Below are 41542 nucleotides of genomic sequence, written 5' to 3'. Positions count from 1 at the left end.
TCAAGCACCACAGCGGAGCAACCAACCCCAGCTGCAGCAGCGCGAGCACCTCCTCGACACCCGACAGCAGCGACACCACACCCTGGTAGTCACCAGCAGCCACCGCCTCGACCGACTCCGCCCGCACCACCTCAGCAGCACCGTGCGCCAGCAGCGCCCCAGCGAGACCGATCTCGTCCGACCCGACCAGCAGCCAACGGCCGGACAGGCGGGCGGCGGCGGTGTCGGTCAGCGGGTGCCAGGCGGTGCGGTAGCGCAGACCACCGGCGGTCTGCTGCTCGCGGTTGCGGCGGCGCCAGCCGGCCAGCACCGGCAGCAGCTCGCCCAGGCGCTCCCGGGCGCCGGGCTCGGCGACCTCCAGGGTGGCGAGCAGACCGTCCAGGTCCTCGCGCTCGACGGCGCCCCAGAAACCGGCCTCGACCGTGTCGGTCGCAGCCTCGGCCTGCATGGCAGCGGGGGCCGGCTCCGGCCAGTAGCGCTCACGCTGGAAGGCGTACGTCGGCAGGTCGGTGCGGCGGGCGCCGGAACCGGCGTAGTGGGCCACCCAGTCGACCGGGACGCCGTGCGTGAACAGCTCGCCGAGAGCCGTGGCCAGCGCCCGCGCCTCCGGCTGGCTGCGGCGCAGCGCCGGGACGAAGGCGAGCTCACCGTCCTGAGCCAGCACGTCCTGCGCCATCGCGGTCAGCACACCGTCGGGGCCGAGCTCCAGGAAGGTGCGGACACCGTTCTCGTGCAGGGTCCGCAGGCCGTCGGCGAAGCGGACCGCCTCGCGGACATGGCGCACCCAGTACCCGGGGTCGGTCAGGTCGGCGTTCAGCGCACCGGTCAGGTTGGAGACCACCGGGATGCGCGGCGCGTGGTAGGTCAGCGTCTCGGCGACGGCCCGGAACTCGGCCAGCATCGGCTCCATCAGCGGCGAGTGGAACGCATGGCTCACGGCAAGCCGCTTGACCTTCCGGCCCTCCTCCAGCCAAGCCGCCTCCAACGCGGCGACATCCGCCTCCGCACCCGAAACCACCACCGCCGAAGGCCCGTTGACGGCCGCGATGTCCACCGCACCCTTGAGCGCGGCCCGGACGTCCTCCTCGGCGCCCTGCACCGCGAGCATCGCACCACCGGCCGGCAGCGCCTGCATCAGCCGGCCACGGGCGCCCACCAGCCTGCACGCATCCGCCAGCGAGAACACACCCGCGACGTGCGCCGCCGCCAGCTCACCGATCGAATGACCGGACACGAAGTCGACCGCCACGCCCCAGGACTCCACCAGGCGGTACAGCGCGACCTCGATCGCGAACAGACCCGCCTGGGTGTAGACGGTCCGGTTCAACAGCCCCGAAGCGTCCTCGAACATCACCTCACGCAGCGGCCGCTCCAGCTCGTTGGAGAACTGCGCGCACACCGCGTCCAGCGCGTCCGCGAACACCGGGAAGGCGGCGTACAGTTCACGCCCCATCCCGGCCCGCTGGCTGCCCTGCCCGGAGAACAGCACCGCGCTGCTCGGCACGCCGCGCACGGTGGTACCGGCGGCCGGTGCGGCGGCGAGCGCGGCAAGGCCGGCCAGCAGCTCGGTACGGTCGGCGCCGACCACCGCGGCCCGGCGCTCCAGCGCGGCGCGTGCGGTGGCGAGCGTCAACGCAACATCGGAGACTGCGAGTTCGGGCCGGGCGGCGAGCTCGGCGGTGAGCCGCTCGGCCTGGGCGCGCAGCGCCTCCTCGGTGCGGCCGGAGAGCAGCCAGGTGTGCACCGTGCCGTCCTCGGCGGCCCGCTCGGCCTGGTCGGCGGCCGGCGCCTGCTCGATGATGGTGTGGGCGTTGGTGCCGCTGACGCCGAAGGAGGAGACGGCGGCCCGGCGCGGACGCCCGGTCTCCGGCCATTCGCGGGTCCGGGTGAGCAGCTCGACCGCGCCGACGGTCCAGTCCACGTGGGTGGAGGGCTGGTCCACGTGCAGGGTCTGCGGCAGCACGCCGTGGCGCATCGCCTCGACCATCTTGATCACACCGGCAACGCCCGAAGCGGCCTGCGTGTGACCGATGTTGGACTTCACCGAGCCGAGCCAGAGCGGCGCCTCGGCGCCGTGCTCGCGGCCGTAGGTGGCGAGCAGGGCCTGGGCCTCGATCGGGTCGCCAAGCGCCGTGCCGGTGCCGTGCGCCTCGACCACGTCGATCTGGTCGGCGGTCAGGTCGGCGGAGGCCAGCGCCTGGCGGATCACCCGCTGCTGGGCCGGGCCGTTGGGGGCGGTCAGGCCGTTGGAGGCACCGTCCTGGTTGATCGCCGAACCCCGGACCACCGCGAGCACCGGGTGGCCGTTGCGCTGCGCGTCGGAGAGCCGCTCGACGAGCAGCAGGCCGACGCCCTCGCCCCAGCCGGTGCCGTCGGCGGCCTCGGCGAACGGCTTGCAGCGGCCGTCGGCGGCGAGTCCCCGCTGGCGGGAGAACTCGATGAAGGCACCCGGGGTGGACATGATGGTCACACCACCGGCGAGCGCGAGCTCGCACTCGCCGCCGCGCAGGGCCTGGACGGCCAGGTGGAGGGCGACCAGCGAGGAGGAGCAGGCCGTGTCGACGGTGACCGCCGGGCCCTCCAGTCCGAAGGTGTAGGACAGGCGGCCGGAGACCACACTCGCGGCGCTGCTGGTGGCCAGGTAGCCCTCGCCGGACTGGGCGGCGGCGGCGAGCAGGGCGGCGAAGTCCTGGCCGTTGGAGCCGACGAAGACACCGGTCCGGGAGCCGCGCACCGAGCGCGGGTCCAGGCCGGCCCGCTCGAAGGCCTCCCAGGCGGTCTCGAGCAGCAGGCGCTGCTGCGGGTCCATCGTCAGCGCCTCGCGCGGCGAGATGCCGAAGAGCGCCGCGTCGAAGGTCTCGGCTCCTCGGACGAACCCGCCCTGGGTCGCGTACGTGGTGCCGGGGTGGTCCGCATCCGGGTGGTAGAGCCGCTCGGCGTCCCAGCCGCGCTCGGCGGGGAAGTCGCCGACGGCGTCGCGGCCGGCCGCGACCAGCTCCCACAGCTCCTCCGGGGTGCTGACGCCGCCGGGGTAGCGGCAGCTCATGGCGACGATGGCGATCGGGTCGTCAGCGGCCAGCACCACGCCCGTCGCGGCCGGGGCCACCGACTCGTCGGCCAACTGCGCGGCGGTGCGCAGGAAGTCGGCGAGGGCGGTCGGGGTCGGGTGGTCGAAGGCGACGGTGGTGGGCAGCTGCAGGCCGGTGGCCGCGCCCAGGCGGTTGCGCAGCTCGACCGCGATCAGCGAGTCGAAGCCCATGTCGCGGAAGGCCTTGCCGGACTCGACGCTCTCGGCGGTGGCGTGGCCGAGGACGGCCGCAACCTCCGTACGCACCAGGGTGAGCAGCGCGCGGGCCTGCTCGGTGGCGGTCAGCCCGGCCAGGCGCTGGAGCAGTGCGGACTCCCCTGCGCCGGCGGTCGAGGCGGTGGCCCCGGCCAGGGCGGCCCGCACCTCGGGGAGGCCGGCGAGCAGCGAACCGGCCCGGGTGGCAGTGAAGTTCGGGGCGAAGCGGTCCCACTGGACGTCGGCGACGACGACGACAGTGTCCTGCGCGGCGACAGCGGTCTGCAGCGCAGCCACTGCGCGCTCGGGGGACATCGCGGTGACTCCGCGCCGGGCCAGGTGGTCGCGGGCGGCCTCGTCGGCGGCCATGCCGCCCTCGGCCCACGGGCCCCAGCCGATCGCGGTGGCGGCGAGGCCGGCCCGGCGGCGGTGCTCGGCCAGCGCGTCCAGGTGGGCGTTGGCGGCGGCGTAGACGGCCTGGCCGGCCGAGCCCCAGGCGGCGGCGATCGAGGAGAAGAGGACGAAGGCGTCCAGGGGCTGCTCGCCGAGCAGTTCGTGCAGGTGGTCGGCGCCGCGGACCTTGGCGGCAAGCACCTCGGCGGCCTCGGCCAGGCCGGTCTCGGCCATCGGGCGGATCTCGCCGACCCCGGCCGCGTGCACGACGGCGGTCAGCGTGCCCTCGGCGGCGATCCGCGCGAGCAGCTCGGCCACGGCGGTGCGGTCGGCAACGTCGCAGGCGGCGAGGGTGACCTGGGCGCCGAGGCCGGTGAGCTCGGCCGCCAGCTCGGCGGCGCCGGGGGCGTCCGCGCCGCGACGACTGGTCAGCACCAGGCGCTCGGCGCCGGTGCGGGCCAGCAGGCGGGCCACCTCGGCGCCGAGGGCGCCGGTGCCGCCGGTGATCAGGACGGTGCCGCGCGGGCGCCACTCGCCCGGGGTCGCGGGCACGGGTGCGTGCGCGAGGCGGCGGCCGAAGACGCCGGAGGCGCGGACGGCGAGCTGGTCCTCGCCCTGCTGGGTGAGGGCGGCGACCACGCGGCCGGCGGCGCGCTCGTCCAGCGTCTCCGGGAGGTCGAGCAGACCGCCCCAGAGGCGCGGGAACTCCAGCGCGGCGACCCGGCCCAGGCCCCAGATCTGCGCCTGGACGGGCGAGAGCGCGGCGTCGGAACGGCCGATCGACACCGCCCCGCGGGTGACGCACCAGAGCGGAGCGGTGAGCTCGCGCAGGGTCTGGACGAGGGTGAGCGTGTCGGCCAGACCCTGGCTGAGTGCGGGGTGAGTGGCGTGCGGGCGCTCGTCCAGGCCGGTGAGGGCGAGGACACCGCGCAGCTCGGCGGTCTCGACAGCGGCCAGGCGCTCGGCCAGGCCCGGTCCGGCGGCCAGGCGCAGCACGCTGCCCCCGGCCCGCTCGACCACGGCCGCGAGCTCGTCGGCGGCCCGGCAGTCGGTCTCGGGGTGCACCAGCAGCCAGCTGCCGGCCGGCTCCTCGGCGCGGACCTGCTCGACCGGCTCCCACTGGACCCGGTAGCGCCAGGCGTCCACCACGGAGGCCTCGCGGCGCTTGCGACGCCAGGAGGAGAGCACGGGCAGGACAGCGCCGAGATCGGGCGCCGTCTCGGACTCCAGTTCGAGCGCGGCCTCGACGGCGCTCAGATCCTCACGCTCGACGGCCTCCCAGAACCGCGACTCCACCTGGTCGGCCGCAGCGGCCGAGGAAGCCGCCGGGTCGCCGGTGAGCCAGAAGTGGGTGCGCTGGAAGGCGTACGTCGGCAGGTCCACGCGCTGCGCGCCCGCGAAGTACGTGTCCCAGTCGATCCGCACACCCCGGACGTGCAGCGCAGCCAGGGCGGCGGCGACGGCCTGCGTCTCCGGGCGGCCGGAGCGCTGGGCGGGAACGCCCTCGGCCAGCGCGGACAGCACACCGTCCGGGCCGATCTCCAGGAAGGTCCGCACGCCCTGGTCCTGCAGCGCGGCCACACCGTCGGCGAAGCGAACCGCCTCCCGGACGTGCCGCACCCAGTACTCGGCCGTGGCGAAGTCACCAACACTGGTCGCCACCAATGGGATTCGCGGCTGCGCGAAGGTCAGCGCCTCCACGACGGCCCGGAACTCGTCCAGCATCGGCTCCATCAGCGCCGAGTGGAACGCATGACTGACCGTGAGCCGCTTGACCCGCCGTCCCTCCGCCCGCCAGGCGGCCTCCAGCTCCGCCACCGCCGCCTCGACACCCGAAACCACCACGGAGTCAGCAGAGTTGACCGCCGCGATGTCGACACCCTCGACCAGCGCAGACCGGACATCGTCCTCCGAAGCCTGCACCGCGAGCATCGCACCACCGACCGGAAGCGCCTGCATCAGGCGGCCACGGGCCGCCACCAACGTGCAGGCGTCGGCCATCGACAGCACACCAGCCACATGCGCAGCCGCGATCTCACCGATCGAGTGGCCCGCCAGGAAGTCCGGCCGCACACCCCAGGACTCCACCAGGCGGTACAGCGCGACCTCGAAGGCGAACAGCGCGGGCTGGGTGTACGCCGTCTGGTCCAGCAGATCCGTCGAGGCGTCGAACATCACCTCACGCAGCGGCCGCTCCAGCTCGACCTGCTCACACACCTCGTCCAACGCCGCCGCGAACACCGGGAACGCGTCGTACAACTCACGCCCCATCCCCGCCCGCTGGCTCCCCTGCCCCGAGAACAGGAAGGCGGTCCGCCCGGCCGTGCCCGGCGCGGCCACGCCCTGCACGACCGCGCCCGAGCTCTCGCCCCGGGCGAGCTGCTCCAGGGCCGTCGCCAGCTCCTCGCGGGTGCGGCCGAGCAGGACGGCGCGGTGTTCGAAGGCGGTGCGGCTGAGGGCCAGTGAGCGGCCGAGGTCCCAGGGGTCGGTCTCGCCCAGGGTCTGGAGCAGGCTCGCGGCCTGGCCGCGCAGTGCCTCCGCCGTGGTGCCGGAGAGCAGCCAGGGCAGCTCACCGGCACGGTTGACCGGCTCCGCCGCAACCGGCTCGTCGGCCTCGGCCTCGACCGGCTCCTGCTCGATGATCACGTGCGCGTTGGTGCCGCTGATGCCGAAGGAGGAGACGGCGGCCCGGCGCGGCTGCCCGGTCTCGGGCCAGGCGACGGCCTCGGTGAGCAGCTCGACCGAGCCGGCCGTCCAGTCGACGTGCGAGGAGGGCGCGTCCACGTGAAGGGTGCGCGGGAGCACGCCGTGGCGCATCGCCATGACCATCTTCATCACGCCGGCCACACCCGAGGCGGACTGGGTGTGGCCGATGTTGGACTTGAGCGAGCCGAGCAGCAGCGGCTGCCCGGGCTCCCGGCCCTGGCCGTAGGTGGCGAGGAGGGCCTGGGCCTCGATCGGGTCGCCGAGCGCGGTGCCGGTGCCGTGCGCCTCGACGGCGTCGACCTGCTGGGCGGTGAGGCGGGCGTTGGCCAGGGCGGCGCGGATCACCCGCTGCTGGGCCGGGCCGTTGGGGGCGGTCAGGCCGCTGCTGGCGCCGTCCTGGTTGGTGGCGGTGCCGCGGACGACCGCGAGCACCTGGTGGCCGAGGCGCTGGGCGTCGCTCAGCCGCTCCACGAGCAACATGCCGACACCCTCGCCCCAGCCGGTGCCGTCGGCCGCGTCGGCGAAAGCCTTGCAGCGGCCGTCTCCGGCCAGGCCGCGCTGGCGGTGGAACTCCACGAACAGCCCGGGGCTGGACATGATGGTGACACCACCGGCGAGCGCCATCGAGCACTCGCCGCTGCGCAGCGCCTGGACGGCCAGGTGCAGGGCGACCAGCGAGGACGAACAGGCCGTGTCCACCGTGACCGCCGGGCCCTCCAGCCCGAAGGTGTAGGAGAGCCGGCCCGAGACCACGCTGGTGGCGTTGCCGGTGAGCAGGTGGCTGTCCTCGCCGGTCTCCTGGGCAGCCGCGCCGTAGCCCTGGCCGGCCGCGCCGACGAAGACGCCGACCTGGCTGCCGCGCAGCGAGCCGGGCACGATGCCGGCCCGCTCGAAGGCCTCCCAGGAGGTTTCGAGCAGCAGGCGCTGCTGCGGGTCCATCGCGACCGCTTCACGCGGTGAGATGCCGAAGAACGCGGGGTCGAACTCCCCCGCGTCGTAGACGAATCCGCCGAGCGGCGTGGGAATGTCGGCGAGGGCCTCGGAGCCGGCCGCGCCGGAGCCCGGCAGCGGCCAGCCCCGGTCGGCCGGGAACTCCGCGATGGCGTCCACCCCGCCGTCGACGATCTGCCAGAGGTCCTCCGGCGAACGGACGCCCCCCGGGAAGCGGCAGGCCATGCCGACGATGGCGATCGGCTCGCGGCTGGCCTCCTCCACCTCACGGAGCCGACGACGCGCCTCCCGAAGGTCAGCGGTCGCCCGCTTCAGGTAGTCGAGGTACTTCTCCTCATTCACCATTTCGCGTCCCTCTTTGCGGCATTCGTCAGACGGGGGGTGGAGCAATTCAGGACGTGCCGAGCTCGCTGTCAAGGAGGTCGAACAGCTCGTCCGCGGTGGCAAGCTCGAGCGATTCGGCGGCCGATGGTCCGTCCGCCGGGCTCTGGGTCTTCTGCCAGGTCGACAGCAGCTCACGCAGACGCGTGGTGATGCCGTCGCTTTCGGTGTCACCCGCGGCGACGCCGGCCAGCAGCGCCTCCAACCGGTCCAGTTCGGCGTGCACCAGCGGCGCCGGGGACGTGCTGTCCCCGCCACTGGGCAGCTGCTCGCCGAGGTACTGGGCCAGCGTGGTGGGTGACGGGTAGTCGAAGATCAGCGTCGCGGGCAGGCGACGGCCCACCACGGCGCCGAGCCGGTTGCGCAGCTCGACCGCGGAGAGCGAGTCGAGGCCGAGCTCGAGGAAGCCCCGACCCGGATCGATCCCGCCCGCCGAGGCGTGGCCGAGCACCAACGCGGTGTGCGACTGCACCAGTTCGAGCAGCGCCCGCTCGCGGTCGGCGCCGGTCAGGCCGCCGATCCGCTGCTGGAACTCCGCCGCCGGGTCGGCCGCGCCCGCCTGGGCGGCCACCGCCCGCCTGGGCTTCTGGCGCACCAACCCCTGCATCAGGGCGGGCAGTTCACCGGCCGCCGCCTGGCGGCGCAGGGCCGCCAGGTCAAGGGCCAGCGGCACCAGCGCCGCCTCCGGGCGCCGCAGGGCGGCGTCGAGGAGAGCGAGCCCGTGCTCGGCCGTCAGCGCGGCGACCCCGGAGCGGGCCATCCGCTGGAGATCCGCCTCGCCCAGCTCGCCGGTCATCCCGCCGCTCTGCGACCACAGGCCCCAGTCGAGCGAGACGGCCGGGTGGCCGAGCGAGCGGCGGCGGTCCGCCAGGGCGTCCAGGTAGGCGTTGGCGGCCGCGTAGTTGGCCTGGCCGGCGCCGCCGAAGATGCCGGAGGCGGAGGAGAACAGTACGAAGGCGGCGAGGTCCTGGTCCTTCGTCAGCTTGTCCAACTGCTCGGCGGCCGCGGCCTTCGGTGCCCAGACCGTCGCCAGCTGCTCGGCCGTCATCGCCTCGGTCACCGAGTCGTCCAGGACACCGGCGGTGTGCACCACGGCGGTCAGCCCGCGGCCCGCCAGTACGCCGGCCAGCGCCTCGCCGTCCGTGATGTCGCACTCGATCACATCGGCGGCGGCACCCAACTCGGCCAGGTCGTCAACCAGTTGCTTGGCGCCGGGCGCCTCCGGACCGCGCCGCGACAGCAGGAGCAGCTTGCGGGCCCCGTGTTCGGTCACCAGGTGCCGGGCCACCAACGCGCCCAGCGAACCGGTGCCGCCGGTGACCAGGACCGTACGCTCCGGGTCGATCGCCTGCGGGACCGTCAGGACGACCTTGCCGACATGCTTGGCCTGGCTCATGAACCGGAAGGCCTCCCGGGCCTGCCGGACGTCCCAACTGCGCACCGGCAGCGTATCGACGGCCCCGGCCGCGAAGAGCCGGAGCAGCTCACCGAGCAGCTCGCCGATCCGGGCCGGGCCGGCCTCGACCAGGTCGAAGGCCCGGTAGGCCACGCCCTCGGGCACGCTCGTGCGGATGTCCGTCTTGCCCATCTCCAGGAACCGCCCGCCGTTCGGCAGCAGTTCGAGCGAGGCGTCCACGTACTCCCGGGCCAGCGAGTTGAGCACCACGTCCACACCCTCGCCGCCCGTGACGGCCAGGAACTTGGCGGCGAAGGCGAGGTCACGCGAGGAGGCGATGTGGTCATCGTCCAGGCCCAGCGAGCGCAGGGTGTCCCACTTGCCCTCACTCGCGGTCGCGAAGACCTCCGCGCCCAGGTGCTTGGCCAGCTGGATCGCCGCCATGCCGACACCACCGGCACCGGCGTGCACCAGCACCCGCTCACCGGCCCGCACCGAACCGAGATCCGTCCACGCGTACAGCGCGGTCAGGAACACGATCGGCACCGACGCCGCCTGCGCGAACGACCACCCGGCCGGGACCGGCGCCACCATCCGGTGGTCGGCGACCGCCTCCGGGCCGAAGGCACCGGGGAAGATCCCGAGCACCCGGTCACCGACGGCGAGGCCGGTGACACCCGGACCCACCTCGGCGACCACACCGGCGCCCTCGCCGCCGAGCACCGGCGCGTCGCCCGGGTACATTCCGAGCGCGCTCAGCACGTCACGGAAGTTCACCCCGGCGGCCCGGACCGCGACCCGGACCTCGTGTTCGCCCAACTCCGCAGCCTGGCACTCGACCAGGTCGAGCGAGTCCAGCGTGCCGCGACCGGCGCCGTCGAGGCGCCAAGTGCCCTGACCAGAAGGCACGGTGAGTGCCTCGGCCGTACGGGCGGGCAGCAGGCGCGGCGCGAAGGCCGCTCCGGCGCGCAGCGCGAGCTGCGGCTCACCGGCGGTGGCCGTGGCGGGCAGCGCGGCCCAGGACTCGGGCGTGCCGTCCACGTCGACCAGCAGGATCCGGCCGGGGTGCTCGGACTGCGCGGAGCGCACCAGGCCCCAGACGGCGGCGGCCTCCAGGTCGGCCACCGGAGCGTCGACCGCGACGGCGCCACGGGTCAGCACCAGCAGGTGGGAGTCGGCGTACCGCTCCTCCCGCAGCCAGCCCTGGAGCAGCTCCAGCGTCTGCCGGGGCGCGGTGGCGCAGGCCACCAGCACCGAGGCAGCGGCGAGGTCGCCCGTCGGCAGGCCGGTGCCGAAGAGGTCCTCGCCGAGCAGCGCCCAGCCGTCGGCCTTCGCGTCGGTCAGCGGCACGGACGGCCAGGCGAGACGGTAGAGCGAGTCGTCACCGGCCGAAGCCTCCTGCAGCTGCCCGGCGTTGACGGGGCGCAGCACCAAGGCCTCGACCGAGAGCACCGGCCGGCCGCTCACGTCGGCGGCCTGCACGGTGACGGCGTCGGTGCCCGCACCGGCGATCCGCACCCGCAGGGCACGCGCTCCGGTGGCGTGCAGGCGCACTCCCGAGAAGGCGAACGGCAGGTGGCCGTCGCCCGCGTCCCCGAGGAAGTCGCCCAGACCCACCGGGTGCAGGGCCGCGTCGAGCAGGGCGGGGTGCAGGCCGTAGGCACCGGCCTCGGCGCCGGCCTGCTCCGGCAGGGCGACCTCGGCGAAGAGCTCCTCGCCCTTGCGCCAGGCGGCGCGCAGGCCCCGGAAGAGCGGGCCGTAGGCGTAGCCCCGGGCGGCCAGCGCGGGGTAGAAGTCAGCCAGATCGACGGCGGTCGCCCCGGCCGGCGGCCAGACGGCCAGGTCTGCGGTGGCCTCGGCAGAGGCGGCGGCCAGGTAGCCGCTCGCGTGCCGGGTCCACTGCTGGTCCGCGTCCGCGCTCGCGTGCACGGTGAACGGCAGCCGCCCGCCCTGCTCGGCCGCGCCGACCCGGATCTGCAGCTGCACCCCGCCCTGCGCGGGCAGCACCAGCGGGGCTTCCAGCGTGAGGTCGTCCACCTGGTCGACGCCCGCGTGGGCGGCGGCCTGCAGGGCGAGCTCGACGAAGGCCGCGCCGGGCACCAGGACGGCCCCGAGCACCTCGTGCTCCGGCAGCCAGCGCTGCGCCTTGGCGGACAGCCGCGAGGTGAAGAGCAGGCCCTCCTCCTCGGCCAGGGTGACGGCGGCGCCGAGCAGCGGGTGCTCGGCGGCGGTCAGGCCGAGCGAGGTCAGGTCACCGGCGGCCGCGACCGGCGCGTCCAGCCAGTACCGGTCCCGCTGGAAGGCGTAGGTCGGCAGGTCGACCCGGACTGCGCCCGTCCCGGTGAAGACGGCCGACCAGTCGACCGGCATGCCCCGGGTGAAGGCGGTGGCGAGGCCGGTGAACAGCGCCTCCACCTCGCCCCGCCCGGCCCGGGCCACCGGCACGGCGACCGCCGGGTCCGGCACCAGGGCGGAGAGCACACCGTCGGGGCCGAGCTCCAGGAAGGTCCGCACGCCCTGCTCCCGCAGCGCGGCCACGCCGTCGGCGAAGCGGACGGCCTCGCGGACGTGCCGCACCCAGTACTCGGGGTCGGTCAGGTCGGCGTCCAGCGAACCGGTCAGGTTGGAGACCACCGGGACGCGCGGCGTGCGGTAGGTCAACTCCTGTGCCACCGCCCGGAACTCGGCCAGCATCGGCTCCATCAGCGCGGAGTGGAAGGCATGGCTGACCGTGAGCCGCTTGACCTTCCGGCCCTCCGCCCGCCAGACCGCCTCCAGCGCCGCGACATCCGCCTCGACGCCCGAAACCACCACGGACTCGGGCCCGTTCACGGCCGCGACGTCCACCGCGCCGCTCAGTGCGGCCCGGACCTCGGACTCCGTCGCCTGCACGGCGAGCATCGCGCCACCGGCCGGCAGCGCCTGCATCAGGCGGCCACGGGCCGCCACCAGCTTGCAGGCGTCCTCGAGCGACCAGAGACCGGCGACATGCGCTGCCGCCAGCTCACCGATCGAATGGCCGGCCAGGTAGTCGGGGGTGACACCCCAGGACTCGATCAGGCGGTACAGCGCGACCTCGATCGCGAACAGGCCGGCCTGGGTATAGGCGGTCTGGTCCAGCAGACCCGAGTCCGCGAACAGGACCTCGCGCAGCGGCTGCTCCAGCTCGGCGTCGAAGTGGGCGCAGACGCCGTCGAGCGCGTCGGCGAAGACCGGGAACGCGGCGTACAACTCACGCCCCATCCCGGCTCGCTGACTGCCCTGACCGGACATCATCACCGCCACCCTGCCCCCAGCGCTCACCCCGCGCACCACTCCGGGTGCCTCGACCTCGGCCGCGAGCGCGCCGAGGCCCGAACGGAACCCGTCCAGGTCGGTCGCGATCACCACCGCACGGTGTTCGAACCTAGAGCGGCCCCGGGCCAGCGAGAACCCCACATCCGCCGGGCTCGACCCCGCACCGTCCCCTAGCGCCGCCGCCAGCCGCCCGGCCTGCCCGGCGAGCGCCGCGGCTCCACGGCCCGTCAGCACCCAGGGCACCACCGGCAGCGCGGTGTCCGGAGCGGCCGCCTCCGAAGCCTCGGGGGCCTCCTCGAGCAGGACGTGCACGTTGGTGCCGCTGATGCCGAAGGCGGAGACACCGGCCCGGCGCGGGCGCTCGGCCCGGCGCGGCCAGTCGGCGGCCTCGGTGAGCAGCTCGACCGCCCCCTCACTCCAGTCCACGTGCGGGGTCGGCTCGTCCACGTGCAGGGTCTGCGGCAGCATGCCGTTCTGCAGCGCGAGCACCATCTTGATCACGCCGGCCACACCGGCGGCGGCCTGCGAGTGGCCGATGTTGGACTTGACCGAGCCCAGGAGCAGCGGAGTCTCCCGGTCCTTGCCGTAGGTGGCGAGCAGGGCCTGGGCCTCGATCGGGTCACCGAGCTTGGTGCCGGTGCCGTGCGCCTCGACGGCGTCGACCTGGTCGGCCGTCAGGCCGGCGTTGGCCAGCGCCTGGCGGATCACCCGCTGCTGGGCCGGGCCGTTGGGGGCGGTGAGGCCGTTGGAGGCACCGTCCTGGTTGATCGCCGAACCCCGGACCACCGCGAGCACCGGGTGGCCCAGGCGCTGCGCGTCGCTGAGGCGCTCGACCACGACCATTCCGACGCCCTCGGCCATGCCCATACCGTCGGCGGCGCCGGCGAAGGCCTTGCAGCGGCCGTCGGTGGCCAGGCCGCGCTGGCGGCTGAAGGTGACCAGGGCGGCCGGGGTGGTCATCAGCGTGACACCACCGGCCAGCGCCATCGTGCACTCGCCGCTGCGCACCGCCTGGGCGGCCAGGTGCAGGGCGACCAGTGAGGAGGAGCAGGCGGTGTCGACCGTGACGGCCGGGCCTTCCAGACCGAGGGTGTACGAGATGCGGCCGGAGGCGACGCTGACCGAGTTGCCGGTGGCCAGGTACCCCTCGCCGCCGGCCGGGGCGCCGGCCACCAGGGCCGCGTAGTCGGAGCCGTTGGTGCCGGCGAAGACGCCGACCTGGGTGCCGTGCAGGGTCTGCGGGTCGATCCCGGCCCGCTCCAGCGCCTCCCAGGAGACCTCGAGCAGCAGGCGCTGCTGCGGGTCGACGGCGACGGCCTCACGCGGGGAGATGCCGAAGAACCCCGCGTCGAACTGTCCGGCGCCGTGCAGGAAGCCGCCCTCGCGGGTGTAGCTGGTGCCGCGCGCGTCGGGGTCGGCGTCGTACAGCGCCTCCAAGTCCCAGCCGCGGTCGGTCGGGAAGCCGGAGACGCCGTCCCCGCCGCTCGCGAGCATCCGCCAGAGGTCCTCGGGCGACTCGACACCGCCCGCGTACCGGCAGGCCATGCCGACGATGGCGATCGGCTCGTCCGCCGCTCCGACACCGGTGGCCACGGTCACCTCGGCCCGCTCGCCGAGCAGTTCCTCGCGCAGCCGGGCGGCCAGCGCGAGCGGGGTCGGGAAGTCGAAGACCAGCGTGGTCGGCAGCCGCAGGCCGGTGGCCTTGGTCAGCCGGTCGCGCAGCTCGACGGCGGTCAGCGAGTCGAAGCCGAGCTCCTTGAACGCGCGGGACTCCGCCACGGCCTCCGGCGAGCTGTGCCCCAGCACGGCGGCGGCGTTGCTGCGGACCAGATCGAGCAGCAGCCGGTCCTGGTCGGCGGCCGAGAGGCCGAGCAGCTTGCCGCCCAGCTCGGTGGCGGCCTGCGGGCTGGTCCTGACGGCTGCCTCGGCCGGGGCGTGGAGAGCCTGGACCTCGGGGATGCCGTCGAGCAGCGGGCGCGGCCGGGCGGCGGTGAAGGCCGCGGCGAAGCGGTCCCAGGCCACGTCGGCGACGGCGACGAAGGTCTCGTCGTGGTCGAGCACCGTCTTGAGCGCGGCGAAGGCCGGAGCGGGCTCCAGGAAGGGCAGGCCCTGGCGCTGCAGGCGCTCGGAGTCGACGCCCTCGGGCATCAGCTGCCCGTCCCACAGGTTGACGGCGGCCCAGACGCCCCAGGCCACCGAGGTCGCCCCGAGACCGGCTGCCCGGCGCTGCTCGGCGAGGCCGTCCAGGTAGGTGTTCCCGGCCGCGTAGGCGGCGTGGTCGCCGCTGCCCCAGACACCCGCGATCGAGGAGAACAGGACGAAGGCGTCCAGGGTGTCCTCGGCGAAGATCTCGTGCAGGTTGCGGGCGCCGAGCACCTTGGCCTGGAGATCGCGCTCCAGCTGCTCGGCGGTGAGCACCTCGATCGGCAGCAGCCGGATCGAGGCGGCCGCGTGCAGGACACTCGTGACGGGCGTGCCCTCGGCGGCCAGCCGGTCGACCAGCTCCCGGAGCTGCTCGCGGTCGGAGACGTCGCAGGCGGCGATGGTGGCCCTGACACCGAGGCTCTCGACGTCGGCCTGCAGGATCGGCGCGCCGGGGGCCTCCGGCCCGCGGCGGCTGACCAGCACCAGGTGCTCGGCACCGGACTCCGCCAGCCACTTGGCGATGTGCGGGGCCAGCGTGCCGGTGGCCCCGGTGACCAGCACCGTACCGCCGGGCCGCCAGTCGCGGACGGCCGGGCGGCCCGCCAGCTGCGCCCGCTGGAGGCGGCGCACGTACAGCCCGGCGGGGCGGACGGCCACCTGGTCCTCGCCGCCGGGCAGCCCGGCCAGCGCGGTGCACAGCCGCTCGGCGGCCCGCTCGTCCATGGTCTCGGGGAGGTCGACCAGACCACCCCAGCGGTCCGGGTGCTCCAGGGCGACCACGCGGCCGAAGCCCCAGATCTGGCCCATCGCCAGGCTGCGCAGCTCGTCGGAGCGGCCGATGCTCACCCCTCCCCGGGTGACCAGCCAGAGCGGAGCGCCGATCCCGGCCTCGCCGAGCGCCTGCACCAGGGCCAGCGTGCCGGCCAGCCCCCGGGTGAGGGCGGGCCCGGCGGCGGAGTCGGTCCCGTCCAGGCCGAGGGTGGCGAGGACGCCGTCCACCGGGCCGTCCGCGAGCACCTCGGCGAGGGTACGGGCGTACTCGGCGCGGTCGGGTTCGCCCAGGGTGAGCCGACGTACCGTCACGCCTACCGCGCCAAGCGCCTGAGCGCACTCCTCGGCGGCCGCCGTGCCCTCCGGGCCGCTGACGACCAGCCAACTGCCCGTCGGAGCAGCCGCCTTCGCGGCGACCGGCTTCCAGGCCACGGTGTAACGCCAGTTGTCCAGCGCCGCGGACTGCCGGCGGCCCCGGCGCCAGTCGGAGAGCGCGGACAGCAGCTCGCTGAGCGGACGGTCCGCGTCGACCCCGAGGGTCGCGGCCAGCTCGCCGCTCTCCACCGCGCGCCAGAACTCGCTGTCGGCGGCATCGGATTCACCGGCCCCGGCGGGGGCGGCGGTGAAGCCGTCCAGCCAGTAGCGCTCGCGCTGGAACGGGTAGGTGGGCAGGTCGACGTGCGCGGTCTCGGTGAGCAGCAGGCTCCAGTCGACGTCCGCACCGTTGACGAAGGCCTCGGCGAGGGAGGTCAGGAAGCGGGTCGCACCGCCCTTGTCGCGGCGCAGCGTGCCGAGGGCGACGCCGCTGTGGCCCAGGGTGTCCTGCACGCCGACGGTGAGCACCGGGTGGGGGCTGGACTCCACGAAGACGCGGTGGCCGGCCTTCGCCAACTGCTCGACCGCGTACCGCAGGCGGACGGGGTGGCGCATGTTCTCGTACCAGTAACGGGCGGCCAGTTCCCCGGGCTTGACCCACTCACCGGTGTAGGTGGAGAACATCGGGATGCTCGGGGTGAGCGCCGTGATCGGGGCCAGGGCCTCGGTGATCTCCTCCTCCAACACCTCCATCTGGGCCGAGTGCGAGGCGTAGTCGACGTTGACCCGGCGGGCGTCCACCCCGGCCTCGGCGGCGACCGCCATGAACTCGTCCAGCGCGGCGGCCTCACCCGAGACCACCACCGAGCCGGGGCCGTTGACGGCGGCGATGCCGACCCGGCCCGCGAAGCCGCTCAGCAGCTCCTCGGCCTTCTCGGCGGAGGCGAACAGCGACACCATGCCGCCCGAACCCGCCACCCGCTCAAGCGCCTTGGCCCGCAGCGCGACCACCCGGGCCGCGTCCTCCAGCGAGAGCGCCCCGGCGACGCAGGCAGCGGCGATCTCACCCTGGGAGTGGCCGACCACGGCCGAGACCGTGACGCCCATCGAGCGCCAGAGCGCGGCCAGCGAGACCATCACCGCGAACAGCACCGGCTGGACGACGTCGACGCGCTCGAGCAACTCGCGGCTCTCCAGCGCCTCCTCGAGGTCCCAGTCCACGAAGGGCCGCAGCGCGGCCGAGCAAGCCGCGATCGACTCGGCGAACACCGGGGAGGCCTGCAGCAGCCCCGCCGCCATCCCGACCCACTGCGAGCCCTGGCCGGGGAAGACCAGCACCACACCGCCTTCGCCGACGGCGCGCCCGGTCACCTGCTCCTCGCCGAGCAGCACCGCCCGGTCCTCGAACACCGCCCGCCCGCGCACCAACGCGGCCGCCACCGCCGCCTGGTCGCCCTCGAAAGCGGCGAACCTCTCGATCTGCGCGGCGAGCGCCGCCTCGCCCTTGCCGGAGAGCACCCACGGCAGCACAGGAGCGTCAAGTACCGGCTTCACAGCTGGAGTTGCCCGCTGCTCCGGCGCCTGCTCCAGGATGACGTGCGCGTTGGTGCCGCTCACGCCGAAGGAGGAGACACCGGCCCGGCGCGGACGGCCGGTCTCCGGCCAGCCGGTCCGCTCGGCGAGCAGCTCGACGGCACCCTCCGTCCAGTCCACGTGCGGGGTCGGCTCGTCCACGTGCAGGGAGGCGGGGACGATGCCGTGGCGCATCGCCATCACCATCTTGATCACACCGGCGACGCCCGAAGCGGCCTGCGTGTGACCGATGTTGGACTTCACCGAGGCCAGCAGCAGCGGCCGGCCCTCCGGGCGGTCCTGACCGTAGGTGGCAAGCAGGGCCTGCGCCTCGATCGGGTCGCCCAGCGTGGTGCCGGTGCCGTGGCCCTCGACCACGTCGACCTGGTCGGTGGTCAGGCCGGCGCTGCTCAGCGCCTGCCGGATGACCCGCTGCTGCGAGGGGCCGTTCGGGGCGGTGAGGCCGTTGGAGGCTCCGTCCTGGTTGACGGCGGAGCCGCGCAGCACGGCGAGCACGGGGTGGCCCAGGCGCTGGGCGTCGCTCAGCCGCTCCACCAGCAGCATGCCGACGCCCTCGCCCCAGCCGGTGCCGTCGGCGGCGGCGGCGTACGGCTTGCAGCGGCCGTCGGCGGCCATCGCCCGTTGGCGGCTGAAGTCGATGAAGATGCCCGGGGTGGACATCACCGTCACACCACCGGCCAGCGCCATCGTGCACTCGCCCTGGCGGATCGCCTGCGCGGCCAGGTGCAGGGCGACCAGCGAGGAGGAGCAGGCGGTGTCGACGGTGACGGCCGGGCCCTCCAGGCCCAGGGTGTAGGAGATCCGGCCGGAGGCGACGCTGCCGGCGCTGCCGTTGCCCAGGTACCCCTGGACGTCCTCCAGCTCCTTGGGCCCGGCGCCGAACAGACGGGAGGCGTAGTCGTGGTACATCACGCCCGCGAAGACGCCGGTCCGGCTGCCGCGCACCGAGGCGGGGTCGATGCCCGCGCGCTCGAATGCCTCCCAGGCCGCCTCGAGCAGCAGGCGCTGCTGCGGGTCCGTCGCGATCGCCTCGCGCGGCGAGATGCCGAAGAAGGCGGCGTCGAACTCACCCGCGTCGTAGAGGAATCCGCCCTGGTCGGAGTAGCTGCGCCCGGCCCGGCCGGGCACGGGGTCGTAGAGCTCGGCGGTGTCCCAGCCACGGTCCTCGGGCCAGCCGCCGACGGCGTCGGTACCGGCGGCGACCAGCTCCCACAGGTCTTCGGGCGAGCGCACCCCGCCGGGGTAGCGACAGGCCATGCCGACGATGGCGATCGGCTCGTCCATGTCCTGCTTGGCAACCACCGCTGCCGCGCGACTCGTTGCGGCGGGCTGACCGGCGAGCTGGGCGGCCAGCTGGCCGGCGAGCACGCGCGGGTTCGGGTAGTCGAAGACCAGTGTGGCGGGCAGCCGGACGCCGGTGGCGCGCGCCAGGCGGTTGCGCAGCTCGACGGCGGTCAGCGAGTCGAAGCCGAGCTCCTTGAAGGCCCGGTCGGCCTCGACCGGGCTGTCGGCGCCGTGGCCGAGCGCGGTGGCGGCCTCGGTGCGGACCAACTCCAGCATCGCGCGGTCGAGTTCGGCGGCGCCCAGCCCGGCGTAGCGCCCGGCCCCCGCGCCACCGGCGTCGTCGGCCGTGCGGCGCGGCAGGCCGCGCACCAACCCCCGGTAGAGGGCGGCGAGTTCACCGGCACCGGCCTGGCGGCGCAGCGCGGCCAGGTCGAGCCGGGCGGGCACCAGGAAGGCGGTGTCGGTGGCCGTCGCGGTGTCGAGCAGCGCGAGGCCCTGCTCGGCGGTGAGCGGCAGCACGCCACGGCGTGCGATCCGGCTCAGCTCGGTGCTGTCCAGGTGGCCGGTCATGCCGCTGGCGCGGTCCCAGAAGCCCCAGGCGAGCGACAGGCCGGGCAGGCCCAGCGCGCGTCGGTGGGCGGCGAGCGCGTCCACGAAGGCGTTGCCCGCCGCGTAAGCGGACTGGCCGGGGCTGCCGGCCACGCCGGAGAAGGAGGAGAACAGCACGAAGGCCGCAAGGTCGAGTCCGCGCGTCAACTCGTGCAGCTGCCAGGCGACATCGGCCTTGGCCCGCAGCGCGCCCGCCAGCTGCTCGGGGGTGGCCGACTCGAGGACCGCGTCGTCCAGGACCCCGGCGGTGTGCACCACCCCGCGCAGCGGCGCGGCCTCGCCGATGCCCGCGACGGCGGCCGCCAGCTGGGCCGGGTCGGCCGCGTCGCAGGCCAGGATGCTCACCTGGGCGCCCAGCTCGGCCAGTTCGGCGGCCAGTTCGGCGGCGCCGGGCGCCTCGGGGCCCCGGCGGCTGGTCAGCACCAGGTGGGTGACGCCGTGCTCGGCGACCAGGTGGCGGGCCACCAGCGCGCCCAGCACACCGGTGCCGCCGACCACCAGGACGGTGCCGTCCTGGTCCCAGACGGGCGCTGCCTCGGCGGGTGCGGTCGGGCGGCCCAGACGAGGAAGCAGGATCTCCCCCTCCCGCAGCGCGGCCTGCGGCTCGGCGGAGCCGACGGCGGCGGGCAGGGCGGCCCAGGAGGCCTCGGTGCCGTCCAGGTCGAGCACGGTGAAGCTGCCGGGGTGCTCGCTCTGCGCGGAACGCAGCAGACCCCAGACCGGTGAGGCCGCGAGACCGGCCAGCTGCTCGCCGGGGCGGGCGGCGACGGCGCCCTCGGTGAGCACCACCAGGCGGGCGCGGCCCGCGAGCGCCTCGGTGCCCAGCCACTCCTGGAGCCGGGCCAGCGTGTCGGCGGCGGTCGTGTGCGCGGCGGCGAGCACCTCGCCGTCGGTCGCGGTCACCGGGAGCAGCACGACCTCGGGCGCCGCCTCGGCCAGGGCCGCCAGGTCGGCGTAGGCGGTGACCTGGTGACCGGCGCGGCGCAGCGGCTCGGCGGCGGAGTCAGGGCCGAGCAGCGCGAAGGTGCCCGTACCGGTGGTCGCGGCCGCCAGGGGCTGCCAGTCGAGCTGGAAGAGCGAGTCGCGCCGGGCGGCGCCCTCGGTGGTGAGCCGGCCGAGCTGGGCCGGGCGCAGGGTCAGCGCGTCGACGGTGGCGACGGTGCGGCCGCTGCCGTCGGCGACCAGCACCGAGACGGCGTCCCCACCGGCGGGGGCGAGCCGGACCCGGAGCACGGAGGCACCGGTGGCGTGCAGCTCGATTCCGTCCCAGGAGAACGGGATCCGGGGGGAGCTGTCCTCGGTGTCACCGCCGGGCAGCAGGGCGAGGGCATGCAGGGCGGCGTCGAGCAGGGCGGGGTGCAGGTTGTAGGTGGGCGCCTCGGCGGCCTCCTTCTCGGCCAGCGCGACCTCGGCGAAGACCTGCTCGCCGAGCCGCCAGGCGGCCCGCAGGCCCCGGAAGGCCGGGCCGTAGCCGTAGCCGCGCTCGTCCAGGCCCGCGTACACGGCCTCGGCGCCGGCGGCCTCCGCCCCGGCCGGCGGCCAGGCGGCGAGCACGGCGTCCTCGGCCGGATCAGTTGCCTGACTGTCCGTCAAGTACCCGGTGGCGTGCTGGGTCCAGGGCTCCTCGATCGAGGCGGGGTCGTCCTGCCGGCGCGAGTACACACTGACCGGGCGGCGGCCGTCGGCCTCGGGGGCGCCGATCCACAGCTGGACGGTGACCGCCTCGGCGCCACCGAGCAACAGCGGGGTGCCAAGGGTCAGTTCGTCCACCCGTTCGCAGCCGACCCGGGCCCCGGCGTGCACGGCCAGCTCGACGAACGCGGTGCCCGGCAGCAGCACGTTCTCACCGAGCGCATGGTCGGCGATCCAGGGGTGGGTGTGCGAGGAGAGCCGGCCGGTGAACAGCAGCCCGTCGCCGTCGGCGAGCGCGATCGCGGCGCCGAGCAGCGGGTGCTCCGCGCTGCCCAGCCCGGCGGAGGTGACATCGCCGAGCGCGGCCGAGACCTGCGGCCAGAAACGGCGCTGCTGGAAGGGGTAGGTGGGCAGGTCGACGTGACCGGCGGCGGTGAGCACCCGGGTCCAGTCGACGGTGGCGCCGTGGACGTACGCCTCGGCGACGGAGGTCAGGAAGCGGGTCGCGTCACCCTTGTCGCGGCGCAGGGTGCCCAGCGCGACGCCGGTCTCGTCCAGGGTGTCCTGCACGCCGACGGTCAGCACCGGGTGCGGGCTGGACTCCACGAAGACGCGGTGGCCGGCCTTCGCCAGCTCCTCGACCGCGTGCTGCAGCCGGACGGGGTGGCGCAGGTTCTCGTACCAGTAACGGGCGCCCAGCTCACCTGGCTTGACCCACTCCCCGGTGTAGGTCGACAGCATCGGGATGCTCGGCGTCAGCGCCGTGATCGGGGCCAGCGCCTCGGTGATCTCCGCCTCGAGCAGCTCCATCTGCGGCGAGTGCGAGGCGTAGTCCACGTTCACCCGACGGGCATCGACACCGGCCGAGGCGCACACCGCCATGACCTCGTCCAGCCCGGCGGCCTCACCCGAGACCACCACCGAGCCGGGGCCGTTGACGGCCGCGATGCCGACCCGGCCCTCGAACCCGGCGAGCAGCTCCTCGGCCTTCTCGGCCGACGCGAAGAGCGACACCATGCCGCCCGAACCGGCCACCCGTGCCAGCGCCTTGGCCCGCAGCGCGACCACCCGGGCGGCGTCCTCCAGCGACAGCGCACCGGCGACACACGCGGCGGCGATCTCACCCTGCGAGTGACCCACCACCGCCGACACGGTGACGCCCATGGCGCTCCACAGCGCGGCCAACGAGACCATCACCGAGAACAGCACCGGCTGGACGACGTCGACGCGCTCGAGCAACTCGGCGCTCTCCAGCGCCTCTTCGAGGTCCCAGTCCACGTACGGCCGCAACGCCTCGCCGCAGGCCACGATCGACTCGGCGAACACCGGCGAGGCCTGCAGCAGACCCGCCGCCATGCCCACCCACTGGGAGCCCTGGCCGGGGAAGACCAGCACCACGCCGCCGTTGCCGAGCGCCCGCCCGGTGACCTGCTCGTCGCCGAGCAGCACCGCCCGGTCCTCGAACACCGCCCGCCCGCGCACCAGCGCGGCCGCCACCGCCGCCCGGTCGCCCTCGAAAGCGGCGAACCTCTCGACCTGCGCGGCCAGCGCCGCCTCGCCCTTGCCCGAGAGCACCCACGGCGCCATCGGGGCCTCGATCACCGGCCGCTCGGCAGTCGGCTGCTCGGCGGCCGGCTCCTCCTCCGGGGCCTGCTCGAGGACGATGTGCGCGTTGGTACCGCTCATGCCGAACGAGGAGACCGCCGAGCGGCGCGGCCGCCCGGTCTCCGGCCACCGCACCGACTCGGTGAGCAGCTCGACCGCGCCCGCCGTCCAGTCCACGTGCGGGGTCGGCGCGTCCACGTGCAGGGTCTGCGGCAGCACGCCGTGCTGCATCGCCTGGACCATCTTGATGACACCGGCGACGCCCGAAGCGGCCTGCGTGTGACCGATGTTGGACTTCACCGACCCGAGCCGCAGCGCCTGACCCTCACTGCGGCCCTGGCCGTAGGTGGCCAGGAGCGCCTGGGCCTCGATCGGGTCGCCCAGCGTCGTACCAGTGCCGTGCGCCTCGACGGCGTCCACCTCGTCGGTGGTCAGCCCGGCGTTGGCGAGGGCCTCCAGGATCACCCGCTGCTGCGAGGGGCCGTTGGGGGCGGTCAGGCCGTTGGAGGCACCGTCCTGGTTGACGGCGGAGCCGCGGATCACCGCGAGCACCCGGTGACCGTTGCGCTGCGCGTCGGAGAGCCGCTCGACCAGCACCATGCCGACGCCCTCGCCCCAGCCGGTGCCGTCGGCCGCCGCGGCGAACGCCTTGCACCGGCCGTCGGCGGCCAGTCCCCGCTGCTTGGAGAACTCGGTGAAGGTGGCGGGGGTGGACATGATCGTCACACCACCGGCCAGCGCCAGGTCGCACTCGCGGCGGCGCAGCGACTGCACGGCCAGGTGCAGCGCCACCAGCGAGGAGGAGCAGGCGGTGTCGACGGTGACCGCCGGGCCCTCGAGCCCGAAGGTGTAGGAGAGCCGGCCGGAGATGACGGCGGCGGCGGTGCCGGTGATCAGGTGCCCTTCGAGGTTCTCGGCGGAGTTGCCGAACAGGGCGCCGTAGTCCTGGCCGTTGGAGCCGACGAAGACGCCGGTGCGGCTGCCCTGCAGGGACTGCGGGTCGACGCCCGCGCGCTCGAAGGCCTCCCAGGAGGTCTCGAGCAGCAGGCGCTGCTGCGGGTCCATCGCCAGGGCCTCGCGCGGGCTCAGCCCGAAGAAGGCCGCGTCGAAGAGATCGGCATCGGCCAGGAACGCACCCTCCCGGGTGGTCGACGATCCGGGCCGGTCCGGGTCCGGGTCGTAGAGCGCCTCGGTGTCCCAGCCCCGGTTCTCCGGGAAGCCGCCGACGGCGTCCCTGCCCTCCGTGACCAGCTGCCAGAGCTCCTCAGGTGTGCCGACCCCGCCCGCGTACCGGCAGCCCATGGCGACCACGGCGATCGGCTCGCGGTCCCCGGCCTCCAGCTCCCGCAGGCGCTCCCGCGCCTGGTGCAGGTCGGCGGTGACCCACTTGAGGTAGTCACGAAGTGTCTCTTCATTCGCCACTGAATGCCACCTCTTCGGTTCTGGCCGGCCGCACCGGAAGTCGGCATGCCGAATTCGCGTGTGCGCGCAGGAAGGTTGCGCGCCTGGAAAAGTGAAAAATCGCCGGCCGCCTGACGACAGATCAGACAGCCGACGCCGAGTCTCGCCACCGACCCTAGGAACCGGCCCCTGAGCCCAACAACCCCTACGGGCCCTTAGGGGCGGCCCTGGTCAGACGGGGTCTCGCCACCCGCCGACGCCCGTAATCCAGGTGCCCGCGAAGACCTCCCGGTGCACAATGCCCACCATGACGACTTGAAGAGCACCGAAACGGCGGACGTCACGGACGGCCTGGCGCCCGGGACCGCCCGGCTGGTGCGGCCGCGACGGCGAGCGGTGGGTGTGCACGGTCTGCCGCGAGCCCGTCCGGTCCTACGCGTACCGGTTCCATCCGCCCGAGTCCTCCTTCTTCGAACGCTGCATCAGCCTGAGCTGGTGCTCGGGCTGCCGGATCCGCTCCAGCGCTCTGGTGCACATCCCGCGCAGGCGGGTGCTGACCGACGCCCTCGCCGGCTTGCCCGTCTACGTGCGGGCGGATCTGCGCCGCAGCGAGCAGGCCCTGATCGAGCACCTCGACGCCCACGGCATCGGCCGACCGCCCGCGCGGTAGGAATTCCTCGGGCTACTCTGCCGGTTCTCCCTCCGGCCCCGCCTTCCCGCCACCGCTCTCCCGTCCCCGCCTCCGACGCCGACTCCGACTCCGACTCCGGAGAGGTGAGATGACCGACGCTCCGCTCCTCGATCTCGCAGCCGTCCTCTCGTACGCGGCGGCTCAGCACGGCCTCGCGCTGCCTCCCCCGGCGATCCGGACGGACCGGCGCGCCGTGTTCGGGGACGAGGACGGCGGGCTCGTGAGCGTGCACACCGGGCCGCGGGACAGCGGCCACCACCGGGTGCGCTGCAATCGCCAGGGCGCCTGGCTGGCCGGCGGGATGACGGCGGAGACCGCCGCGGTGGTCGGAGCCGTCGCCGCCTGGGTCGGCGGCGCGAGCCTCTCACGCACCAAGGAGGCCGCGCCGTTCATCCACTTCGAGCCCTGGGCCCTGGCCCACGAACGCGAGCCGTTCGGACCGGTCGAGCTGTCCTGGTGGCACCTGATCGACGCCGCAGGGCGCCCGTGGGCCCGTCACCGGCTCCAGGACCGCCAACTCGCCCTCCTCAGAGCCGCCCAGGCCCGTCCGGAGCTCCGTCGGCTGACCCCGGTCACCAGCCACTTCACCCTCTGGTTCTCGGCCACCCCGACCTACCCGTACGAGCGTGTCGGCTGCTCGATCGAGCCCCGTGCAGACGGCTACCTGCTCCGGTACCGGGGTAGCCGCACCGCGATCCACCTCACCACCCCGGAGGAGGCCGTCTCCCTCGCGGTCGCCGCCCTGCCGGGGGCGGAGTCCTGACGGCCGCGATCAGGCAGCGGCCAGGCGCTTCGCCATCACCCGCTCCCGGCCACTGCCATCGGCGAGGAGCTCGCCGGGCTCACCCGTGTCCGTGAACCCGTGCCGCCCGTAGAGCGCGGTCGCCATGCGGTTGTCCGGCATGACGGACAACCGCAGCACCGTGGCACCGCGCTCCACCGCCCACCGCTCGACCGCCCGGATCAGGTGGTCACCCACACCCCTGCCCCGAGCCGCAGGAGCGACCCACATGGAGATCAACTCCGCGTCCGCCGCCCCCTCCCCCGGCACTCCGCTGGCCATACCCACCGCAACGCCGTCGAGCAGCGCGAGGAGATCGTGCGCACCGGGGATCGACAGCCGGGCCCGCCAGCGTTCCTCCCGGTCACCGGCCCCCTGCCACTGGGCCAGCGTCGAGCCGAACGCATAAGGCGCCTCGCCGAGGGCGGCCAGCCGCACCTCCCGCCAGAGAGGCCAGTCGTCCGAGGTCAACGTACGTAGTTCAAGCATGGTCCGGACCCTGCCCGCCCATCACGGCGGACAGCAAGTCGATTTCCACCGAACCGACTGGTCGAGTTCAGAACCACGCGGAGGCTGTTCCACCGCCCCGGATCACCCGGACGAGTGATCACCAGCTCCGCCTGTTCGAAGCCGGAGGTCAGTGCTGGAAGTGGACTTCCGGATTGTTCGGCGAGGGGCCGTCCAGCAGCGGACTGCCGATCCCCTTCAGCGTCCGGTCGAAGAACGCTGTCACGTACTCGCGGGTGATCGCCACCCCGCGTTCCGGGGAGAGGGGCGGCGTCGGGAACCCGGCCTCTTCCAGCAGCAGGTCCAGGTCGGAGAAGCTGAAGTGGTCGGCGCCGGCGACCGTCAGCCACTTCTTGTCGTCGCCGAGGGCAGCCCAGGGGCGCTCCCAATCGGTGTTGGCGGCCGTACCCAGCATGAGGAACGGCCGGTCGATCTGACCGGGCATCGGGACCGGGTGAAAGGTGCCGTCCATGTTCACTCCGGCCAGTACTCGTGGGTCGGCGATCATCGTGGCGGCCGCCGCCGCTCCCCCGAGGGAGTGGCCGGCCATGCCGATCTCGTGCTTGTCGATGAGGTGTGCCAGGGGCCACGAGCGACTGTCGCGCGTCAACTGGTCGACAACGAAGGAGACGTCCAGCGCGCGGCTGGCGGCGACGGAGTCGAAGTCGAGCGTCGCCGGGCCGTCGCAGATCGCGCACGGCGGCGTCTGTCCGTCCGCCAGCGTCTCGCCGCTGTCCTCGTAGGTGTGGCCGACGAGCGCGACGACGTAGCCGTGACTGGCCAGGTCGGTCGCGAGCGAGGTGAGCATCATGCGCGGGTCCTCGTACCCCGGCGAGAGGACCACCAGTGGATACCTGCCGCGTCGCGGCCACGCGCCGTCGAAGGCGTGGGTGGTGACGCCGGCCAGGTTCTGCGGGGTGACGCCGGAGCTCGCCGGCGTCTTCCGGCGCTGGATGACTCCGGCTGCCTCGGCGAGGGTCATGTAAGGGGCCGGAGTCCCGGTCCCGGGGACGGCCGGGTAGACCATCGTGACGGTCAGCCGGCGGGGGCCGGACGACGGCACCCACGGGTCGGGACGGCTCACGTCGGTGAGGTGGATGACGCTCTCGCCGGCCGCGTAGGGGCCGGTCGGCGCGGGGAGCGCGCCTTGGAAGGACCGTACGGCTGCGGCCGGTGCAGTGTCGGACGCGCGCGTGGCCACCGGTGTGGTCGTGGCGGCGCCCCCGGCGCCGGTTCCGCTGACGAGGGCGGCGAGCGCCAACGCGGCGACAGCGCTGATACGGCGATTGCGTTTCATGGGACCGACGCTAGGTTCCGCAGCTCCGTATCGAATCAGCCCATCGATGCGAATGTTCTGGTCCGCCGGGAGCACGTCGTGCGGAGCTGCACTAGGCGTCGAGATAGCGGTAGTCCCCGCCCGGGGGGCCGATCACCAGCCCACCGTTGCAGACCCTCCACTCGCTCATGCCGTCGACATCGTGGGAGACCAGGAACAGCCCCCGAGGCCGTTCGTCGTACTCGTCGTCCTGGTCGGAAGCCGGGATCCGGGCGATCTGACGCAGCCTCTCCTCGAACCACTGGAGAGCCGCCGCACGGATGTCTCCCCCGTAGAAGGCCCAGCTGACGTAGTTGTACTGCCGAGCAGGGAAGGCCCAGCCGCCGCTGTAGGTGCCTTCCGGATCGTCTGCTGCCACGATCTCCTTGATCCGGGAAAGCTGCCGGTCGTCACACTCCAGCCAGCCCCTGACCGCGACCATGGTTCCCACAGCGGTTTCTCCTCATACCTCTGGCACCGCACACACGCACGGTTCCTGTCCGCCGACACGCTAGAGGCCACCGGATCGGACCGGCAAAGGGGTTCTCGCGCCAAGCCACCGTCGGAGCCGGGATCACACCCCCTTCGGGCCACGTACGCTCACCCCTGTGACGAATCGGATCGAACAGCTCGTCGAGGAGTTGGTGGGCCCTCAGCCGGCCGGAGTGGCGCTCGATCTTCTCGACGACCACCTGCGGCGCGGGGACTCGGAGTTCGTGGCGCAGTTCGGCGCCGTGCTGCTGCGGCGCTACGGCGCGGGCGGCGGCGAGCACCGGTACCTCTTCGAGCGGCTCCTGTGGCGGCTGGCGACCACGCCCGGCCGCGAGAACGTGGGGCACGCGCTGCGTCTGGGCCTGGCCGCGCTCGGGGAAGGCCCCAGACCCGAACGTCGTGCGGCCGCCGTGCTGGCCGAGTACCAGTCCGTCCGGGACTTGGGGCCGGTGTTCGCGCCGGGGCGGTCCGGTGGCGGCGCGGACGAGTTGCGGGCCTGCCTGATCCACGAACTGGCCCTGCGCGGCGGCAGTGCCGAGGGGCTGCCCGAGGCCGTGGCGTGGGCCGGGGCCTCCCCGTACTGGCAGGAGCATCCGCTGTCCTGGCTCCCCTGGACCCTTGCGCCCCAGGAAGTCCGGCCGGTCGTCCCGCACTACTTCGTCGGGGGCATGACCTTCGGCTCGCGGTACACCCTGCCGGAGGGCGCCCCGCTGCCGAGCCGCGCCGCCGGGGACGTCCCGCTCGTCACCGCCAACCGGCTCGACTTCGCCCTCGAAGCCGCAGTTGACCGCTGGTCAAGGCGCCACAACGGGCGCGTCGAGTCGGGCATCCACCTCACGGACGCCCCGGTCGGGCCCGACACCGTCCACCCGGTACTGCTCTCGCTCTCCTTGGACTGCCTCGCCGAGCTGGCCGGCCCCGACCGCCTCACCGTCTTCACGACCACACCGGCCGAGGCCTGGAGCGTGCTCTTCGCGGCCGCCTCCCTCGGCGGCGGGCACAGCAACGACTGGTGGTACGGCGCCTACGGCCGCCTCGCCGCCTGGCGGTCCGTCGCGGCCCTGGTGGGCGCGCCCGACGGTGCGGCACCGGCCGAGGTGGAGCAGCTGGCGGGCGCCTGCACCTGGTACGGCTTCAGCGCCTCCACCCACTGGTTCAACTACGCCGACATGGACATCGGCCTCCTGGTGCTCTCCCCCGACGGCCGCCGCCTCGCCGTCCTGGCCGCCACCGACTACAACGGCGGCTGAGCCGCAGGAACCACGGACCGCCCCGGCCGGACCGCCGAAGCGACGAGCCAGGGCCCCGGCACTGTGCCAGGGCCCTGGCCAGGACGCCCGCTATCCGTGGGTCGTACCGTAGTAGCCCCGCTCCGCGGCGACGCCGTACGGGCACTCCGACTTCTGGTACTCGTAGCGCCAGGCGCTGGTGTGGCTGCTCCCGTCCGCGCAGACGAGGGTGGTGCGGACGTACACCCCGGTGCCCGCGCACTTGGCGTGGAAGCGACCCGCACCACCCGGGCCGCCCTTGTCGTACCACGTGATGCAGCCCGCGAGGTGGCCCGCCGAGTCGGCGGCCACGGCCGGAGTGGCGGCGAAGACGGTGCCGAGCAGAGCGGCGGTAGCGATCCCGATGGCGAGACGCTTCATCAGTTCCCCCTGAGTTCGGTCGAGCCAACTGCCGTGGACACGCCAATCCTTGCGGCTGGCCTCGGTGGTGTCGTCACGAAAACCGGCCAAGCCCGACCGGGCCCGGTGGCCGGGGCGCGGCCCTACGCCCTGACTTCGTAGAAGCCGCTCTCGAAGACCGTGCCGCAGCGGTCCTCGGGGGCGTCCGCGTGCTCGGTGATGTGCACCAGGACGGACTCGTCGGTGTCGTTGGTCCAGAGCCGGAACGCGCCGCCGGCGCCGAACATCTCGCCGTAGCCGATCTGGGTACGGCTCGCGCCCTCGCCCGAGTAGGCCCGGTAGATGGTCGGCCCGGGGGTGTCGGAGCCGATCCAGAGGTAGGCGCCGGGCGGCACCAGCATGGCGGGGCCGCACTCCAGCTCCCCCGAGTACGGCTCCTCGCAGGCCCAGGTCCGGTGCTCCAGCAGGGTGTCCGCCCACGCGGGGGCGATCCCGGCCAGGCCGGTCAGGGCCGCGACGGCGGCGACGGTCGTCACTCTCAGTCTCCTGCACATGGTGTTTCGCATGCAGACCGTATCCCCGGTGCCGACGGCCGCCAGTTGGCCGGACGGAACTGATGCCCCGTCCGGCCGAGCACAGATCCGGCGTCGGCCAGGAGGCGGCGCCGACGCCTCACTCGTGTGCCGCTGCGGGCCGGTCCGGGCGGTAGACGGTCAGCGCGGTCTCGGCCTTGGTCAGGCGGAGGCGGTCCGGGGCGGGGACGGCCTCGCCGTCGACGGCGAGGTGGGGGACGGTGTCGAGGGCGGCGAGGTCGAGGGCGGGGAGGCGGGCCTCGCGGTAGACGGGGGTGGTGGCGAGGGTGCCGGTGAGGAAGGCGAGGAGGAGGCGGGTGCGGGCGAAGGGGTGGCTGCCGTCGACGGCGCGGATGTCGAGGAGGCCGCCGTCGAGCTCGCTGCGGTGGGTGGGGGCGAAGCCGGGCGGGTCGTAGGCGCCGTTGCCCGCGAAGAGCAGCCAGAGGCTGCGGGGGACGCCGGAGACGGTCAGCCTGACCGGCTCGGCGGAGGACAGCACCTGGACCAGCGCCACGGCCAGCGCGGGCCACTTGCCCAGCCGCTTCTCCATGCTTTCGCGGACCCGGACCAGCTCGGGGTAGATCCCGATGCTGAAGGTGTTCAGGAAGAGCCGGTCGCCGCCCTCCGCGCGGACCAGCCCGAGGTCCACGGCCCGCGCGCTGCCGCGGCGGACGGCCTCCGCGGTGGCGGCCAGGGTGCCGGCGCCCAGGTCCCGGGCGAAGTGGTTGAGGGTGCCGCCGGGGAAGACCGCCAGCGGCAGGCCCTCCCGGACGGCGACCCCGGCGGCCAGGTTGACGCTGCCGTCCCCGCCGCAGATGCCGAGCGCCCCGCCCGAGGCGAGGGCGAGGGCGGCGGCCCGGTCGAGCAGCGCGGCCAGGTCGTCGCCGTCCTCGAACAGCTGGATGTCCGCCTCGGGGAGCAGCTCGCGCAGCTCCTCGACGGTCGCCTCCCCGCTGCTCCCCGACTGCGCGTTGACCACCACGTGCAGCCCGGCCCCGGTGGGCAGTGCGGGCGCGTCGGTCCGGGGCGTCGCCGTGCCGGCGGGCCGGCCGTCGCGCCGGGGCCACCAGCGCAGCGTGAGCGCCGCCGCGCCCGCGCCGAGCGCCGCTCCGGCCAGGACGTCACTGGGGTAGTGGACCCCCACGTACACCCGGGAGGCCATCACTCCGGCCGCCACCGGAGCGGCGAGGGCGCCGAGCAGCGGCGATTCGATCGCGAGCGCGGTGGCGAAGGCCGCCGCCGAGGCCGAGTGCCCCGAGGGGAAGGAGCTGGTGAAGGGCTGCCTGACCAGGCGTCGGACGACCGGCACCAGGTCGATCGCGGGTCGCGGCCGCCGGGTGAGGCCCTTGGCCGCGAGGTTCACGGTGGCCGAGGCGAGCAGCAGCGAGCCCACCCCGCGCAGCGCGGCCCGGCGGGCGGCCGGGCGGCCGGTCGCGCCGAGGACGGCGGCGGCGGCCACCCAGAGCTTGCCGTGGTCGGCGGCCCTGGTCAGCCGGTGCAGCCACGGGTCGGCACCGCGCATCCGGCGGGTGGCGACCTGGGCGAAGAGCCGGGTGTCGAGCGAGTTCAGGGCTTTCCTCATCCGAAACGGTCCTCCCCATCCGGTGCTGCCGACCCACCACGCTTACCCCAAGAACCTCCGTCGACACGGCCCACCACACCGTGCTGCCCCCGCCCGGAGACCGGACGGGCGCAGCATCTGCGGCGCCGACGGTCAGCCGCGGCCCAGGTCGCGGTTGATGAAGGCGAACAGCTCCTCGTCGCTCGCATCCGCCAGGCTGTCCGCCGCCGAGGCGGCCGGCTTGGCCTCGACCGCCGGCGCAGCCGCGGCGGGGCCGCCGTTCCACTGGGCGAGCAGGCTCTGCAGGCGCATCGCCACCTTGGCCTTGACCAGGTTGTCCGCCCCGGCGGAGGCCACGGCCGCGTCCAGGCGGTTCAGCTCGGCGAGGAAGGCCTCACCGGCCGAGGCCTGCTCGGGGAGCAGCTCGGCCCGCAGGTAGCGGACCAGCGCGGTCGGCGTCGGGTGGTCGAAGACCAGGGTGGCCGGGAGGGCCAGGCCGGTCGCCGCGCCGAGCTGGGTGCGGAAGTCCACCGCCGTCAGCGAGTCGAAGCCCATCGCGCTGAACGAGCGGGTGGCCTCGACCGCCGTGGCCGAGGAGTGGCCGAGCGCGAGCGCGGCCTGGGTGCGGACCAGGTCCAGCAGGGCCTCGTCCCGTTCCGTCTCCCCCAGCCCGGCCAGCCGCTCGCGCAGCCGGTCACCCCCGCCGGCCACCGCCACCGGCTCGGCCGTGGCGGCGGCCATCGCCGCCTGGGCCTGGGGCACGCCGCGCAGCAGCGCGCAGCCCCGGGCCGCGGTGAACAGCGGCGTGAAGGTCTCCCACACCACGTCCGCCACGGTCAGGCAGGCCTCGCCGTCGTCCAGCGCGCCCTGCAGGGCGCCCCAGGCGGTGTCCGGGTCGAGCGCGGGGAGCCCGCGACGGCGCAGGCCCTCGGCGCGCTCGGCGTCGGCGGCCATCCCGCCGCCGCCCCACGGGCCCCAGGCCACCGAGGTGGCCGCCAGGCCCCGGGCCCGCCGGTCGGCGGCGAGCGCGTCCAGGTAGGCGTTGGCCGAGGAGTAGGCGGACTGCCCGCCGCTGCCCCAGATCCCGGAGATGGAGGCGAAGAGCACGAAGGCGTCCAGCTCCACGCCCTCCAGCAGCTCGTCCAGGTGCCGCGCCCCGGCCGCCTTCGCGGCCACCACCTCGGCGAAGGAGCCGAGGTCGGTGTCGGCGATGGTCTCGGAGGCGCCGACACCCGCCGCGTGCACCACGGACCGGACGGGCGAGCCGTCGGCTGCCAGGCCGTCCAGCAGCTTGGCGAGCGCACCCCGGTCCGCGATGTCGCAGGACTCGAGGCTCACCCGCACGCCGCTCGCGGCCAGCCCGGCCGCCGCCTCCGCCGCGCCGGGCGCGTCCGCGCCCCGGCGGCTCACCAGCACCAGGTGCTCGGCGCCGTTCTCGGCCAGCCAGCGGGCCGCCCGCAGGCCGAGCGAACCGGTACCGCCGGTGATCAGCACCGTGCCACGGGCCCGCCAGGCCGTCCGGTCGGCCGGGGCCGACTGACGCGGGGCGCGGACCAGCCTGCGGGCCAGCAGCCCGGACGGGCGGATCGCCAGCTGGTCCTCCTCGCCGCCGCCGGTGAGCACGGCGCGCAGCCGCTCCCGGCCGGTCGCGTCCAGCTGCGCCGGCAGATCGATCACGCCGCCCCAGCGGTCGGCGCACTCCAGGCCCACCACGCGGCCCAGACCGGCCAGTTGGGCCTGGTCGGGGTGGACCGGCTCGCCGGGGGCGACCGCCGCACCGCCGGAGGTCAGGCACCAGAGCGGGGCCTCGATCGCGGCGTCCCCGAGCGCCTGCACCAGCAGCAGCGTGAGCCCGATGCCGGTGGTGACGGCCGGGTGCTTGGGATGCGCGGCCCGGTCGAGCCCGAGCAGCGAGACGACTCCGGTCGTGGATTCGCCCGCCGCTACCCGCAGTTGATCGGCCAGCGCGGCCCGGCCGGTGTCGGCGTCGCCGACCTCGACCCGCACGGCCGTACCGCCGCGCTCGGTCAGCGCGCCGATCACCTGCTCCGCCAGCGAGGGTTCGCCGCCGGGCACCAGCACCAGCCAGTTACCGCGCTCCCGGCCCGGCTTGGGCTCGGCGACGGCCTCCCAGCGCACCCGGTAGCGCCAACCGTCCAGCACGGACTGCTCCTTGCGCTGCTTGCGCCAGGAGGAGAGGGCCGGCAGCAGCTCGCTGAGCGGCTGGGCCGGGTCGATGGCGAGCTCGCTGCCGAGCGCCGCCAAGTCCTGCCGCTCGACCGCGTCCCAGAAGCGCCCGGCCTCGATGTCCAGGCCCGGGGCGGCCGTTGCGGGCGAGCCGGAGGCCAGCCAGTACCGGTCCCGCCGGAAGCGGTAGGTCGGCAGGTCGACCCGGGCGGCACCGGAGCCGGCGAAGTACGCCGCCCAGTCGATCCGCACTCCGCGCACGTACAGGCGGGCGACGGAGCTCACCAGCGTGTGCACCTCGGGCCGCCCGGCCCGCTGGACGGGCGCCCAGGCCGGGTCGGCCGCCAGCGCGGAGAGCACCCCGTCGGGGCCCAACTCCACCACCGTGCCCACACCTTGCTCGCGCAGGCTCGCAACGCCGTCGGCGAAGCGGACGCTCTCGCGGACGTGCCGCACCCAGTGCTCGGGGGTGGTGAGCTCGGCGTCCGCCAGGTTGGAGACCACCGGGATCCGGGGGGCGGCGTACGTGAGCGACTCGGCGACCGCGCGGAACTCGGCGAGCATCGGGTCCATCAGCGGCGAGTGGAAGGCGTGGCTGACCGTGAGCCGCTTGACCTTCCGGCCCTCGGCCCGCCAGGCCGCCTCCAGCTCCGCGACGGCAGCCTCGACCCCCGAAACCACCACGGAGTCCGCCGAGTTGACCGCAGCGACGTCAACTCCCTCGACCAGCGTGGCCCGGACGTCCTCCTCCGAGGCCTGCACCGCGAGCATCGCACCGCCGGCCGGCAGCGCCTGCATCAGCCGGCCACGGGCGGCGACCAGCTTGCAGGCGTCGGCCAGGCCCAGCACACCCGCCACGTGCGCGGCGGCCAGCTCACCGATCGAGTGACCGGTCACGAAGTCCGGTGTCACACCCCAGGATTCGAGCAGCCGGAACAGTGCCACCTCGATCGCGAACAGCCCGGTCTGGGTGTACGCGGTCCGGTCCAGCAGCCCCGAAGCGTCCTCGAACAGCACCTCACGCAGCGGCCGCTCGAGCTCGGCGTCGAGCTTGGCACACACCTCGTCCAGCGCCGCCGCGAACACCGGGTACGCGTCGTACAGTTCACGCCCCATCCCGGCCCGCTGGCTGCCCTGGCCGGAGAAGGCGAAGGCGGTCAGGCCCTCGGCCCGCACCCCGGCGGTCACCGAACCGGCGGCCCGGCCCTCGGCGAGCGCGTCCAGGCCGTCGAGCAGATGGTCCCGGTCGTGGCCGACCACGACGGCCCGGTGCTCGAACGCCGCCCGGCCGGTGGAGAGCGAGAAGGCGGTGTCCAGCAGGCCCGACTCCGGCGCGCCGCGCAGGAGTTCGGCCAGGGCCCGGGCCTGCTCGCGCAGCGTGTCGGCGCTGCGGGCGGAGAGCACGAGCGGGAGGTCACCCGCCGGACCGGACACCTGCTCCGGTGCGGCGGCCGGGGCCACGTCCTCGATGATCGCGTGCACGTTGGTGCCGCTGATGCCGAAGGCCGAGATGCCGGCCCGGCGCGGGCGGTCCTCCTGGTGCGGCCAGGCGGTGGGCTCGGTGAGCAGTCGCACCGCGCCCGCCGTCCAGTCCACGTGCGAGGTCGGCTCGTCCACGTGCAGGGTGCGCGGCAGTACCTCGTTCCGCATGGCCATCACCATCTTGATGATGCCGCCGACACCGGCCGCGGACTGCATGTGGCCGAGGTTGGACTTGAGCGAGCCCAGCCAGAGCGGCCGGTCCTCGGGCCGGTCCTGGCCGTAGGTGGCGAGCAGCGCCTGGGCCTCGATCGGGTCGCCCAGCGGGGTGCCGGTGCCGTGCGCCTCGACCACGTCGACCTGGTCGGAGGTCAGTCGGGCGTTGGCCAGCGCCTGCCGGATCACCCGCTGCTGAGCAGGGCCGTTGGGCGCGGTCAGGCCGTTGGAGGCACCGTCCTGGTTGACCGCCGTACCGCGCACCACCGCGAGCACGGGGTGCCCGTGGCGGCGTGCCTCGGAGAGCGGCTCGACCAGCAGCATGCCGACGCCCTCGGCCCAGCCGGTGCCGTCCGCCGCCTCGGCGAAGGACTTGCAGCGGCCGTCCTGCGCGAGACCGCGCTGGCGGCTGAACTCGGTGAACATCCCCGGCGTGGCCATCACGGCCGCGCCGCCGACCAGCGCCATCCCGCACTCGCCGCTGCGCAGCGCCTGGACGGCGAGGTGCAGGGCGACCAGCGAGGAGGAGCAGGCCGTGTCGACCGTCATCGACGGGCCCTCGAGCCCGAAGGTGTAGGACAGGCGGCCGGAGACCACGCTGCCGGTGTTGCCGGTCAGCAGGTGCCCCTCCAGGCCGTCCGGCAGCTCACCGGAGAGAGCCGAGCCGTAGCCGGACGGCGCCGCGCCGATGAACACGCCCGCCTGGCGGCCGCGCACCGTCGCCGGGTCGAGCCCGGCCCGCTCGAAGACCTCCCAGGCCGTCTCGAGCAGCAGGCGCTGCTGCGGGTCCATGGCGAGCGCCTCGCGCGGCGAGATCCCGAAGAACGCGGCGTCGAAGCCGGCCACGTCGTACAGGAAGCCGCCCTCGCGGACGTACGAGGTCCCGGCCCGGTTCAGGTCGGCGTCGAACAGCCCCTCCACGTCCCAGCCACGGTCGGTCGGGAAGCCCGAAACCGCATCGCCACCATCCGCCACCAACTGCCAGAGCTCCTCCGGCGAGCGGACCCCGCCCGGGAAGCGGCAGCTCATGGCGACGATCGCGATCGGCTCCTCGGCCGTGGTGGCCTGCTGGACGACCGCCTTCGCGTCCGCCTGCCCAGGCGTGTCGGCGCCGGGCAGCTCGGCGCCCAGGTGCTGCGCGAGCGCGGCCACGGTCGGGTGGTCGAAGACCAGGGTGGCGGGCAGGCGCAGACCGGTCGCGGTGTTGAGGCGGTTGCGCAGCTCGACCGAGGTGAGCGAGTCGAAGCCGAGGTCCTTGAACGCCCGGTCCGGCTCGACGCTCGCCACCGAGCTGTGGCCGAGCACCGCGGCGACACTCCCCCGGACCAGGTCGAGCAGCGCCCGCTCCCGCTCCGGCCCGGTCAGCCCGACGAGCCGGCCGGCCAGCGTGCCCTGCTCGCCGCGCGTGTCGCCCGATGCGGCGGCGGCCCGACGCCGGGTGACCCGGACCAGCTCCCGCAGCAGCGGCGGGACACCGTGCTCGGCCGCGCGCTCGCGCAGCGTGGCGAGGTCCAGCCGCGCCGGGACCAGCAGCGCCTCGGCGCTCGCCCCGGCCGCGTCGAACAGCCCCAGCCCCTGGGCCGGGCTGAACGGCAGCACCCCTGCCTCGGCCATCCGGCGCAGATCCGCCTCGGTCAGCTCCTCGGTCATGCCGCCGCCGGACTGCTGCCACGGGCCCCAGGCGAGCGAGGTGGCGGGCAGGCCGAGGGTGCGGCGGTGAGCCGCGAGGGCGTCGAGGTAGGCGTTGGCGGCGGCGTAGTTGGACTGCCCCGCGCCGCCGACGATGCCGGAGGCGGAGGAGAACATCACGAACGCGGCGAGGTCCTGGGTGAGCGTGAGCTCGTGCAGGTGCCGGGCGGCGTCGGCCTTGGGGCCACGGACAGCGGCGAGCCGCTCGGGGGTCATGCCGGCAACCAGGCCGTCGTCCAGCACGCCCGCCGTGTGGACCACGGCGGTCAGCTCACGGCCGGCCAGAACGGCGGCCAGCGCGTCGCGGTCGGCGACGTCACAGGCCACCACCTCGGCCCTGGCACCCAACTCGCCAAGTTCGGCGACGAGTTCGGCCGAACCGGCGGCCTCGAGGCCACGGCGGGAGAGCAGCAGGAGCTTGCGCGCCCCGTGCTCGGTAACCAGGTGCCGGGCCACCAGCCCGCCCAGCGAACCGGTCCCGCCGGTGATCAACACCTCACGCGCCGGATCGAGCTGCTGCGGGACCGTCAGGACGACCTTGCCGACATGCTTGGCCTGGCTGACGAACCGGAACGCCTCCCGCGCCTGCCGGACGTCCCAACTGCGCACCGGCAGCGTCTCGATGACGCCCGACGCGAACAGGTCGAGCAGCTCGGCGAGGAGCTCGCCGATCCGCGCCGGGCCGGCCTCGACCAAGTCGAACGCCTGGTACACGACCCCCTCGGACACGGTCGTGCGAATGTCCGTCTTACCCATCTCCAGGAACCGCCCGCCACGCGGCAGCAGGCTCAGCGAGGCGTCCACGAACTCGCCCGCCAGGGCGTTGAGGACGACGTCCACGCCCTCACCCTCGGTCACTGCGAGGAACTTCTCCGCGAAAGCCAGGTCACGCGAGGACGCGATGTGGTCATCGTCCAGGCCCAGCGAGCGCAAGGTGTCCCACTTGCCGGGGCTCGCCGTCGCGAAGACCTCCGCACCCAGGTACCGGGCCAGCTGGATCGCCGCCATGCCGACACCACCGGCACCCGCGTGCACCAGCACCCGCTCACCGGCCCGGACGCTACCAAGGTCGGTCCACGCGTACAGCGCGGTCAGGAACACGATCGGCACCGACGCCGCCCGCGCGAACGACCACCCCACCGGAACCGGCGCCACCATCCGGTAGTCGGTGACCGCGAACGGCCCGAACCCACCACCGAACATCCCCAGCACCCGGTCACCCACAGCCAGCCCGGTCACGCCCGGACCGACCTCGGCCACCACACCCGCACCCTCGATACCCAGCGGCGCCACCACCGGATACATCCCCAAAGCATTCAGCACGTCCCGGAAGTTCACACCCCCGGCCCGCACCGCGATCCGCACCTGCCCCTCGGCCAACGGCTCCACCGCCGCCTCGACCAGCTCCAACGCCTCCAGCGTCCCGCGCTCACGGCTGTCCAGCCGCCACGCCACACCCTCCGGCGCGACCAACTCCCCAGCCGTGTCGGCCCGCAGCAGGCGCGGCGCCAACACCGCACCGGCCCGAACAGCCACCTGCGACTCACCCGAAGCAACAGCCCCGGCCACCACAGCCCACGACTCCGCAGAGCCGTCCACATCCACCAACACCACCCGACCCGGCTGCTCCGACTGAGCAGAACGCACCAGACCCCAGACCGCCGCACCCTCCAGATCAGCCACACCCTCACCGGAGTTGGTGGCGACCGCCGCGCGGGTCAGCAGCACCAGCCGGGCTTCGGGGTTGGACTCGTCGGCCAGCAGCTCCTGAATCAGTTGCAGGGCCTGCTCGGGCGCCGTGGCGCGGGCCACCAGCACCGAGGCCGACTCCACGTCACCCGTCGGCAGCCCACTGCCCAGCGTGTCCTCACCCAGCAGCGCCCAGCCGTCGGTCGTACCCTCGGCAGCCGGTATCGCCGACCAGCCGAGACGGAAGAGCGAGTCGGCGCTCGAGTCGGAGGCCCTGAGCTGTTCCTGCGTCACCTGACGCAGCACCAGCGAGTCCACCGAGAGAACCGGGGCGCCCGACTCATCGGCCGCCAGCAGCGCGACGCCATCCGTGCCGGTCCGCGACAGGCGCACCCGCAGTACGGCCGCACCCGAGGCGAAGAGCGACACGCCCGACCAGGAGAACGGGAGTCCCCCGCCCTGCTGCGACTCGCCCGAACCCGAGGCCGGGTCGGCCGCCAGCGCGGTGGCGTGCAGGGCGGCGTCCAGCAGTGCCGGGTGCAGGCCGAAGCCCTCGGCGTCGGTCTCGGCCGGCAGCGCGACCTCCGCGTACACCTCCTCGCCACGCCGCCAGGCGGCTCGCAGGCCCTGGAACGACGGGCCGTAGGCGAACCCGCGGTCGGCGAACTCGGGGTAGAGCGACTCCACCGGCACCGCGACCGCCGAGGCGGGCGGCCAGGTGGACAACTCCTCAGCAGCGAAAGGAGCCTGGGGCGATCCGGCGAGCGAACCCGTCGCGTGCCGACGCCAGACGTCCTCACCGTGCTGCTGGGAGTAGATGCTCAGCGCGCGGGCGCCGTCCTCCTCCTCCGCTCCGACCCGGACCTGCACCTGGACCGTCCCGCTATCGGCGAGGACCAGCGGCGCCTCCAGGATCAGCTCCTCCACCCCCTGGCAGCCGGCCTGGTCGGCGGCGCGCATGGCGAGCTCGACGAAGGCGGTGCCGGGGAGCAGGACGTGATCCATGATCCGGTGCTCGGCCAGCCACGGGTGGGTCTTGAGCGAGAGCGAACCGGTCAGCACCGTCCCCGCCCCGTCGGCGAGAGCGACGGCGGCGCCGAGCAGCGGGTGATCGGTCGCCCGCAGGCCCAGCTCGGTGACATCGCCCGAGAAGCCGCCTGCCATCGTCGGCCAGTACCGGGCGTGCTGGAAGGCGTAGGTCGGCAGCTCCACATGGGCTGCGCCGCTGAACAGCGCGGACCAGTCGACGGCCGTGCCGCGCACGTACGCACCGGCCAGTGCGGCCAGCAGGCCGGCCGCCTCCGGTCGTCCCGAACGGGCAAGCGGCAGCGCCACCGTCCCGTCCGGTACCAGGGCGGCGAGGACGGCGTCGGGGCCGAGCTCGAGGAAGGTCCGGACACCCTCGCCCCGCAGGGTCGCCACGCCGTCGGCGAAGCGGACCGCCTCGCGGACGTGGCGCGCCCAGTACTCGGGCGTGGCGAGCTCCTCGGTGAACGAGCCGGTGAGGTTCGAGACCACCGGGATCGTCGGCACGCTGTACTCCAGAGTCTCCGCGACTGCGCGGAACTCGGCGAGCATCGGGTCCATCAGCGAGGAGTGGAACGCGTGGCTCACGGTGAGCCGCTTGACCTTCCGGCCCTCGGCCCGCCAGGCCGCCTCCAGCGCCGCGACATCCGCCTCAGCACCGGAAACCACCACAGACGAAGGCCCGTTGACCGCCGCGACATCCACCGCACCAGCCAGCACGGCCCGGACCTCGGCCTCCGTCGCCTGCACGGCGAGCATCGCACCACCACTCGGCAGCGCCTGCATCAGCCGGCCACGAGCGGCCACCAGACGGCACGCGTCCTCCAACGACCACACACCGGCCACATACGCCGCCGCCAGCTCACCGATCGAATGCCCGGCCACCAAGTCGGGCGTCACACCCCAGGACTCCACCAGCCGGAACAGCGCCACCTCGAAGGCGAACAGCCCGGCCTGCGTCCACACGGTCTGGTCCAGCAGATCCGTCGAGGCGTCGAACATCACCTCACGCAGCGGCCGCTCCAACTCGGCGTCGAACTGCGCACACACCGCATCAAGCGCATCCGCGAACACCGGGAACGCCCCGTACAGTTCACGCCCCATCCCCGCCCGCTGACTCCCCTGGCCGGAGAACAGGAACCCGGTCCGGCCCTCCACCACCGAGCCCACCACCACACCCGCCGCCTCGCCACCCCCGGCGACCACAGCCAACCCCGCCAGCAACTCCGCGGCATCCGCACCGAGCACCACAGCCCGCTGCTCGAACTCCGCCCGCGACACCGCCAACGCCCGACCGACCCCAGCAACCGACACACCCGCGTCCAACTGCTCCGCCAGCCGCCCGGCCTGCGCACACAACGCAGCCCCACCACGACCCGACACCACCCACGGCACCACCGGCCCGGCCACCGAAACCCCGGCCTCCGCCGCCTCCGGCGCCTGCTCCAGCACCGCATGGGCGTTCGTGCCACTCATACCGAACGAGGACACACCCGCCCGGCGGGGACGCCCGGTCTCCGGCCACTCCACCGACTCCGTCAGCAGCTCCACCGCACCCGCCGACCAGTCCACATGCGGCGACGGCGCATCCACATGCAACGTACGCGGCAGCACACCGTGCCGCATCGCCATCACCATCTTGATCACACTCGCCACACCCGAAGCCGCCTGCGTGTGACCGATGTTCGACTTCAACGAACCCAACAACAGCGGGTTCGCCGCGTCCCGGTCGCGACCGTAGGTGGCGAGCAAGGCCTGCGCCTCGATCGGGTCGCCCAGCGCCGTACCGGTGCCGTGCGCCTCGACGGCGTCGATCTGGTCGGCCGTCAGCTGGGCGTTGGCGAGTGCGGCGCGGATCACCCGCTGCTGCGACGGACCGTTCGGCGCCGTCAGACCGTTCGACGCACCGTCCTGGTTGACCGCAGAACCCCGCACCACCGCAAGCAC

Annotated in this window: 12 protein-coding genes; 3 read left to right on the top strand and 9 right to left on the bottom strand. The window is 74.3% G+C overall.

Annotation, left to right across the window (positions count from 1 at the left end; all coding sequences use genetic code 11):
* Together ABT095_RS35050 and ABT095_RS35045 are read right to left on the bottom strand one after the other, a co-directional pair.
* On the bottom strand, positions 1 to 7678 hold a 7678-nt coding region (locus tag ABT095_RS35050; protein ID WP_350533634.1), incomplete at its 3' end, for a type I polyketide synthase.
* Positions 7679 to 7724: 46 nt separating this feature from the next.
* Entirely contained in the window at positions 7725 to 23837 is a 16113-nt protein-coding gene (locus tag ABT095_RS35045; protein WP_502885124.1) for a type I polyketide synthase, read from the bottom strand.
* A 325-nt stretch (positions 23838 to 24162) separates the two neighbouring features.
* On the opposite strand from ABT095_RS35045, the gene ABT095_RS35040 reads away from it, so the two are divergent.
* Both ABT095_RS35040 and ABT095_RS35035 read left to right on the top strand, forming a co-directional pair.
* Positions 24163 to 24432 (top strand): hypothetical protein, encoded by a 270-nt coding sequence (locus tag ABT095_RS35040; protein WP_350533632.1) that lies wholly within the window; start codon positions 24163 to 24165, stop codon positions 24430 to 24432.
* A 109-nt stretch (positions 24433 to 24541) separates the two neighbouring features.
* A complete protein-coding gene (locus ABT095_RS35035) occupies positions 24542 to 25216 on the top strand; it encodes a DUF6193 family natural product biosynthesis protein (protein ID WP_350533631.1) in 675 nt (224 codons plus the stop codon).
* A 9-nt stretch (positions 25217 to 25225) separates the two neighbouring features.
* Here ABT095_RS35035 and ABT095_RS35030 read toward each other — a convergent pair whose 3' ends face one another.
* From ABT095_RS35030 to ABT095_RS35020, 3 genes are all read right to left on the bottom strand, one after another.
* Entirely contained in the window at positions 25226 to 25723 is a 498-nt protein-coding gene (locus ABT095_RS35030) for a GNAT family N-acetyltransferase (RefSeq protein ID WP_350533630.1), read from the bottom strand.
* Positions 25724 to 25871: 148 nt separating this feature from the next.
* Positions 25872 to 27038 carry an alpha/beta hydrolase family protein gene (locus ABT095_RS35025; protein WP_350533629.1) on the bottom strand — a complete coding sequence of 389 codons (1167 nt, stop codon included), beginning with the start codon at positions 27036 to 27038 and terminating at the stop codon, positions 25872 to 25874.
* A 91-nt stretch (positions 27039 to 27129) separates the two neighbouring features.
* Complete coding sequence (locus tag ABT095_RS35020) at positions 27130 to 27498, bottom strand: hypothetical protein (protein ID WP_350533635.1); 369 nt, start codon at positions 27496 to 27498, stop codon at positions 27130 to 27132.
* Positions 27499 to 27664: 166 nt separating this feature from the next.
* On the opposite strand from ABT095_RS35020, the gene ABT095_RS35015 reads away from it, so the two are divergent.
* The gene (locus ABT095_RS35015) at positions 27665 to 28798 is read left to right on the top strand and encodes a DUF6183 family protein (RefSeq protein ID WP_350533628.1); all 1134 of its coding nucleotides are present in this window, start codon (positions 27665 to 27667) and stop codon (positions 28796 to 28798) included.
* A 90-nt stretch (positions 28799 to 28888) separates the two neighbouring features.
* Here the strand turns inward: ABT095_RS35015 and ABT095_RS35010 are convergent, their stop codons facing one another.
* The 4 genes from ABT095_RS35010 to ABT095_RS34995 form a co-directional block, all read right to left on the bottom strand.
* Positions 28889 to 29197 carry a hypothetical protein gene (locus ABT095_RS35010; RefSeq protein ID WP_350533627.1) on the bottom strand — a complete coding sequence of 103 codons (309 nt, stop codon included), beginning with the start codon at positions 29195 to 29197 and terminating at the stop codon, positions 28889 to 28891.
* Positions 29198 to 29319: 122 nt separating this feature from the next.
* Positions 29320 to 29712, bottom strand: coding sequence for a hypothetical protein (locus ABT095_RS35005; protein ID WP_350533626.1), 393 nt, complete (start codon positions 29710 to 29712; stop codon positions 29320 to 29322).
* A gap of 136 nt (positions 29713 to 29848) precedes the next feature.
* Positions 29849 to 31330 (bottom strand): bifunctional phosphatase PAP2/diacylglycerol kinase family protein, encoded by a 1482-nt coding sequence (locus ABT095_RS35000; RefSeq protein WP_350533625.1) that lies wholly within the window; start codon positions 31328 to 31330, stop codon positions 29849 to 29851.
* 132 nt (positions 31331 to 31462) lie between these two features.
* On the bottom strand, positions 31463 to 41542 hold a 10080-nt coding region (locus ABT095_RS34995), incomplete at its 5' end, for a type I polyketide synthase (RefSeq protein WP_350533624.1).

The sequence above is a fragment of the Kitasatospora sp. NPDC002227 genome, from assembly GCF_040296285.1.
In the GTDB taxonomy this organism is placed as follows: Bacteria; Actinomycetota; Actinomycetes; order Streptomycetales; family Streptomycetaceae; genus Kitasatospora.
Note: the sequence above shows the minus strand (reverse complement) of the source record. Positions and strands in the feature narration are given on the sequence as shown.

Excerpts from the sequence above, each read along its gene's own strand:
- ABT095_RS35035 (WP_350533631.1), top strand. The coding sequence starts at position 24,542 with ATGACCGACGCTCCGCTCCTCGATCTCGCAGCCGTCCTCTCGTACGCG.
- ABT095_RS35030 (WP_350533630.1), bottom strand. The coding sequence starts at position 25,723 with ATGCTTGAACTACGTACGTTGACCTCGGACGACTGGCCTCTCTGGCGG.
- ABT095_RS35025 (WP_350533629.1), bottom strand. The coding sequence starts at position 27,038 with ATGAAACGCAATCGCCGTATCAGCGCTGTCGCCGCGTTGGCGCTCGCC.
- ABT095_RS35020 (WP_350533635.1), bottom strand. The coding sequence starts at position 27,498 with ATGGTCGCGGTCAGGGGCTGGCTGGAGTGTGACGACCGGCAGCTTTCC.
- ABT095_RS35010 (WP_350533627.1), bottom strand. The coding sequence starts at position 29,197 with ATGAAGCGTCTCGCCATCGGGATCGCTACCGCCGCTCTGCTCGGCACC.
- ABT095_RS35000 (WP_350533625.1), bottom strand. The coding sequence starts at position 31,330 with ATGAGGAAAGCCCTGAACTCGCTCGACACCCGGCTCTTCGCCCAGGTC.